This is a genomic window from Fibrobacter sp. UWCM (assembly GCF_900129735.1).
GTDB lineage: Bacteria > Fibrobacterota > Fibrobacteria > Fibrobacterales > Fibrobacteraceae > Fibrobacter.
The window spans coordinates 1-54,840 of record NZ_FQWR01000026.1; the positions used below are offsets into that span (position 1 = coordinate 1).

Below are 54,840 nucleotides of genomic sequence, written 5' to 3' on the forward strand. Positions count from 1 at the left end.
GTGACCCCGGGTGACACCGTCACGATCCACGTGAACCTCATCGCCCCGATCGCCATGGAAAAGCAGCTCCGCTTCGCTATCCGCGAAGGTGGCCGTACTGTTGGTGCTGGCTCCGTAACCGAAATCATCAAGTAAGGAAAAATCATGGCTGGTGAACGCATCCGTATTCGCTTGAAGAGCTTCGACCATCGTATGATCGACCGCTCTGCCCAAGACATCGTGAATACAGCTAAGCAAACGGGTGCCCGCATTGCGGGACCCATCCCCCTCCCGACGAAAGTCCAGAAGTATACGGTGCTCCGCTCTCCGCATATCAACAAGACTTCTCGTGAACAGTTTGAATCCCGTACGCACAAGCGTCTTATCGACATCCTCGATGCTACGTCGCAGACTGTTGATTCCCTCATGAAACTTGACTTGCCGGCTGGTGTCGAAGTCGAAATTAAGGTCTAATAACAATGAACGGTATTCTCGCAAAGAAGTTGGGAATGACCCAAGTGTTCACGGAACAGGGCGAATGCGTCCCTGTCACGGTTCTCGAAGCCGGTCCGTGCGTGGTCGTTTCCCACAAGACAGAAGAAAAGGATGGCTACAAGGCTGTCCAGATCGGCTTTGGTCTCAAGAAAGAACAGCGTGCCAACAAGGCTGAAATCGGCCACTTCAAGAAGGCTGACGTCGCTGTTCGTGAACACCTCGCCGAGTTTGACGTTGCTGATCTCGAATCCTGGCCGGTTGGCAAGGAATTCGGTGCAGCTGACTTTGCCGATGCGAAGATGGTGAACGTTTCCGGTATCTCCAAGGGTCACGGATTCTCTGGTACCATCAAGCGCCACGGCTTCCACAGCGGTCCCCGCTCTCACGGTACGCACAACATGCGCGAACCGGGCGGTACGTCTGCTCACTCCTACCCGGGCCGTGTTTTCCCGGGCAAGCGCATGGCAGGCCAGTACGGCAACAAGAAAGTGACCGTGAAGCACCTCCAGGTCGTCAAAGTTGATGGCGATCGCAACCTGATCTTCGTCCGCGGCGCAGTCCCCGGTGCAAAGAACAGCATCATCGTGGTGAGGAAAGACTAATGGCTAGTGCAAAGCTTTTCGCCGCAACAGGCGATTTCAAGAACGATATCGAACTCCCGAAGCTGTTTGATGAAGAAGTCAACAAGGTCTGCATGTACCTCCACATCAAGGCTATCCTGAACAACAACCGTCAGGGTACTGCCCAGGCTAAGAACAAGTCCTCCGTTAGCGGTGGCGGTCAGAAGCCGTGGAAGCAGAAGGGCACCGGCCGCGCTCGTTCCGGCCAGAACACCTCCGCTGTGTGGGTTCGTGGTGCTAAGGCCCATGGTCCGAAGTCCCATGACTACTTCGAGAAGGTGAACAAGAAGGTGAAGAAGATCGCCTTCCACTCCGCTCTCGCCTCCAAGGCCCAGGAAGGCAAGGTCGTCGTGTTCGAAGCCCTCAGCTTCGACGCCCCGAAGACCAAGGACCTCCTCGCCGTCCTCAAGAAGGCTAACCTCGAACAGCGCAACGCCCTGTTCATCGTGAGCGCGAAGGATGCGAACCTTTACCTCTCCTCCAACAACATTCCTTGGTGCCGTTGCGCCCGCGTCGAAGATGTCAATACTTACGACATCGTCCGCGCCAACAACGTCGTCATCTCCCAGGCTGCTCTCGCAGAACTTGAAGGAGGCCGCTAATGAAGGAAATTCGTGAAATCCTGCTTACCCCGCACGTGACCGAAGAAACCATGAAGAACATGGTGAATCCGCGTAACGACGTGCACAGGTACGTTTTCAAGGTTGCCATGAACGCTACCAAGACCGAAATCAAGGACGCTATCGAAAAGCGCTTTGAAGTGAAGGTCGACGCTGTGAACACCGCCATTACCCGCGGTAAGATCAAGCGCGTTCGCATGGTTCCTGGCAAGAAACCCAACTGGAAGAAGGCCTACATCACGTTGAAGGCCGGGCAAAAGATTGCCGAGTTCGAAGGAGTATAACTATGGGTCTGAAATCTTATAGACCGCTTACCCCGACGCTGCGCTACAAGCAGATTGGTGACCGCAAGGAAATTACGGCCGAAAAGCCGTACAAGCCGCTCACCGAAGGCATCAAGAGCAGCTCCGGTCGTAACAACGCTGGTGAAATCACTTCCCGCCGTCGCGGCGGTGGCCACAAGAAACTGTACCGTATCATCGATTTCAAGCGCCAGTTCGCGGGTATCCCCTGCACTGTCGAGACGATCGAGTACGATCCGAACCGTACGGCCCGTATCGCCCTGGTCAAGTACCAGAACGGCAAGCGCGCCTACATCGTCGCTCCGGCTAACGTGAAGGTCGGCGATGTGCTGAATTCCGGCGAAGGTGCCGAATTCCGCGTGGGTAACGCTCTCCCGATTCGCGACATTCCGCTGAACACCATGATCCACAACATTGAGCTGAAGCCCGGCAAGGGAGCCCAGCTGGTCCGCTCCGCCGGTGCCGCTGCCGAACTCGTCGCCAAGGACGGCAAGCTCTGCCAGGTCAGGATGCCGAGTGGCGAAGTCCGCTTCATCTCTGAAGATTGCCTCGCCGTTGTGGGCCAGGTTTCCAACATCGACCACATGAATGAATCCTCGGGCTCTGCCGGCCGCTCCCGCTGGCTTGGCAAGCGTCCCTCCGTCCGCGGTGTCGTTATGAACCCGGTCGACCACCCGCTCGGTGGTGGTGAAGGACGTACCTCTGGTGGTCGTCATCCGTGCTCTCCGTGGGGTAAGAACTCGAAGGGTGCAAAAACTCGTAACAACAAGCGTACCGATAAGTACATCGTGCGCCGTCGTCAGAAGAGGGCCTAATTCATGTCGAGATCCCTTAAGAAAGGTGCGTTCGTGGATTCCCACGTTCTCAACAAGGCCCAGGCTATGGCTGGCTCCGACAAGAAGCAGCCGATCAAGACCTGGTCCCGTCGTTCCACCATCGTTCCGGATATGGTCGGACTTACCTTCTCCGTGTACAACGGAAAGCAGTTCCTCCCGGTCTATGTTTCTGAAAACATGGTCGGCCATAAGCTCGGCGAATTCGCAATGACCCGCACGTTCCGCGGCCACCGCAAGACGGAAACCGCCGCTGGAGGTAAGAAATAATGCAAGCTGTTGCTAAAGTGAAAAACGTCCGTTACGGTGTGCGCAAGCTCCGCCGTGTCGTGGACCTGGTTCGTGGCAAGCGTGTTGACGAAGCATTCGCAATGCTTTCCATTCTCCACACCAAGACCAAGGGCGCCCCGCTCGTCGAGAACGCTCTCAAGTCTGCCGTCGCGAACTACAAGCAGAAGGCCGCCGGTGCGGTCGCTGCCGAAGAGCTCGTGATCAAGACCATCGCTGCCGATGGCGGTACGATCATGAAGCGTATCCACCCGCGTTCCCAGGGCCGTGCTTTCCGTATCGAAAAGCCGCTCTCTCACCTCACCGTCGTCGTCGCCGACAAGGAGAAATAACAATGGGTCACAAGAGTCATCCCAATGGTCTTCGTCTTGGCGTTATCCGCGGTTGGGAATCCAAGTGGTATGCCGAAGACAATTTCGCAGATCTTCTTTATGAAGACATCACCCTCCGTCGCTACTTGATGAAGCGCTTCGAACATGCCTCCCTCTCCAAGGTCGGCATCGAACGCACCGTCAAGAAGGTGAACGTGAACCTCTTTACCGCCCGCCCGGGTATCGTTATCGGTAAGAAGGGCGAAGAACTCGATCGCGTCAAGAGCGAACTCCAGTTCCTCACCGGTAAGGAAATCTTCATCAGCGTGCACGAGATCAAGCGCCCGGAAACGGATGCCAAGCTCGTCGCTGAAAACATCGCGCGTCAGCTCGAAAAGCGTATTTCCTTCCGCCGCGCCATGAAGCGCGCCATCCAGTCCGCTATGCGCCTGGGTGTCGAAGGTATCAAGGTGCAGTGCGGCGGCCGTCTCGGCGGTGCCGAAATTGCCCGCGTCGAGAAGTATGCCGAAGGCCGCGTGCCTCTGCACACTCTCCGTGCTGACATTGACTACGCGACTTCCATTGCTAAGACCGTCTATGGTGCCATCGGTATCAAGGTGTGGATCATGCACGGCGAAAAGATTGGCAAGGACGTCATGAACGACAACAAGAGAGAGAAGTAATATGCTGAGTCCTAAAAGAACATTACATCGTAAGCAGATGAAAGGCCGCATGAAGGGTGTCGCTTCCCGCGGCAATTCCATGGCCTTCGGCGAATTCGGCATTCAGGCTCTTGAAAAGTGCTGGCTGACGGCTCGCCAGATCGAAGCGGCTCGTATCGCTATGACCCGTAAGATCAAGCGTGGCGGTCGCGTGTGGATCCGCGTGTTCCCCGACAAGCCCATCACTCGTCACCCGGCCGAAGCCCGTATGGGTAAGGGTAAGGGCGGCGTCGAATTCTGGGTCGCCGTGATTCTTCCGGGTCGCATCATTTTCGAAATGGGCGGTGTTGAACGTGAACTCGCCATGGAAGCCCTCCATGTCGCTTCGCAGAAGCTCCCCCTCAAGTGCAAAATCATCGAAGAATCGGAGATCTAATGAAGGCACGTGACATTAAAAACGAACTGAGAGCTCTCGACGTGAAGCAGCTCAAGGAAAAGCTGGCTCAGTTGAATCTCGATTTGTTCAATTACCGCATGACTGCGAAGCTCGGTAATTTGGAAAAACCCTCTATGATTCAGGCTGCCCGCAGGGACATCGCCCGTATCAAGACCATCCTCAGCGAAAAGGCCAAGGCATAAGCCGGCAGGAGCAGGAAATGGATAGAAACCTTCGTAAAGTCAAGCAGGGAATTGTCAGTTCTGACAAGATGGACAAGACCATCACGGTTGTGGTTGAAAACCGCAAGCGTCATCCCATGTACAACAAGATCATGACCACCACCAAGAAGCTCAAGGCTCACGACGAAAATAACGAAGCGGGCGAGGGTGACCTGGTGGAAATCATGGAAACTCGTCCTCTTTCCGCAACCAAGCGCTGGCGTCTCGTCCGCGTGGTCGAAAAGAAGAAGTAAACTCCTGGAGTAAGGCGAATTATGATTCAAGAAGAAACCAGACTCGTCGTGGCTGACAACAGTGGAGCCAAGGAAGTCGCCTGCATCCGTGTTTTGGGTGGCACGAACCGTCGCTATGCTAGCATCGGTGATGTCATCAAGGTAGCCGTTAAGGACGCTATCCCCCAGAGCAAGGTGAAGAAGGGTTCCGTGGCCGACGCCGTTGTCGTGCGTACGCGCAAAGAAATCTCCCGTCCGGACGGAACGTTCATTCGTTTCTCGGACAACGCAGTTGTGCTCATCACCAAGGATGGCGAACCGCGTGGAACCCGTATTTTTGGACCGGTGGCTCGTGAGCTCCGCGAAAAGAATTACATGAAGATCATCTCCCTCGCACCTGAGGTTCTCTAATGGCAAACATCAAGAAGAATGATAACGTCAAGGTGATTTCCGGTGCCTTCAAGGGCAAGACCGGCACCGTGATTAGTGTCAAGGCCGGCAAGGTGACCGTCAAGGACGTGAACGTCTGCAAGCGTCACGAGAAGCCGAGCCAGACCAACCAAACTGGCGGCATCATCGAGAAGGAAATGCCCATCGACATTTCCAACGTGATGCTCCTCGAAGGCAACACGCCTGTCCGTACCCGCATCGTTCGCGAGAAGGGCAAGAAGGGCGTTCGTACCAGTGTCAAGACTGGAAAGGCTGTGTAAGGTAAAGAAATGAACCAGATGAAGCAATTTTATCTCGAAAAAGTCGTTCCGGCCTTGCAAGCAAAGTTTGCCTACAAGAACGTGATGGAAATTCCCCGTCTCCAGAAGATCGTGGTGAACATGGGCGTGGGCGCTGCCGCTCAGAATCGCAAGATTCTCGACGAAGCCGCTGAAACCCTCACGGCCATCACCGGTCAGAAGGCAGTCGTCACCACCGCGAAGAAGGCTATCGCCAACTTCCACCTCCGTGAAGGCATCGGCATCGGTGCCAAGGTCACTCTCCACGGCGACATGATGTGGGACTTCCTCTATCGTTTCATCAACATCAACCTCCCGCGTGTCCGTGACTTCCGTGGTCTTGCACGCCGTGGTTTTGATGGAATGGGTAACTTCACCCTCGGTATCAAGGAACAGACGATCTTCGTCGAAATCGATATCGATAAGATTTCTCGTACCTTCGGTATGGACATCTCCTTCGTGACTTCCGCCAAGACGGACGACGAAGGCCGCGCCCTGCTCGAAGAACTTGGACTCCCCTTCAGGAAGTAAGGTAATACCATGGCAAGCAGAAGAATGATTGAAAAATGCAAGCGTACCCCGAAGTATACCGTTCGTGGGTATAACCGTTGCAAGCGTTGCGGTAGGCCGCACGCCTTTATGCGCCGCTTTGGCCTTTGCCGTATTTGCTTCCGCGAAATGGCACTCGCCGGCGAAATCCCCGGTATCACAAAGTCGTCTTGGTAAGGAGAGTATAACTCATGGCAATGACAGATCCTATCGCCGATATGCTCACCCGCGTGCGCAATGCCTGCAAGGCAAAGCTCCCCGTGGTGGACATTCCTGCCAGCAACCTGAAGCGTGAAATTGCACGCGTTCTGCAGGAAAAAGGTTTCATTAAGAAGTTCGTCGTCGTCGATGACGGCAAGCAGGGTATCCTCAAGGTTCTGCTCCGCTACACGAACGGCGTTCCCGCAATCCAGGGCCTCCAGCGCGTCTCTACGCCGGGTCTTCGTCACTACGTTGACGTGGCCAAGCTCCCGCGCGTCCGTAACGGCCTCGGCTATGCGATTATCTCCACATCTAAAGGTGTGATGACTGACCACGAAGCCCGCGAACAGAAGGTGGGTGGCGAAGTTGTCGCAAAGGTCTGGTGAGGTAAAAGATGTCCCGTATCGGAAAAGCTATTATCAATATCCCGGCTGGCGTTAAAGTCGCCGTCAATGGTCAGAACATCAAGGTGGAAGGCCCCAAGGGCAAGCTGGAAACTACTGTTCATGAGCTGATTTCCATCAAGCTCGAAGGCAACCAGCTTTCTTTCTCCCGTCCGAACGATGAAAAGTTCTCCCGCGCTATGCACGGTACCACCCGCGCCCTCGTCGCCAACATGGTCGAAGGCGTTACCAAGGGTTTCGAGAAGACTCTCGAAATCGTCGGTGTGGGCTACCGCGTCGAACAGAAGGGCAAGGACCTGAACCTCGTTCTCGGTTTCTCCCACCCGGTCATTTTCAAGGCACCCGAAGGCGTCGAGCTCAAGGCTGTCGACCCGCTGAAGATTTCCATCTCCGGCATCGACAAGCAGAAGGTCGGCCAGGCTGCTGCAGAAATCCGCAAGTACAGGAAGCCTGAACCGTACAAGGGCAAGGGCATCAAGTACACCGGCGAAATCATCCGCCGTAAGCAAGGTAAGAAGACAGGTAAATAAGGGTAAACTATGACTGCAATTGCTAAGAAAAGAATCCAGTCCAGAATCGCACGCCATGCTCGTGTGCGCAAGACTGTTGTCGGAACTGCAGAATGCCCTCGTTTGGCTGTTCGCCGTTCCTTGTCCCACATGGTCGCCCAGATTATCGATGATGCGAACAACAAGTCTCTCGCTCAGGTCGCAACGACTGCCAAGGAATTCCAGGGCAAGTTCGCCGAAATGACGAAGACGGAACAGGCCAAGCAGCTTGGCCTCCAGATCGCTGAAATCGCGAAGTCCAAGGGCATTGAATCCGTGGTCTTTGACCGCGGCGGTTACATCTATCACGGTCGCGTTCAGGCTCTCGCTGAGGGAGCTCGTGAAGGCGGACTCAAATTCTAGTGAGGTACACTTTGGAACGCGAAGCTCAAGTTTCTGAATTTGAAGACAAGGTTGTACACATCAACCGTTGCGCAAAGACCGTCAAGGGCGGTCGCCGTATGTCCTTCTCCGCTCTCGTTGTCGTCGGCAACAAGAACGGCAAGGTCGGCGTGGGTCTCGGCAAGGCTAAGGAAGTTTCCGAAGCCATCCGCAAGGGTACCGAAGCCGCTCAGCGCAATATCGTCGAAGTCCAGCTCCTCGACGGCACCATCCCGCACGACATCGAAGTGAAGAGCGGTTCTACCCGCATCCTCCTCATGCCGGCTGCTCCGGGTACTGGCGTTATCGCCGGTGCTGCCGCCCGTGCTGTTCTCGAACTCGCCGGTGTGCGCAACATCCTCACCAAGATTCACGGTTCTTCCAACCCGAGCACTGTCGTCAGCGCTTGCCTGGAAGGCCTGATGTCCCAGAAGAACAAGCAGGACTGCGCCAAGCTGCGCGGTTTTGAAGCCTAAGGAGTAATACACCATGAAGAAAGTTCGTATTACTTTGATTAAGGGCACTGTTCGCCGCCTGCCGGTGCACCGTGCCAATGTGAAGGCCCTTGGCCTCCGCAAGATCGGACAGTCTGTTGAACACGTTTTGACCCCCAGCATCCAGGGCATGATCAATGCCGTGGCTGACATGGTGAAGGTCGAGGAGATCTAATAATGGAACTCAATACTCTCAATCCTGGCAAGGCTGCCAAGGGCAAGAGCCGCAAGCGCATCGGTCGCGGTCCGGGTTCCGGTTGGGGCACCACTGCTGGCCGTGGTCAGAAGGGTGCCGGTGCTCGTAAGAGCGCTCAGGCCGGTCGTGTCGCCTTCGAAGGCGGCCAGATGCCGATCCACCGTCGCATCCCGAAGCGTGGTTTCAAGCACGCCGGTGTTGAATTCCAGATCGTCAACCTGAAGAAGCTCGCTGGCGTTAGCGTCACGGACTTCGACGCTCAGGTGATGTTCGACCAGGGTTTCATCAAGGATATTGACAAACCGATCAAGGTCCTCGCTTTTGGAACCATCGACAAGGCAATCAACGTAAAGGTTAACGCTATCAGCGAAGCTGCAAAGTCTGCAATCGAAGCTGCCGGCGGCAAAGTCGAGATCGTCTAATGGAAGCTCTCAAGAAAGCCATAGATGCGTTCGTCAACGCGTTCAAGATAGCCGACCTGCGTAAGAAGATTCTCTTCACGCTCGCCGTGCTCATCATTTACCGCGTGGGCGCACACATCACAATCCCCGGAGTAAACGCTGCCGTGCTGGCAGAATACTTCAAGAACTCGAACAACCTGTTCGGCCTGTACGACTCCTTCACGGGCGGTGCGTTTGCGAAAGCGACCGTGTTCGCCCTGGGTATCATGCCCTACATTAGCGCGAGCATCATCATCCAGTTGATGGGCTCCGTTATCCCGGGCATCCAGATGCTCCAGAAGGAAGGTCAGGAAGGCCGCGCCAAGTTGAACCAGTACACCCGCTACTTTACGGTGGCTCTCGCCGCCTTGCAGGGCTGGGGCATTTCTGTGTGGCTTTCCTCCCTCAAGGTGTCCGTTTCCGGTGTCCAGGTTTCTGCCCTCGCAGACGACTTCGCCACCGGTGCCGGTAACATCGGTTTCCGCTTACTTGCTACCCTGACCTTCACCGCAGGAACCATCTTCGTGATGTACCTGGGCGAACAGATTACTTCGCACGGTGTGGGCAACGGTATTTCTCTTATCATCTTCGCCGGTATCGTCGGGGGCCTTCCGCGGGCCTTCCTCGCCCAATGGGAAATGTTCAAGGAAGATATCCAGCCGCTCGCTAGCGAAATCATCATTCTCGCTATCGTGGTCGTGATTATCGGATTTATCGTTTTCGTAGAGCAGGCGAACCGTCGCATTCCACTCCAAAGTCCTCGCAGGACTGTCGGCAACAAGGTCATGGGTGGCCAGTCCAGCTATTTGCCCTTCAAGGTGAATACCGCTGGCGTGATCCCCGTGATTTTCGCAAGCTGCATCATGTTCATTCCGGCCATGATCGCTTCCTGGTTCCCGAACGTCTCTGCGATGCAGTCGTTCGCCATCGCGTTCGTCCCGGGTCACCTGTCCTACAGCGTGATCGACGCGCTCCTTATCATATTCTTCACCTTCTTCTACACGGCAATCCAGTACAACCCTAACGACATTGCCGAAAACCTGAAGAAGTCTGGGGGATTCATTCCGGGAGTTCGTCCGGGCAAGCAGACGGCCGAATATATTGACCACGTTTTAACCCGAATTTCTCTTCCCGGGTCGCTTTACCTCGCTTTTATTAGCGTTGCGCCCTGGTATCTGAAAGACGCCTTCGATATGAGTTTCTATATTGGGGGCACCTCGGTACTTATCGTGGTCGGTGTGGCGCTGGATACGCTTCGTCAACTCGAAGCCCAGTTGCATACCAAGAATTATGAAGGTTTCTTGAAGCATGGCCGCATTCGCGGCAGGATGGCATCTTAGTGGCTAAAGAAGAAGGCATTCAAGTAGAAGGCGTTGTGTTGGAAGCCCTCCCCAACGCATTCTTCCGTGTCCAACTCGGAAATGGTCACGAGATCCTCGCACATGTTTCAGGAAAGATGCGTCGGCATTTCATCCGAATTTTGCCGGACGATAAAGTGTTGGTAGAAATTTCTCCCTACGACCTCAATCGTGGAAGAATCACTTACCGTTACAAGTAATAGGTATTTTCAAAGAAGGTCAAACCTATGAAAATCAAAGCCTCCATCAAACCCAGATGTGAAAACTGCAAGATCATCCGTCGCAAGGGTGTATTGCGCATCATCTGTTCGAAGAACCCCCGTCACAAGCAGAAGCAGGGATAAGGAGATCGTATGGCACGTATAGCTGGTGTCGATTTGCCGAAAAACAAGACCGTCGAGTACGGCCTCACGGCAATCTATGGTGTCGGTCTGTTCACCGCAAACAAGGTCTGTGCTCAGCTGGGCATCGACAAGAACAAGAAGTGCGATGACCTCACCGAAGAAGAACAAGGTAAGATTCGTCATCTTCTCGAAGACGAATACTCCGTGGAAGGTCAGCTCCGCGCGGAAGTTACCCTGAACATCAAGCGTCTCTTGGATATCGGTTGCTACCGTGGTATCCGCCACCGCAAGGGCCTGCCGGTCCGCGGTCAGCGTTCCCGTACCAACGCCCGTACCCGCAAGGGCCCCAAGAAGACTGTGGCTAACAAGAAGAAGTAAGGAGATTCGTCGTGGCTGAAGAAGAAATCAAGGAAACCGCTGCCGCTGCTGAAGCTCCGGCCGCAGCCGCTACTGAAGAAGTTAAGGTCAAGAAGGGCAAGAAGCGTATTGACATCCAGGGCATCGCCTGCGTCAACGCCACCTTCAACAACACAATCGTCTCTATCACCGACGCTCGTGGCAACGTCGTCGCTTGGGGTTCCCCCGGTAACTCCGGCTTCAAGGGCTCCCGCAAGAGCACTCCGTTTGCCGCCCAGCTCGCTGCCGAAACTGCCGCCCACAAGGCTTTCGACCTCGGCATGCGCAAGGTGGATGTCCGCGTGAAGGGTGCCGGTGGTGGCCGTGAGTCCGCCGTCCGCGCTCTCAAGAATGCGGGCCTCGAAGTTCTCTCCATTCGAGACGTGACGGGTATTCCGCACAACGGTTGCCGTCCTAAAAAGAAGAGAAGGGTCTAATCCAAAGAGGTATCGCCTATGATGTGGAAATCACTTCAGATGCCGCGTAGCTTCCAGAAGGTGGAATCTAGCGAAGACGGTCGCAAGGCCAAGTTTGTTGTCGAGGCTCTCGAAAGGGGCTGGGGCATCACGCTCGGTAACGCTCTCCGCCGTGTGCTTCTTTCCTCCCTGCAGGGTGCGGCAATCGTCTCCGTGAAAATCGAAGGCGTTGAAAAGGAAATGTCTACGATTCCGGGTGTCAAGGAAGATGTCACGGATATCATCCTGAACTTGAAGAGCATCCGCGTGAAGCTCCTTTCCGACCATGACGAAACACTGCACCTGGATATGTCCGGTGACGGCGAAGTCACGGCCAAGGACTTCATGGACAATCCGAACGTGGTCATCCTGACCCCGGATGTCCATATCGCGACATTGAACGGGAACGCTTCGCTCTCCATGGATGTGAAGATCTCCTGTGGCCGCGGTTTTGTCCGTGCCGACGAATTGAAGGACAAGGACGCTCCGATCGGCGTTATCGCCACGGACGCTAACTTCAACCCGGTGCAGCAGGTCGCGATGCACATCAGCGATACCCGCGTTGGACAGCGTACCGATTTCAACCGCCTGGAACTCGAAATCACGACTGACGGCTCCATTGATCCCGAAGACGCCCTCGCATACGCTGCGAAGCTCCTCGTCGATCACCTGGAAATCTTCATCAACTTCGAAGGCGACCTCGAGAGCCCCGAAGAAATCGAGATGGACGAAGAACGCCAGCGTATTGCGACGCTCCTGCGCACCCGCGTGGAAGAACTCGAACTCTCCGTTCGTTCCAGCAACTGCCTGCGTATGGCCAACATCCATACCGTCGGCGAACTTGTGCGCAACAAGGAAAACGATATGCTCAAATACAAGAACTTCGGAAGGAAGTCCTTGGTGGAACTTAACGAGGTATTGACCTCCATGGGCCTTTCTTTTGGCATGGACGTCGATGACTACTTGAAGGATTAACAATGAGACACGGTGTAAAGAACAAGAAACTGGGCGTGAACGCCCAACACAAGCGTGCCATCCTCCGCGCCCTTGCTACCTCCATTATCGGTAAGGGTATGGAAGCCGAACAGTCTGCCCGCTACGTGCGCACTACGCTCCACAAGGCAAAGATTGTCCGCTCCAACGTGGACCGCATGATTACCTACGCGAAGAAGGGCGACCTTTCTGCCCGTCGCGAAGCTGCCCGCTTCATCACGAGCCCGAAGGTGCTGCAGGACCTGTTTGCTACCATCGGCCCGCGCTACGCGACCCGCAACGGTGGCTACACTCGCATCATCAAGCTCGGCCCGAACCGCGCTGGTGACGCTGCCGAAATGGCCCTCATCGGCCTCGTCGAAGACGAGATCGTCGTGAAGGAAAAGAAGGCTGCTGAACCCGCCAAGTCCGATGCCGTGAGCATGGTCGAAGGCGAAGGCAAGGCTTCCAACTAAGGCACAGCGCTTTTGCGAAAAAGGTCCGGCGTAAAAGCCGGACCTTTTTCGTATAGAAAAATGACACGGGAATGACTCTGTAGGCACGCTTTTTTTGTATTTTTGTAGAACGTCTATTTTATTGCTGGTTAATGAATTATGTCTAGGTTCGCGACATTTATCCTGTTCCTGTCTGCTTTTTGCGCCCTCTCGTTTTCGGCGACGCTCCCGAGCGGTGTTACCGGCGTGACCCAGCAGGGAATCCAGCCCAGGAGCAGCGTGACGCTTGCTCCCGCGTATTCGGAAGTCACCGTCGATTCCACGTACAAGCTGGGGCCGGGCGACTTTCTCGATATCGGGCTCGAGAACAACTACCTGACGGTGCAGATTTACCCGGACGGCTATGTCGCAATCGAGGAATGCGGTTCCGTGAAGGTGGCGGGCAAGACCCTCGCCGAGGCCCGCGAACTTATCCTCGACCTTGCATCGAAGCGCTACAAGCGCGAGTACTGCTACGTGCAGCTTTCGGCCCTCAAGCGGTTCCGCGCGAGCATCATGGGCGCGGTGGTGCACGTGGGCCAGCACCCGGTGGACCCGCAGACGCGCCTCAGCTACTTTATCCGGCAGGCGGGCGGTCCGCTCCCGACCGCGAACCTGGAAGACATTACCCTTATTAGGAACGACGATACGCTGCATATCGACTTCAACGCGATATCGACTAAGGGCGATTTCGCGAGTGACCCGATTATAGAGCAGGGTGACCGGATATTCGTGCCCTACCAGGTGATGGGCGAGAACGTCGCGCTCCTGTTCCCGGGATACCGCACGAGCGTGCCCTACAAGGAAGGGCGCACCATCCAGGAATACTTCGAGCTTTCGGGCGCCGGCCGCCTCCACAACTACGGCTACAAGGCCGTGTGCGTGCGCGAACCGGGTAGCGACCCGCGCTGGATTCCCATAACCGAGATGAGCAAGACCACGGTGCAGGCCAACACGGAACTCGAGTTTACCGTGAAGGAGATGCTCGTTTACGTGGGCGGCGCCGTTGCCCGCATTGGGCAGGTGGAATACAACCCGAGCTGGCACGCCATCGACTACATCGCCGCGGCGGGCCTCAACACGATTTCGGGTACGTGGAGCCAGGTGAAGGTGTGGCGCGGCAACAAGCCCGACCCGCTGAAGCTGAGCGTTACCGAGGACCCGATTCTCCCCGGCGACTACATCGAGATTCCCAAGAGCCGCTACGAGGCGTTCAAGGACTTTACGCTGTTCCTCGCCTCGCTCCTCACGGTCGTGTCATCGGCCTTCATCATCTACGCCAGTTACAACAAACAGTAGCGCACTATGAAACAAGAGAGTTCAGGATTTATCGAAGTCTGCCTCAGGCTCATCAACAGCAACCTGCGGCACTTTTGGCTGTGCGCCTCTATCGTGATTATACCTACGCTCGCGGTGTTCGCCCTCGTGATGTGGGTAATCGAGCCCACGTACCGTTCCAAGGCGATTGTCACTCCCCCCTCGGCATCGAAGACGAGCCTCCAGGGTCTGGGCAGCCTTCTGGGCGGGGCTTCGGGCGGCCTCAGTTCGCTTCTCGGTTTTTCGTTCAGCGATAACGACGCGAACGCCGTGTGGACTATCCTCAACTCGTGGGAACTCCACAACATGGTCATCGACAAGTTCAACCTTGCCGAGCACTACGAGTTCGACGGCAACTTCCATGCCGACCTGCTGAAGGAGTTCCGCAAGAACTTCAGCCTCGACTGCAACAAGGAAAGCATGTTCGAGGTCGCCATCGAGGACAAGGACTACAAGCTTGCCGCCGCCATGGTGCAGTTCATGCTCGACAAGGCGGATTCCGCGTTCAACGCGTTCAAGACGGCGCAGGCGAAGCAGTCGAGGGAATACATGCAGTCGCGCCTGGATTCGTGCGAGCATGCGCTCGACTCGCTGTTGCAGGGCTTTACCAAGTTCCAGGTGGAACACGACTTCTACGACCCGGAAATCCAGCTGGAATCGACCATCAAGTATTTGGGTGAACTGCAGAGCAGGCGCGAGGAACTCTCGATTGAACTTGCGTTCGAGAAGGCGGACCGCGGCGAAGGCAGCAAGCGCTACGACGAACTTTCCAAGCGCTACAAGAGCGTGAACTCCGCGTTGAACGGCGCCCTCAACGGCAAGCAGAAGAACGTGGGCGTGGTGTCGCTCAAGAAGTCTCCCGAACTGACGGCCGAGTACATGCAGTGGAAGGCGCAGATAAAGATTCAGGAAGCGCTCTACAAGATTCTGCGCCAGCAGAGCGAGGAACTCCGCATGGAGGAATCCAAGATGCTCACTAACCTGCACGTGCTGGAAGCTCCCTGGGAAAACGACAAGAAGGTCGCCCCCCTGCGCGGTGTGACCCTCATCTTTACCGTGTTCGTCACGTTCCTCATCGCGACGATTGTTGCGAACACGCTCGACTACCTCAAGGAAGAGGAGGCGCGCGGTTCATCGGTCGCCGAGCAGTGGAAGGCGTTCAAGGGGTTCTTCAGAAAACAGAAGGCATAGCCTATGTTTCACTGGATGGCTGTTTATCCGGTAACGTGCGCGCTCCTTCTGGTAGTGCTCTTTTGCCTGTTGCAGTCGTGGCTCCTGAAGAAGGACTTCTTTAGTCCGGTGACGGTTTATTGTTTTTCGCAGTGCATAACGCTTGCGATTGCCTACCTGCAGATAGATGCGTTCATGTCGGATTTCAAGCCGCTCACCTGGATGGTGTGGATACTCGGGCTTGTCGCCTTCTGTTCGGGCTGCTATGTCGCGAAGCTTTCGGCGAAGGCGCGCTCTCTCCCGGTGCGCGTCGTGGAGGCGACTCCCCCGCAGGGCTACAACTGGCGGCTCCACCTGGTAATTTCGTTTTTCCTGTTTGCTTTGTTCCTTGTGGGCGTGGTAAAGATTATCGCGGTCGCGGGGAACCTCATCATATTCACCGAGAATCCGGGCCGCTGGATGAGCAAGGACGTGAGCTACGGGTACTTTCCGCTGCTGTTCAGTAGCGGGCCCCTGTGCGTGCTCATGTTCGGGGTTGCCGCGTTCAAGAAATTCAACGGTGTGGTTTGGGTGAGGCGCGTCTCGTTCGTGATGGTGTTCGTGGTGATTGTCGTGAACCTGCTTGCCTACCCGAACCGCACGGCGCTCTTTTTCAACCTGGGATTCTTGATGATACTCATCAACTATCTCTACAAGCGCATATCGCCGCTCATTATCCTTATCGCGATGGCGGTTGCCATCCTGAGCTTTGTCGCCATCAGTAACCTGCGTAACCAGTACGGCACCAAGGGGGTCGAGGACAAGGCGCTCGAGGTGCTGGTGGTGCTCCCGTACAAGTACGTGGCCAACAACTACTGGAACATGGACTACGCGATAAACCCGCCCAACGACGACGAGTACCACCCGCATACCTACGGGCTCGATTTTTTGAGCGGGTTCCTCGAGTTTTTCCGCATCCCGGGGAGTTTCAGGAATTCGTTCGGCTGGGACGACGCGTTCAACGAGAGCATCCAGAAGGAGTACGGGTTCAACACCGTGAACTACCTGTGGGATGTCTACAAGGATTTCCACCTGCTGGGAGTGCTGTTCTTCCCGTTCCTGTGCGGCATAGGCCTTACGGTTCTGCACCTGAAGCTGTGCAGGCCGTTTACGCCGAGGCAGGTGATGTTCCACGTGTTCTTTATCTACTTCGTGGGCTGGTGGTTCTTTACCTCGGGCTACAAGCAGAGCATCTACTGCATGTGGGGTGTGGCGATATACCTAGTGACCACGATATGCTCTAGGCCCGCGGAACTTTCGCAGGAAGGCGTCGAGCCTGCGGGCCAGTCGCCTGCAGGACTTGCAGACGCGACTTTCAAAAACGGGGATGCGCGGGAATGTGCCCCGGAGTGCCTACCAGCGGATGCGCCGCTTGAGGGTGAAGTAGAATGCGAGCGCGACGGTAAGGAAGACGTCGCCCGCTAGGGTGAGCGCGGGGATGCATTCGGGCGCGAACATGCCCGACCCGTAGTAGCACACGCCGATATTGAAAATGCCTCCGAGGGCTATGAGCGTGCAGTAGAGCGCCATGCGGCGTTCCTTGAGCAGGGTGGATATCATGTTCATGCGGATGGCCTGCAGTATGAGCGAGCAGGTGAGTATGCGGAGGCAAAGCGAACTCGTGTATAGCACGTCGCTTGTCCAGGGCGCTGCAAAGAAGATTATCTTGAGCGTCCATTCGGGGAACACCGAGAACGGCGTGCTTACCGCGGCTATAAAGAGGGTGAATATCCCGATGTCGCGCAGGTGGAGCGTGCGGCTGTCGGTCTGGTGGAGCGATATGAGGCTCGACGATATGAAGTGCACCATGAGCCCCGATGCCAGTATTATTAGTTTATGTGCAAAGTTGTACGAGCCGAGGAATTCGGGAGTGGCGGCATGCGATGCGGTGTATAGCCCCACCGGCAGGTAGGCGAAGCTTGCGATGCTCGCGATGGCGTAGGGGACCGCGGATTTGAACATGAGGGCGAAGAACCTGCGCGCGTGCCTGCCGATAGAAAGGACCGCCGGGGTGAACGCCTGCCGCACGCCGAACCCGAACGCGGGCAGTGCCGCGAGCACCATCGAAAGCGCGATGGGCGCGATGGAATCGAAGCGGAGCACGCAGAGTGCGATGCCCATGATGGCGGTGTACGATACGGTGTGGAGTATTTTCGAGATGAGCAGTTTTTTCCAGAAGTTCCCGCAGATGAAGTACCAGTCGAAGAACGCGTGCTGGAACAGTAGCCCGAAGGCGAGAATGAGTTCGCCCCAGAAGGCGGGGTGGTCGTGGCGGGCGACAATCGCGAAGATGACCATCGCGCTGGCGGCGATAGCCGTGGTGAGGAGCCTCAGCTGCAGCACGTTCCTGAACAGCCTGCCCTCGGTGGCCCTTTTCCCGAAATAGGCGAGAATGAGCGTGGCCATGCCGAAATCGGCGAGCGCGCAGAATATGGTGTAATCGCTTTGTAAGATTCCGAAATATCCGAAGTTGACAATTCCGAGGTTATTTGCGATAATATTCTGTACAAGGACGGAAACGCCTTGTATGAGTATGTTCACCAAGGAAATGAAAACGCCGATCTTTATGTTCTTGAATACTTGCAACGAGGGATAAAATAGATGTTTTGCTCGCAAATGTTTTGGACTTTTTCTAATTTTGGGTGCGGAAACGCGAAAGTGGCGGAATTGGCAGACGCGCCAGACTTAGGATCTGGTACTTCGGTGTGAGGGTTCGACTCCCTCCTTTCGCAGAGAATTTCAAATTAAACCGCATATCGGAGTCCATAATGTCCGTTGAAATCAAAGAAACAAGCGCAACCGTGCGCACCCTCGAAGTCGCAATCCCGCAGGCGGATCTCGATGCCCCCTTCGAAAAGAAGCTTTCCCAGTACAAGAAGCAGGTGGCCCTGAAGGGTTTCCGCCAGGGCATGGTCCCGAAGGCGATGATCCTGAAGCAGTTCGGTGACGCCATCCGTCACGAGGCCGTGAACGAGACCGTCGACAAGGTTGTGGGCGAGGCGCTCAAGAACGCGAACATTATCCCGGTCGGCCAGCTCAAGGTCACCAAGTTCGAAGACAACAAGGAAGCCGGCGTCGCACTGACCCTCGAAGTCGAAATTGACCCCGAAATCGACATCAAGGGCTACGACAACACGGGCATTACCGTTCCCGATACCGCCGTGCACGAAGAGGAAGTCCAGGAAGAATTTGACCGCCTGGTGAAGATGTGGAGCAAGGACGAGCACGTCGACCGCGCCGCGGGCAAGGGCGATGTCGTCGTGGGCAACTACATCGAGGTCGTTATCGACGGCGAAAAGCAGGAACTCCCCGAAAACAAGGAATTCCGCAGCCTGCTCGGCGAATCCGCCTCTCCGGGATTCGACGAGGGCCTCATGGGCGTCAAGGCGGGCGACAAGAAGGAAATCAACTTCAAGTACCCCGATGACCACAAGGACGAACGCTACCGCGGCAAGACCGCCCAGTTCAACGTGGAAATCACCGACGTGCGCGAAATCGTGCCGCCGACCTTCGACGAGGAATTCTGCAAGCAGGTGGGCGTCAAGGACATCGACGAACTGAAGGCCAACCTCGCCGAGAGCCTCGCCAACCAGAAGCAGGATGCCGCCAAGACGAAGGCCGTGAACGAGGCTATCGACAAGCTTATCGAGCAGAACCCGTTCGAGGTGCCGAACGCCCGCGTGCTCGACCTCATCAGGTGGTCGCTCAACCGCAACGTGCAGGACGAGAAGGACGCCGTTGAGCCGACCGAAGAACAGGTGAAGACGCTTTCTCCCGAGGCTATCCGCGAAATCAAGAAGCACCGCATTCTCGACTTCGTCGCCACGAAGGAAAAGCTCAAGGCGAGCCAGGCCAAGGTGGACGAACGCCTCCAGCAGATGGCGAATGCCTACCATATCGGCTTCGAAGATTTGAAGAACCATTTCCGCCAGAGCGGCAGAATCAACCAGCTGCGTGACGAACTCCGTGTCCAGATGGCTGCGGACTTCATCGTGGGCATCCGCCCCGCCGCCGAAGAAACCAAGTAAAAGAGGTTAGTTAATGATCATTCCTACCGTCATTGAGACCACCGGGCGTGGTGAACGCGCCTACGACATCTACTCCCGCCTCCTCAAGGAGCGCATCATCTTCTTGGGTACGCCCATCAACGATGAAGTGGCGAACAACGTCATGGCGCAGCTGATTTTCCTTGAGTACGAGAACCCGGAGAAGGATATCACGCTGTATATCAACAGCCCGGGTGGTTACGTGTCGGCAGGACTTGCCATTTACGATACCATGCAGCATGTTCGCCCGAATATCGCGACCATCTGCATCGGAAGCTGTGCCTCGATGGCCGCCGTGCTCCTTGCCGCGGGTACCAAGGGCAAGCGCTATGCGCTCCCGCATTCCCGCATCATGCTGCACCAGCCGTCGGGCGCCGCTACCGGCCAATCTACCGATATCCAGATTACCGCGAAGGAAATCGTCCGCACCAAGGATACCCTCACCGAGATCGTGGCGAAGCATACGGGCAAGTCTATCGACGAAGTCCGCGCGAAGACCGACCGCGACTTTTACATGGGGCCCGAGGAAGCGAAGTCCTTCGGCGTTATCGACGAAATTTTTATTCCGCGTAAAGAGGGAGTGTAGCGCTCATGTACCGTAGCGGGAAAAACCATCCGACCGTGACATGCAGTTTCTGCGGCAAGCCCGCGGAACGTGTCGAGAAGATGATTACTGGCGCAGGTGTCCAGATTTGTAGTGACTGCGTGGCGATGTGCCACCGCATTATCGAAGAGGACAAGTCCCGCTCGATGCAGGAGAGGGCCAAGGCGGATGCTGCCGTGCAGAAGCCGCTCCCGCTCCCGACCGAAATCAAGGCGCACCTGGACGAGTTTGTGATTGGCCAGGACCAGGCGAAGATTGCGCTCTCCGTTGCCGTCTACAACCACTACAAGCGCTTGCGTTACAAGCAGGCCCACCCGAACGGCGATACCGTGGAGGTGGAAAAGTCCAACCTGCTTCTGGTGGGCCCCACCGGTAGCGGAAAGACGCTCCTCGCGCAGACCATGGCGCGCTTTCTGGACGTGCCCTTTACCATTGCCGACGCCACGGTGCTTACCGAGGCGGGCTACGTGGGCGAGGACGTGGACAGCATCATCGTGCGCCTGTTGCAGGCTGCCGACTACGATGTGGCCCGCGCCGAGCGTGGCATCATCTTTATCGACGAAATCGACAAGATTGCGCGCAAGACCGCGAACCCTTCCATCACGCGTGACGTGAGTGGCGAAGGCGTGCAGCAGGGCCTCCTGAAGCTCCTGGAAGGTACCGTTGCCGCAGTGCCGCCGAAGGGTGGCCGCAAACACCCCGAACAGCCGCTGGTGCAGGTGAATACCAAGAACATCCTGTTCATTTGCGGTGGCGCCTTCGAGACGCTCGACAAGATTATCGCCCAGCGCGTGAACAAGGGCGGCATGGGTTTCGGCGCCGACATCCGCAGCGAGAAGGACAACACGCTGAGCGAGCTGTTCCAGCAGCTGGAACCCGACGACCTTATCCGTTTCGGGCTCATTCCCGAAATCGTGGGCCGCTTGCCGATTGCGGTCGCGCTCGAGGAACTCGACGAGTCTGCATTGCTCAACATCTTGACGCAGCCGAAAAACGCGCTCGTGAAGCAGTTCAAGAGCCTGTTCGAGATGGACGGTATCGAACTCTCGTTTACCGACGACGCCCTCAAGGAAATCGTGCACGAGACGATGAGCCGCAAGACCGGTGCCCGCGGGCTCCGCTCCGTCATGGAACGCACCCTGCAGAAGGCGATGTTCTTGATGCCCGGTTCCGACGTGAAGAAGCTCGTGGTGACCGCCGATACGGTGAAGAAGGGACTTGCCGTCGCTTCCGAGGAAGCTTCTCCCGAGGACAATTCCGTGGAGTTCGGCGGGGTTGCCGACCTTTCGGAATCCGAGTTCGTGAAGGATTCCCCGCGCCGTGGCCGCAAGAAGGCTTCGTAGGCCTTGCTGAAAAAATGTTCTAGCGGTTGCCGCGGGAATTGCGGCAGCCGCCTTTTGTTTCTTTAAGATACTATCTTTGCAGTGTATGAACTTTGATTTTTCGAAAACGTATCCGCTGCTCCCGCTCAGGGATGCCGTGGTGTTCCCGCACACGACCCGCCGCATTCTGGTGGGCCGCGACATGTCTTTACGCGCGCTTGAATTTGCCGAAAGCCACAATAATGAAATAGTCCTCGTTGCACAGAAGGACGTGACCGTTGAAGAAATCCAGAACCCGATGCTCGACCTGTATTCGGTGGGCGTGATTGCGCATGTGAGTAACGTGATGCCGTTCCCGAACGGCTGCGTGAAGGTGGTGCTCGAGGGCGAGGAGGTTGTGGACCTGCGCTCCATCATGATGAACGACGGTTTTTTGAACGTGACGGTTTCCCCGCGTAAGATGCGCATCGGTGCCAAGGACAAGACCTCCCTTTTTGACGAGGTGCTCACGCGCTTCCGCGACTACGCGACAAAGAGGAACATCGCCGAGGGCATGGTCGATGCGTTCTTCGGCATGGAAAACCAGCTGGACGCCTATTACGGTATGATTCCGTTCTTGCAGGTGTCGCTTGCCGAGAAGCAGAGCTTTCTGGAGATAGCGACGCTCGACGAGATGTCGGCGAAGCTGCTTGCGCTGATGGACGTTTCCGAGGACAACGAGAACGTGCTCGTGCGCGTGCAGCAGAGCGTGCGCCAGAAGATGGCGCAACAGCAGAAGGAATGGTTTATCTCCGAACAGATCCGCCAGCTGCAGGACGAGCTGGACGGTGATGGCGAAGGGGCCTCGGAACCCGAACAGCTCTTGAAGAAAATCAGGGCGAAGAACTTTACCCCGGCAATCGTGGAAAAGCTCGAGGACGAGATTAGCCGCATGAAGCTCATGCAGCCGACCTCGCCGGAATATGCGGTGAGCCGCAACTACCTCGACTGGTTTTTGAACCTGCCCTACGGCGTGTACACCGACACCGTCCTCAACATGAAGAAGGTGAAGAGCGAGCTCGACTCCAAGCACTTCGGGCTCGACAAGGTGAAGGAACGCATCATGGAATACGTCGCGGTGCTGAAACTCACCGGGACCGAACGCCGTTCCCCGATTTTGTGCCTTGTGGGGCCTCCCGGCGTGGGCAAGACGACCCTCGTGGAATCGATTGCGAACGCGATGCAGCGTAACTTTGTGCGTATTACGCTCGGTGGCGTGCGCGACGAGGCTGAAATACGCGGGCATCGCCGTACCTACATCGGAGCGATGCCGGGCCGCTTTATCCATGCGCTGCGCCGTGCCAAGTGCATGAACCCGATTATTCTGCTCGACGAAATCGACAAGATGGCGAGCGACTTCCGTGGCGACCCCGCGAGCGCGATGCTCGAGGTGCTTGACCCGGAACAGAACCATGACTTTACCGATCACTTCATGGAGGTGGGCCTCGACCTGAGCCGTGTGCTGTTTATCGCGACGGCGAACAGCGAGAGCGAAATCCCCGAGGCGCTGCGCGACAGGCTCGAGATTGTGCGCCTGCCCGGCTACTACCCGCACGAGAAACTGCAGATTGCGAGCAAGTACCTGGTGCCGCGCATTTGCGAACGCACCGGCGTAAAACTCGGCGAGCAGGTTTCGTTTGACGATGCGATTATCAACCAGGTGATGCGCGGCTGGACCCGCGAGGCGGGCGTGCGCGAACTGGAACGCACCCTCGAGAGTGCGGTGCGCCACCGTGCAAAAGAAATCGTGATGGGCAAGAAGATTAAGCCCGCCGTTACCGAGAAGCAGTTGCAGGAATACCTCGGCGCCCCGAGATTCCTCGACAGCCAGCTGCCCGAACCGGGCCGCCCCGGCGTGGTTACAGGCCTTGCCTGGACGAGCGTGGGCGGCGAGATTCTCCCCATCGAATGCATGCTCCTGAGCGGCAAGGGCCAGATTATAATGACCGGAAAGCTCGGCGACGTGATGAAGGAATCCGCCCAGATTGCGGTGAGCCTGGTGCGCGAACGCCTGCACTGTTTTGGCATCGACCCCGCGATTGTCAAGAAGACGGACATCCACATCCACGTGCCCGAAGGCGCCGTGCCGAAGGATGGCCCCTCTGCGGGTATCGCCCTCACGCTTTGCCTGCTTTCTGCGTTTACCAGGATTCCTGTGCCGCCTGACGTCGCGTTTACCGGCGAGGTGAGCCTCACGGGCGCATGCCTTGCGATTGGCGGGCTCAACGAGAAGGCGCTTGCCGCGCTCCAGGCCGGCGTGAAGACGCTCCGCCTGCCTGCGCAGAACAAGAAGGACGTGGACGAACTTCCGGCACCCGCGAAGAAGGGCCTCAAGATCTACACGCACAAGCACATTGACGAAATCGTGAAGATTCTGTTCGTGCAGAAGAAGGCGAAGAAGTAGGTAGCCTGAGTGTCACCCTGGAGCGCGAAGCGCGATAGGTACATTTATTGTCCCCGGTGCGTTCCGGGGATTTTTTGTATTTTGATAGCCGATGGATAAGAATAAACGATTGTATGATTTAGATAAAGGGAAAGTCACTGTCTGCATGATTGTGGATATGGTTATTTTCCTTGTGCCTGTAATCATCTTTGCCGTGGTATGGGGTATTCTTGAAGCGCAATACTTGGCTATAGAAGATAAAAGTTCAGTCGATCTCGGTCCGCATTTTTTTGCGGCGGGAGTCTTGTTCCTTTTTGTACCGATATCCTTGGGCGCACCGTTGACGCTGCTATATAGAAAACTTTGGAAGCAACCGATTAGTTTCAGAAAGTTGTTTATGATTGTATTGGTTCCTTTCTTGCCGGGATTTATTCTCTTTTTGGTGTTGTTGGTATTTTTGCCGGTTTTTGGACTTTTTCCATTTTCGGTTTTCTTTGCATTTTTCTTGATTTCTTTATTAGCAATATTGCGGTCCGAGAAAGAGAAGTTCCTGGAATAGAAATGCTTTTCTTGTCAGATGATGGCCCGTTTCGTTTTATATATTTGAGCGTTGGAAAATTAGAGGCGTAAAATGGAATTCACTCTCGAAGAAATGCGTGAACACCTTGCTACTCTCGAGGCAAGGATTGCGGAAGCCTGCAAGATTGCGGGCCGTAGCCGCGAATCGGTAAAACTCGTTTGGGTGAGCAAGTTCCACCCGGCAGAAGCCGTGGAAAATGCAATCAGCCTGGGTGCGACCGACTTTGGCGAGAACCGCGTGCAAGAAGCCGAACTCAAGTTCTCTGCGCCGCGCATGGCGAAGGACGGGAGCCGCGTGCGTTGCCACGTGATTGGCCCCGTGCAGAGCAACAAGCTCAAGAAGGCGGCGATTGTGGCCGACTGCATCCATTCCATCGCGAGCATCGAGGCGGTGGAAAAACTGGAACGCGTCTGCGCGGCACTCCCCGGAGAGAACGGCGGAAGCGGCGAGCAGGGCAAGATTCTCGATATCCTTTTCCAGGTGAATGCTGGCGAAGAAGAAACGAAGAGCGGGCTCGACGTGCACGAGGCCGAAGCATTCCTGAACGACCTTGCCGCAAAGGCGGGCGCCGCTTCCGACGGCAAGAGCGAAAACTTCCCGCATTTGCGTTTCCGCGGGCTCATGACCATCGGCAAGAACACGGGTGTCGCCGAGGATTCCCGCGAGTGCTTCGCGTTCCTCCGCGGATTGCGCGACAAGTTCTTGGCACGTGGTGGCGTGTTCGCGAACTTCGACCAGCTTTCGATGGGCATGACTGGCGACCTGGAAGTCGCGATTGAAGAAGGCTCCACGATGATTCGCGTGGGCACGGCCCTCTTCGGCGAACGCGACTACAGCAAACCGGTGTAGCGTTTTTCCCCGCAGAAACTTCTCATGAATTCCGCGCTCCTTGCCGCCATATTCATTGCAATATTCCTGCTGCTCGTATTGACGCGGCGGAAGGGCGGGCATCGCGGGGATTCACGGCAAGGTCGGCCCGGCCGGCGCGCTTCCGGCAAGTCGCCCGCAGGTAACGGATTCGACGGCGCGGGCTACTGGAATGCGCGCGACGTGCAGTTCCGGCAGGAGGACCGCCCTCCGGTCGATGCGCGCAAGGCCCGTGGGCTCGAGGCCGCCCTGGCCGATGACGTTCACGGAAAGTTCGGCGAGGCGGCCACGTCGGCGCTCGTAGCGCGGGCGGCTTCCGGTGACAGGCGAAAGCATTTCATATTGCAGAACGTTTTTATCCCGACGCATTCGGGTTATACCGAAATCGATACGGTGCTGTTGCACGTTACGGGCATCTATGTTTTTGAAACGAAGAACATCTCCGGCGAAATCGAGGGCGACCTCGATGTGGAACGCTGGAACCAGGAATTGGGCCCGCGGGTGCATCACACGCTGTATAACCCCATCCGGCAGAACACGGGCCACATGGGGGCGCTTCTCCGGCAGTTGAAAGTTCGTCTCGAGAGCGCGAGCATATATTCCTTCGTGGTGTTCAGCGACAGGTGTACGCTCAGGAACGTGCCTGCCAGTGGCAAGTTTGGCAACAACGGGAATGGTTGGCGGGTGCTTCACCTGTGCGAACTGCGCGAATCGCTCGAGCATGCATTCAGTTCGCGCCCGCAGGTGTATGATTCCCGCACGCTGGAATCGTGGTGGCAGGCGCTGCAGCCCTGCGTGAACGTTCCCGAAAGCGTCCGGCAGAATCACGTGAAGTCTGTTCAAAAATTGCACACAACATAACGCACACATTTTGTCCCCTCGAAAAACTTTTTTATACTCGCGCATTCAACTCCCACAATAAACATCTTATCCCCACAATAAACATTTTATCCCCGCGCATCACTTCCCCGCAAACGCATCTCGCACCCGTAATCATCATACATTTTTCTTACAAAATAAAGCATTCCACCTAAAGTAAGAAAAAAATATGTTAACTTGTTGTAATTATATACAACAGAATAGTCAAAATCCTGTGACAGGAATCAAATTATTTTCTAAATTCGCTGCCGGGTTAAGACGAGAACAAAGAACTTTTAAATCCTATAAGGAGAAAATGATGAAAAAGCTAATCGCCCTCTGCTCTTTTGTGTTCCTGCTGTGCTCCTGCGCCGGCGTGAATGTCAAGCAGCCCGATATCGGAAACGTCAAGAAGGTTGCCATCCTGAGCGTCACCGGTAGCGAGGAATACGAAGATATCGAAGTCGTCAAGGGCAAGAAGGAAACTCTCCTCTCTGTCGTGGGCAACATCATCAAGGACAACGTCGAGATGATTAACGAGCCGCAGGTGAATATCGCGACTCACGGTGCGAACGCGCTGTTCCAGGTGCTCAACGGCATTGATGGCTGGAGCGTCATCCCGTTCGAAGAAGTGAACAACAACGAAGAAGTGAAGGCCTTCTTCGAGAACAAGGATACCTGGGAAAAGGTCGAGGGCTTTGCCGAGAAGGTCGCTCCCCGCGACGGCAAGCGCCGCGTGCCTGCAAGGGGCATGTACGAACTCTCCTTTGACAAGGTTGACCCCGAAGGCAATACCTGGGTGAACGGCGAACGCATCGAAGCCCCGGTACACCGCGCACTCGGAAAGATGTGCCAGTCTCTCGGTGTCGATGCCATCGTCGTTGCCGAATACTACTTCTACTACGAAACCGGCATGATGACCAAGATTACGAGGAACGTGACCCCGATCGTGCTCGTGAATGTCGCCATGATCGACAAGAACGGCGAAAAGGTGCTCTTCACCGACCGTGGCTGGAAGCAGGTCGAGGGTAGCGAATCCGCAAAGGTCAACGGCGACTACGTGAACCTTCGCGAGGACAAGTCCGTGAAGGCCTACAACCTCGCCATCGACCAGATTATGGAAGAATTCCGCAAGGAAGCCGTGAAGAAACTCGGCAAGTAACCTAGAAGAATTGTATTACTCCCTGGAAACGAGAGGCTGCGCTTTAACGGGCGCAGCCTTTTCCACATCCTGTAAAAATAGCCCGTTTTCCCGATAAGCGGCATTATTCGCTGATTGGCGATGCTCAATTTGCTCCCCAAAAACATATATTTTTCGGGACAAGCGCAATGTGAGTTTATTATGAAATCGTTTTTTGTGAAACTGCCTATATTTGTCCTTTTTGCTTGTGTGCTGAACTTTACCGGCTGTGCCGTTACCTCTTCGGGTAACATGGTGGGCGAGGCGGCCTCGCTCCGGTATTCCACGGCAGAAAAGACATTCCGCTTTATGGAGGTGGGCACGACCTTCGCAGGTACGGACCACACTATAGAAGCTCCGCATGGCGACATGCACGTGCATGGTTTTACGGAGAACTTTAAGGCGAGCCTTGCCTCGATGGACTATTCCGTGCTGGGCCAGAAGGGCGGCCTTTTCCTCTCGCTCCCGGTTTCTATCCCGATGGATGTCGGCATCCGACCTGTTTTTGTGCAGTGGCTGGGCCCGCTCTACCTGGGTGCGGGCGCGTCGTTTGTCGGGGGTTTCTACCCCAACCGCCAGGATAGCGATTTGGAACCCGAGCCGGACAATTCCCTCGGCCGTTTTGATTTTTTCATCCTGTACAACTTTGGCGGCGGTGTCATGTTCGATCTCGGGGAAAGTATTACCCTTGGCGCCTACATGAACTACGAGAGGATGGCCATGAATGATGGCGGCTCTTCGGAAGACGACCTTATATTTGTTGATATCCTCTCTTTCAATGAAGAGAACATGCCCGCGTATGCCATTCGCAAGAACGTGACGACGCTTGGCGTAAACATCTTTGTAAAGCTGAAGAGCCCCGTCGGCTTCTATGCCGAATACACGCCCGAGGATTTTCTGGGCAATGGCGGCTGGCAGAAGTACCGCTTCGGCGTAATCGCGCTGTACTAAGCACTTGCCATCATTCAGTCTATCATTCGCTAAATACACCAGGCCATATACGACGGGACCTTCATTACCCCGTCATCAACCGCAAATTGTTTCGGATGGATTATAATGGACTCGCCTATGCGTTTCTTGAATTTATCCTTGAACTTGCCGAGTGATGTTGTCGTATAATTTTTCGAAGACTTCACCTCTACCGGGAACACCTTGAAATTGACCTTGCTTTCATTAGAAATCAAGAAGTCAATCTCCATGGAATTGCGATGCTTTGCGGCATCGTATTCCGTATAGAAGAACAGTTTCCGCCCTTTGGCCCGAATCATCTGCGCAATCATGTTTTCATGCAGCATTCCCTCGTTCAGCGAGATTTTGCCGTCCATGATGGCCTTATATAACTGGTTCGACGCAATCTCGTTTTCGCTAAAAGCAAGGCTCACTAAAAGGCCCGTATCGCACAGATAGCACTTGACCAACGAATCGTTCTTGTTCAAAGCGAAGCCGACATTGGGATCATCGCATTTATAACAAAGGTTACAAATCATTGAGTCGTCAAGCCAAAAGAGCGGCTCGTCATATTTGGAGAATGTCGCCGCATTAGACTTGTCAATCTCGGTAAGGACAATTTTTTTCTCGTGGGTTGAAAGGTAACCCGGAATGTTTTCAAAAATTGCGGAGACCTTGGAATTGTAACGCTTAGATGCCTTCCTGATATCGTCGCGATAGAGGTCCAGAATTTTCCGTTTTTCCTTGTCGCTCTTCGAAAAGTCCCGATTGTTCTCTACATACGCAACAATGCTTTGTGGCATGCCGCCCACCAGCATATACTCCCTGAAAAGGCGCGTCGCACGCTTATGAAAATGATCTTCTAAAGGTTTCTTTTCGGCAAAGCACTTGCCAATATACTCAAGCAAGACATCTTCGCCCAAGGCCCTGGCGAACTCCTCGAAATCGCAAGGGAACATTTTAAGTTTTTCTTCTTCGGAGGGGATTGTTATGTCATCGACATTTTCCTTTATAGAAATCAGTGACCCCGTCTCGATGAAATCGTAGCGGCCATCCGCCACAAGGTACTTTATCGATTCCCGCGCCTTCGGGAATTTCTGGATTTCGTCAAAGATGATCAGCGACTCTCTCTTGAACAGCGGCTTATTGTATTCCAGAGACAGGACCTGGAAGAAAATGTCCAGGTTGTTCAGGTTCGTCTCGAAATTATCGCGAACCTTTTTGGAGGCCTTGTTGAAATCAACAAGAATATACGACTTGTATTCACGTTCACCGAACCGCTCGGCCACGGTGGATTTGCCAATTCGACGAGCCCCTTCTATCAGCAGGGCGCTCTTCCCGTTGGATTCTTTTTTCCATTTCACAAGACGGTTGTAGGCTTTTCTCTGAATTTCCACAGGTTTCTCCGTTTCAATAGTGCGCAAAGTAAAATATATACTATTTACCAATAGTGCGCAAGGTGATTTTTATAAGAAACGCCAATAGTGCGCATAATTTCAACATTTTTGGGGCTCTGCCAGGCTGTTCTTTGATAGGGGCGCCCTGCCCCTTTCCCGTATTCAAAGCGTATCCAAATTTTTGAGATTTGCGAAAAATTGTGAAAAATTCAACAATTTTGAATAAAAACGGAACTTTTGTATTAAAAAATGTTGACAAAACGGAGCTTGGAACCTAGATTCATAGGTATATGGCCCCATTGCTGCAGTATCAAGACTATAGGTGTGCTACCTGCAAAACTTCTATGACTGGAAAAAGCGGACGTCCGTTTTCTCCTGGCGCGACTTTTCAAGGATGGCGGGGTTTACCTCGCCCGTGTTCTTGAAGCAGGTTTGTGAGGGCAAGGCGAACCTCGGGAAAAAGGCGACCGTCAAGGTGGCGGACGCGTTCGGGTTTGTCGGTATTGAGCGCGACTACTTTTTCAACATGGTCCAGTACGCCCAGGCCAAGACCGACGAGAAGCGGCGCTACGCCTTTGCCGAGATGGAGAGCATCGCGAGCGCGAACAGGTTGGTGCATGTCGGCACCGATGCCTACAAGTACTATGATTCCTGGGTGCACCCGGTGGTGCGTGAACTCGCGCCGGCCATGCCGGGGGCCATGCCGAAGGAAATCGCGCAGAAGTGCCTCCACGAGGTCTCGGCGAAGGAGGTGAAGGATTCCATCGATTTCCAGGTGGAGGCGGGGCTCCTCAAGAAGACGGGTCCGGGGGCATACGAGCAGACGGACAAGTTGCTGGCCGGCGATACGCAGTTGATGGCGCTGGCGGTCCGCTCCATGAATAGGCAGATGGCGCAGTTTGCCGCCGAAACCCTTGACAGCGTCCCGGCAGACGAGCGCTTTGTCTCGGGCATTACCATGGGCGTTTCGGACGATGCCTTCGGCAAGATTGTCGAGGTGCTGCGCAAGTGCCGCGAACAGGTGCAGAGCATAATCTTTAACGACGACAAGGTGGAGCGTGTATTGCGGCTCAACCTGCAACTTTTCCCTTTAACACATAAGATTGTAGGAGGCGAAGATGAAAAATCGCACATATAATAACATATTAGCCCTCCTGGTAAATTGTTTTTTCTTTTTGGCCTTTATTGGTTGTTCAGAATCCTCTACTGCAGGAGGAACTGTCGATGATAATTCGATTGCGGAGGTTTCTGCTGATGAAAAGGCTATTTTGGAACATCAAGTTGATTCAATGAAGGTATTTGCTGAAGCGGGTTTCGCGGATATAGATAGCTCAAGAATTGATTCAACCGTTTATTGGTTTGAAATTGGTTTTAAGGGAAAAAAGGATGATTATTTTGTTTACGAAGAAGATAATCTATTTTCTTATTGCTATGTCGGTGTTTACCAGTTAGATTTCGGTGTACGAACTATAGAATATATTCCGATTGGGGATAACTATACACGAACTTTTTTTCTGACCGCAGATGAACAAGGAATTGTTTATCATGAAAAATTGGACAATGATTATAATGATGACATTGCCCGCTGTGAGAAGGACTTGTCTGATTTTGAGCAAAACTGTGAAAATGGGGGTGGGTCTTTATATTCTCATAAAGCGGATTGTGCGGAAAATAGTTTGCATTTGACGTGCTCTACATCAAAAGGGCATCTTTTGACGAATGCTGAAACATTACTGAATAATTATGCCGAAAATATGAAAAACTGGTGCTTGGAGAATCGGTAAAATGAAAAGATTGATGCTAGGAATAAGTCTCGTTTCTTTGGCAGTGTGTGCGGGCGAAGAAAAAGTCTCGTATTTGCCACCTTATGAACCCCATAGTTTTGTTTCGCCAAAAGTTCAGGAATTTTTGGAATCTTCAAGAAATTTAGATTGGAGTGAGGATTCGGTGTCGGCACACTACGATGCCTTGGGCAGAAGAGTTAAGTCGAATCGTATTGCAAACGCACAATCACTAGTCCTTCGCCAAGCGAGAATGTATGTTCAGGTTTCTTCTTTAAATATCCCCGAAAAAGATGAACGCACTATATCCGCGGAATATCGATATGAAAATGGTGTACGTCATTATTGGCTGAATGGAGTGCCTATTTCTGAAACGAATTATTTTGATAGCATACAGACGAATCAACCATTCTATATTCCGAGTTATACGGCAGTGCTGACTGCTGAAGAAATTTATTCGTTGCTGGATGGTTCGGAACCGGTTCACATTAGCGAAGTTATGGAAGCAGAGGATGCTGCTGTTTATACGAGAATTTTAGATACGACACGCGTGTCTACATGGGCGCATACAAATGGATACAATGGTAGCGGAATAGGGGTTTATATCGCTGAAAATGGTTGCCCCAAAACATCTGTAATAAACACATCTAATTTTGTGCAGACTAGCACATGTGCTAGTGGAGTCACGAAACATGCAACGTCTATGGTACGTATTTTTCAGACGACGGCACCCAATGCGGTTTTGTACCAGTATGCACAAGGAGAGTCGCCGAATGTTGCTTCTTATCCACAGATAGAAGTAGGGTTTCATTCCTATTTTATAGGCGAGGACTCTGCATACAAAACAAATGATCGCAATTTAGATAATTTCATTTATGTAAATGATATTACGTCTTTTGTTGCTGCTGGGAACCAAACGTCTCCTACAGGATCTTTTTATGTGACAACTCCGGGAAAGGCACTAAATGCCATTACGGTTGGGGGCGTTTACCCTTTTACAAATAATTATGAAACATTTTCGCGCTGGAAAAATTCTCAAATAAATAACCATAAACCAGAAATTGCAACATACGATTACTTCTCTTTCCCGAATGACGCCAATTTTGTTGATGATAATGGCGAAACATATAATGGAACAGTGCAAGGGACGAGCGCTGCTACAGCTTTCTCGGCGGGGGTTATGGCAGATGTTTTTCACCAGCATCCTTTTTTCAAGCATCATCCAGAGATGGCAAAAGCGTTGATGATTACGGGGAGTACAAAAATGATTGGGAATGCGACCTCTCATGATTTGGACAATTCAAGTATCGCTGCACATGGGATTCCATTGTATGAGGATCTTGGCTGGAATACTCGCTCTAGATATTGGCGTGGTGTTAATTCTTGTTGCTTTACGGGCGATTCCATAGTATTCACGGAGTCGAGCATTATAAAAGCCAAGAGGTACCGAATTGCCATCTCTTGGCTTATGCCTGGTGGATATATTTATATGAATAAGACGATTCCTCAAGATATCGATTTATTTGTAGTACAGGATGGTGTGACTCTTGCATATTCAAATAGTGCTAAAAACCCGTTCGAAGTTGTTGATTTCTATGCGAATTCCAATAGTGACTTGAAAATTAGGATAAAGCGTTATGCAAATTCTGGTACAGGGAATGTAGTCTTGGGTTATAATATGTGGTATGAATAAGTAATTGGTTAAAAAACAGATCAGTAAGAGAGGATTTATGTCGGTAAAGATATTTATAAGTTATACACATAGCGATGGCACAACTGTAAAAAATGTTGTTGATACATTTGCTCCTATGGAAAGAATCAAAAGAGGTTGATATAGAGCTATAGGGTTTGCCGTATTCAAAGCGTATTCAAATTTTTGAAATTTAAAATTTTGCGAAAAAATATCGGCGAAAAATAAATAAATCGATATTTTTGTATCAAAAATATTGACTGGGCGGCAATTCGTGTATAGATTTAAGACTATAACAAAGGAGCCGTAATGCCCTATCCCGTACCTAACTATTGGATTGTTTCCGGAACGCTCAACAAAAACGGCATCCCATTTTACGAGGGTAAGGTGTATGCCGATAACCTGAAGAATGGCGTTTTTCGAACGGTTGCGGAAACGGGTATTTCTTCCGATGGCTCCTTCACGCTTGGCTTTTCGAGTTCGCAGTTTCAAGATCAGGCGTCGGATATGAATGGTTATCGTTTGACTATTTGTGCTGGTTCTATGCTTGTTCAAGAATTGTCTTCTGATGTTAAGCTCAAGTGCTTACGTTATTTTATAAACCAGATTCAGTCGGATGAGTCCCATATCGGTGCCAATGCGATAGCGTACCTCGCAACTAATGAAAACATTGATGAATTTGAGTGGTGATGATAATATGTAAAAAAGGGAAGCGGGCAAGCCGAATACAAGGAATCTTTAATTGAAAAACCGATTATTAGTAAAAAGTGGGATTAGAGTTTTGTTGAATATACGAGACGAACTTTTGCCTAAAATAAATTTAGCGAAGTTGGTTATTACCCCGAGCGATTAGAACATAATTTATGTGATAAAATTGAGCGTGACTTTGCCTCTATGCATAAGAAAATTATTTCGTCTCGCTACAAAATGATTCTTGATGTAAAATAATTATCAACGATTGTGTTTTCTTTACTTTGTTCTATTTTTTGATATATATTACATAATGCTTTTTATAAGGTGAAAAAAAAATATGACATTTCCAGTTCCCTACACTTGGACAATTTCTGGTAGGATAACCTACCTTGACGGAACACTCTTCACCACAGGAATCATAAAAGCATTTCATGTTTGTAATGGGACGTGGTATTATCTGGGCGAATCCGGAGTTAATGGGGATGGAACTTACCAAATAACTTATTCCAGCGCCAGTTTCCAGAATGGGGATTCTTCCATAGAACATCCAGACGTCAAGATACAGGTGTTTGACTATCAAGGAAATGTTGTTTGGGAGTCAAGGAATACAATGGCATTTGAGAGCCAGCAGACATTTTCTATTATAATTGACGAAGAACAACAAGATGACCCGCCGCAAGAAGTATGGATTGTTAGGGGAACGGTTGCATACGATAGCGGGCTTCCCCTGGTGAATGGTGCGGTCAAGGCGTATGACTACAATGATGGGATTAATTACTATTTGAATAGTGCAATCCTTAGGTCTGACGGCTCCTTTGAATTATCTTACACAAAAGCGTCTTTCCAAAGGGATGACTTGAATCGGGAAACGCCCAACTTGGTACTTTATGTATATGACTTGAAAGGAAAGTTGTTACAGAGTTTTAGTTTGGACAACCCGTCAGCAACGGAAGAAAATGTTTCCATCATAATTCCCCTTGCAATTCCCGAGACAGATGACAATTATGTAGTTTATGGACGTGTTGTAAATAATTCTGGTCGGCCTTTGAAGGATGTTTATGTACAGGCGTTCTGTTTGGATTTTGCTCGTAACGCATTCCAATACCACCGACTGAATTCCGAATTTGCGATAACAGACGATAATGGCAACTACGAGATAGTTTACTCTCCGTTAAGCCTGCCTCGCCGTATAGAAGAACCAAGTCCAGATAATCCGAAAGACCAAGTTTGCCTTTTTGCAAAATTCTTTTTAAATCCTGACGGAAACTTGGAACTTCCTGAAATCTGGTCATCGAAATGGAATTGTTCAAACCTTGTCCTGGGCGCATCTCGTCGACAGGAAATAAACTTTACGATTGATTCCGTGTCGATTTCAAGATTCTCTAAATTCGCCGAACTTGAAAATGCCTTGAGCGTATATCTTTCTGCAGTAATGAATGAATTTATCCGTGATGGAGAAGACAACCAGGTTAGTCAAAAAGAAGATAAAATACACCTATTTGTCGATTATTCATTTAGAAATGTATTGCCTGGTTTTAGGGAAAGCGTAAATCAGGAGGATGTTGTTGCTTATTTTAGAGCTTACGAAATCGTCTATCGAGCCGAGAAACTTCTTTCGGATTCATTTGATTCGGAGGATTTACTTTTATACGCATCAGGCTGCTTTGCATTGTGCCAAAAAGGATATGACAATATTCCCAAACTTCAAGCTGCGAATCGTCAAGATGTACAGAACCATCTATTGGAAGCGGTTGCTCTGTCTTTAGTTTCCTCTGAAACGGATATTCCTAAATTTGTCGAATTTTGGGAACGCTTGCAGGGCGTGTCAACGGCTTCTGAAAGGGAAAGTGCCGATTTGAACGCTCGGGACCTTTTGAATTTGTGGGAAAAATCAGAAATCCAACCCGGCGCTGAAACGGATACGGACAGCAAAGTAGATATCCTGCTAAAGCAGTTCTATGATTCGGAAGCGGATATTGACTCTTTTTTAGAAGATGTAAAAAATCCTGATTTGAATGTATCGTTGACTACTGATGAATATTCGCGATTGAAACTTGTTTTTGACCTGAAAAAATTCTTTGAAAATTTTTCAGATGGAATTCGTGAAGCATACAAAACGATTGTTCGTGTTGCAAAGCAACTATCTGGAAGCAATGTCCCAGATGAAGAATCTACAGAGCCTTCATTGAAGATCCTGTTGTGTCTTACTGAGGAACAGTGGGAAGGTTTAGTTGAAGACATTTCATCAAGTTATAAAGAGAGAAGCGACGAAAAGAAACTTGCGTTGCCTGTGTCGTTTTCGGGGACGACAGCAGAAGAACAAAAGTCCTTGTATAAAATAAAATTGCAAAAACTGATAATCTCGTGGTTTCCGCAGGACGCTCTTCTTTTGAGATTATCTCGAATTGAGAGGCCTGAAGATTCTGATTTACTTGATACGTTTGATTATATCGGATGGAAAGCAATTGGACAAATATTGCTGCTCGATGAAAGTTGGAAGTTCTTTTCGTTCGATAAAGACGTCTTAGATGATTTCGTTGAATCGCATTCAATAAATATTGAAGAGTCTCTAGAAAACTATAGAGATAATTTAAGCGAGGAAGAACAGACCGAATTTACGTTAACTGGAGCAATATTAAAAGATTATATTAAAACATTGCAAAGGCTGTATCGACTGACGACAGACTACGATTCCATTGTCTATTTACTGAATCAGGGAATCAAATCCGCATATCAAATTGCTCAGACTTCGGAAGATGAGTTTGTTGCGGCTCACCATGCAGGACTTGATACGATGAAAAATGCCAAGCAGATATACTGTTTGGCCGCGCAGTACACGTCCGAAGTGTCCCTGCAGATGGCGAAATATTACGGTTCCCTTACGGAACAAGGCGAAACGGTTCCATCAGTTTCTAGGGGGATGTCTAAAACAAGATCTGGTAGTTCAGATCGAAATGGGCAAGGGAATGTCGCCCCGAGTAGGATTGAACAGCCGGTAATTGCAAACTGGAAAAACCTGTTCGGCGCATTGAACAGAAATGCCGCTTTGAAGGGGCAATCAGTCCTGAGCCCTTCAGCCTATCTTATGGATTTGCTGGATTTTTTGAAGGGAGAAGGGTACAGAATATTAAAAACTCGACGCCCAGATATATGGAATCTTCTGTTGAGTAAGGAAAATGCAGAAACTGCTTTGCCAACGATTGATATTGTAGTGGAATTACTTGAATGTCTAGCAGCACCTAAATCGTTAGGCGAACTGGATTATAATACCGACCATAGAAGCGAAGCCGAGCTGCGTGCCGAACCTGCATTTGCAGGAAATTTGGATAGTGCTTATGCAAAACTTGTGGATTCCGTTTATCCCATGGATTTGCCTAGGAATTTTCATGCAGAAAAAATGACGGCCTTATTAAAAAATGTTTCTCTTTCCGTAAGTGACTTGATTCTAGCACAGAAGAACCCAGACGATGAATATCATTATACGACTTTGAGACTGTCTCCTTCACTAATAGATGCTTTGCGCTTGCCTGAATATGACGATGCAACTGGTGGTGAAATCTCATTACGGCCTGTTTATGAATTATGGGGCTTGAATTATGATGAAAATACGGTCCTTTGCCCAGACAAGGCGACTGTAGTAACGGGATTATGGAGCGATGTTCTTTCCAACGCCTCTGTTTTCCTGTACAGATGTGGTCTATCCATGACAGACCTTCAGGAGATATTGCTTTATCCAACATTTGAAAAAGAAGGCGTCAGAATTACGGCTACAACGAATGCATACCAGTTGGGCGATATAAGCGCTTTCTGCATAGAAAATATATCTGAATCGTTTGCTCGTAAGGTTTCTCGTTTTGTTCGTCTGAAACGCTTGCTTGGATGGAATAACGAAGATGTTTTGCTTGTTTTTAATTTGGATTTGAAAGATATTGACCGTGTCGCGCACTTGAAGACTCTTACTTCGGCATCTGTTAGCGAAATATTAGCTTGGGTATGTGATAAAGACGAGTTGTTCTCTTGTGCTTATCCAGATGTTTTTATCGAAGACGAAATAGAGAATGAAGAAAACCAAAGCGAAGGAACTGAAAATGAAGAAAATGTTAAGTGCAGGCTTCTTGAAAAGGCTTCTGTTTCTCTTGGCGTAAGTCAAGCTGATTTGTTGTATGCTTTGGAATTGGATAATGAATCATTCTCCAACAATTTTAGAAAAAATCTTAAAATGTTGTATCGAATATCCACGTTTGCTAAACGACTTGGAGTTTCTGTACAAAAATTTGAATTGCTGAGTTTCTTGCTAGGAAATCCATCGGCTAGAGAATGGAACCTGGAAAACCGTATAGAGTGTTTCCTGAAAATTAAGGATATCTTGAATTCTCCTTTGGATGTTGATAGCCTTATTTATTTGGCCTTGCCTATTTCTCCTGCAATAAAAAATAAAGCAAAACAGTTTGTCCATGCCCTGAAAGGTTCTCTGTTGGAAATTTGCGATACGGTCTGGGCTGAGAAGCAGGAAGAAATTGAACGTGAGTTTCCTGAAATAAGAGCGTCTGTCGAATCAAGGAATGCTTTTTATGAATGGGTTAAGCAAAATGTTTCTGATTTTGCTGATTCGTGGAATGGCATTCCTGTTGCTGATGTGATAACTAGACTATGCGGAAAGGAAATTGCTGAAAGTGACAACCTGAATGTTGCTGTTGTACATGGTAACTTGGAAGAATTGAAGGCTTGGCTACGCAATGCTTTTGGCGATAATTATGAAGATGAAATTTCAAATTTGTTTGCTGATGAAAGCATGGATGGAGACAAATGGGCGAAAAATATTGTCGGTATTTTAGCCTGTGCCAATGCGGCCAAGAATGAAATTCTTGAAAGACTAACTCTTGAGTTTGGAGTTAATCGCAGTATTTGCGAAACGCTTTTGTATGACAATCTTTATAGCGTTGAACAATCCGCCTCAAATAAGGCTTTTGTTGATTGGCTGGGTGTTTTAAAATCTGATGATAATTTTGAGGTTGGAATTAAGGCTTATGCTTTGTTGTCTAAAACGGCTTTGATTTACAGCTATACAAAAATGATTGATTATGGCAACATTGGGCTAGAAAATCTATATCAATCATTTCCTTTAAATTCTCTTGGAATTGATGGTGATGATTGGGATTGGAAAAAATATCCTGCAGATGGGAGCTTGTTTGCAGGAACGGCTCCGATATCATCTTCTTTTGCAAAGTTGATCTGCTGCTTTGAAGTTTCTAGATGTTTTGGTTCTTCATGGATTTATGACAGATTGTCTCCTGACTTCCTTGTAGAAAAATGGAATTTGAACGAAAGACAATTGCGTGAAATTGCGGGCCTAGAAACCGCTGATGTTTACGCCCCACAAAATTGGGTTCTAGAACCAGAAGAATGGAGACTGATTTGCAATTATTGGAAAGTCTATAAGAAAGCTCCTATTGACATGGACACTCTGCAAATCTTGATTGCCGATGACTTGGTTGGGGAAAATGAAATTGCAGATTATCGCGAAGCTGTTGAAAAATTAAACGAGTCGATAAAGAGCAGGCGAACATCAGGTGATTGGCTGGCGTTTATTACTCCGGTAAACGATGTCTTGCGAAAATCAAGAAGAGATGCTCTTGTAAGTTATATTTGCTTCATTTCGCAGGATAACGAATGTAAGTCTCAACGATTCTTCGATGCCAATGATATTTATTCCTACTACTTAATTGATGTTGAAATGGAACCCGACATGAGTGTTTCAAGGATAAGACAAGCCTTGAACTCCATTCAACAGTTCGTCAGTAGGGTGGAACTTGGTCTTGAAGGTTCCTTCGTCCTGAGCGAAGAACAACGTAAAAATTGGGAATGGATGCGCAATTATCGCGTGTGGGAAGCGAACCGTAAGGTGTTCCTGTATGCGGAAAACTGGATAGAGACTGATTTAAGAGATGACAAGAGCCCGTTCTTCAAAGAACTTGAAGATGAAATCCGTCAAGTCGGAAATGAGCCCGAAGCAATGCACACCGCATTGGAAAATTATCTTGAGAAAATGTACGAGATATCGGGCATAGAAATTCTTGGTGCTACTAAGGAAAACGGCGGTGGTGATGGAATACTTTATACATTACATATTGTTGGCAGAACAAGGGGTGAACCGCATCATTTCTTCATCCGGAAATATAAGGCCAAGGCGCTTTATTCTGGAGAATGGGAACCGTGGGAATCCTTGGATCTGGAGATTGACGCTGAAGTAGTTATTCCGGTTTTGATGAATCAACGGCTTTACCTTACATGGCCAACGTTCGTTATCAGTAAAAAAGAAGATGGAGCTGAATCGAGCGGATCAATGGATATATCGAATCAAGTTGAAATTCGCTTGAATTGGTCTTACTATGACGGTCATAAATGGAGTGCTGTTAAAACAACAAAGAATGCGGTTTTTGACAAGTATGGACGGGAGCGTGAAATCTTTCTAGAAGATGGCGAGAAGATTGACTATCGTTATCATTTTCAGGTGGATTCCGGTTCGTCGGAGTATATTCAGGTCAATATCTTCCGCTCCTACTATAAAGATGTGTCGGAAGTTCAGACGAGTTCAGCCAATTTTGGTGATCAGATAACCACGGAAAAAAGGAAAGTGAAGGTTCTTCGAGACAAGAACCAACAGTTTATTCAAGAAACTGGCTCTATCCAGGTATGGGTAGATGGTCGTGATGTTGCGTATCTTGCTCCCGCTGTGACTCCTCGAAACGTCAACGAATTTCCTCCGGGTAAATGCTATCTAGAAAGAAATTGCTGGGTAGAAAGGGATAAACATGTCTGTGGGTATGATGGACTCTCGTTCTCAGTGGGTAACCAGATTCTGGAAAATACACCTGGCTTTTTCCGCGTCTTACCGGTCAACTTTGCATTCTATTCAGGTGAAGATTTACCCTTCTTTTATATGGATGGTCAGCATTCCTTCTTGGTGCATAAAATTTCTGACGAGGGCTCGACAAAGTATCAGTTCGAACTGATTTCCCATCCATTAGTTGCTGAATTCTACAAGCGCTATCGGGATGGAGGTGATGAGTCGCTTTTCAACAGAGAAACGCAGGCGTTACCTGTTTCGGATAGTTATTACTATTCCTATTCATACTACAACTATTATTTTAGTGTTTATTTAGGCTATTATATAGCGGGAGACTGGGAAGCCTGGGACTTGGGACAATCTCTGTTCTCGCTCAACTATAAACCTTCGGCGAAAATGATTGCTCGCCCATATCCGGTTCCGATGATCGATTTCTCCTTTGGGACCTCTAACGCCATTTATAACTGGGAACTCTTTTTCCATGTTCCCATGTTGCTTGCCGAGAAGATGTTCCAGGAACAGAACTACGAAGAAGCGCTGAAGTGGTACAGGATGGTTTTCGACCCCAGACTGGATTTGAATGATTACGAAATCACGAAACGCTGGTCGAGAAGTTTGCCTAAAGGAGCGAGATTCTGGAGATTCCTGCCGTTTTTTGCCAACAGGAATGCAGATGACTCTATTTTAGAGACTATCAGCAAGCCAACGGAATATGATTTATTGCCAAATGTAATTTCGCTTCAAAGCCTTGTAGATAAATGGAAACGGGATCCGTTCAACCCTCATTTGATAGCCCGTTATCGCATGGCGGCTTATCAAAAATATGTCGTCATGAAGTATTTGGACAACTTGATTGCCTGGGCAGACGAGTTGTTTACCCAGGATACGATGGAAAGTATAAATGAGGCCATTCAGTTATATGTTTTGGCGGCGGAAGTTCTTGGCCCTCGAAATATAGAAGCCTCAGATTATCTCGTTGTCAAGGAAATGAATGTGAATGACTTCCTTCTAGAAAAGGAGGGGGCCATTGCCAATGTCTATGTTGAAATTGAGGATTCTCTTGTCACGACTAGGAGCGAGGAACGTAAGACCCCGCAAGGCAAGCCGAACGACAAGAACAAAACTTTGACGAATATATTCTCATCTGTATTCTACTTTAGCGTTCCGAGAAACGACAAACTTCTTGGCTATTGGGATACTGTTGCGGATAGACTCTATAAAATACGTAATAGCTTGAATATCGAAGGAGTAAAAAGAACTCTTGCTCTTTACGAACCACCGATTGATCCCGCCTTGTTGGTAAAAGCGCGGGCTGCGGGAGTATCCATTGCGGATGCATTGTCCGAAAGCTCTGCGCCACTTCCTTTGTACCGATTCCAGGTGATGATCCAAAAGGCGCTTGATGTAACGCATGAATTGCAATCCCTTTCGAGTGCGTTTATGTCGGCATTGGAGAAAAAAGATTCTGAAGCTCTTTCTCTAATGCGGACCCGCCACGAACAGGAAATTCTTACCTTGTCTAGAGAGCTTAAGGATTTCCAGGTGAAAGATCTTGAAACCCAGTTAGAATCGTTAAAAAAGAATAAAGAAGTTGTCGAAATTAGAAAAAAATTTTATGCAAATATAGAAGAAATCTCTGATAGAGAAAGTGAAGCCTTAGCCTTGCAAAGGGAGGCTTCGGAAAAAGAATCAAATGCTCGTAGTATGATTGATTCGGCTGCATTTAAGTCGAAAATTCCGGACCTAAATGTGGGCGGCCTTGGAAATGTGGGGGGCGGACCGGAAATTTCATCAAACATCACTGGTGGCTCGAAACTTGCGGCTGAATTAAGCCATAAAGCATCATCCGTTCAAATTGATGCTGGCATTACTCGAAACCAGGCAAACCAGATTCAGACACTGGCAGGGTATGAACGTCGCTTTGCCGAATGGAGACTTCAAGCGGATCTTGCGAATTCAGAGATTGACAGTATTGAAAAGCAAATTGTTTCCATGGAAATTAGGATACAGATGGCCGAAAAGGAAGTGACGAATCTGGAACGGCAGATTGAACAAATGGACGAAGTCTATGAGTTCATGACGGACCGATTCACTAACCAGGAACTGTATTCGTGGATGGTGACGCAATTGGGGCAACTTCATGCGTCCTTCTTCAAATTGGCTGTCAAACTTGCCAAACGTGCCGAAATGTGTTATCGGTTTGAATTGGGCTTGACTGATTTCGATGCAAGTTTTATCAAGAATGATTACTGGGATGGACTCCGAAAGGGACTTCTCGCCGGGGATCATCTGCTCTACGATTTGAGAGCGATGGAATCTGCATATCACGAAAAGAACAAGCGTGAACTGGAAATCAACCGTGCTGTGCCGCTTTCTCTTATTGATGCGGAAGCCTTGCTTAAACTTCAAACGGATGGTGAATGCGTTTTCAATATGCCAGAAGTTCTTTTCGATCTGGACTTCCCAGGACAGACATATCGCCGTATTCGTGGTGTCCGTTTGGAAATACACTGTAATGCCTCTTCGGGGCAGGGTGTCAACGCCAAGTTGAGCTTGCTGAGCAATAGAATCCGTAAGAAACCCTTGGCAGACAGTTATGACCAAATTGGAGATTACCTGGATAGCCGTATAGGAATCACGACGATTGCGTCTAGTCAGGCAGAAGCTTATGCAGGTGTGTTCAATTTTGATTTCCGTGATGAACGCTATCTCCCATTTGAAGGTGCTGGCGTTGATTCGACATGGAGATTGGAATTGCCTTCAGATTTCAGACAGTTTGACTACGAATCTATTTCTGACGTCATCTTGCATGTAAGCTATACGGCAAGAAATGGTTCTCCTATTACAAAAAATGCAAAAAATGCCATTGCTGAAGATTGGAACGTTAAAACAACTCTGATCAATCTCAGTGCGATTGATTCTGGGGCATTGAACCGATTGCGCAACGGGGAAGAAATTTCGATAAGTTTCAAAAAGGAACATTTCCCCGCTATCGCAAGAGCTGAAGGCGTTCTTAAGGGATTGTCGGCATATTGTCGGTTCAAGAATGGCGTGAAAGAAGCTTTGATGATAAATATTCTATCGAGTAGTGTTGATGAAACTAGGGATTATTTTGAATTTGGGGCAGAACAATCAAGTTCATCAACCTTATGGGAAGAAAAGGAAGTCAATATTAACGAAGGATATTCCATTACAATCAAAGTTGCCGATGGTTCTATACCCGCAAACATTGAAGACTTGATATTTGTACATAAATATGCGCTTGTCAATAGCATCAACGAGGAGGCTTGATAATGGGAAAGAAAATTCTTTTTTGGCCGGATGTTTATAAAGAACAAGGGCATTGGCTTCCGACTTTTGTTTGGGCCAGGGAACTCCTTAACAGGGGAAATCAAGTCGCCTATATGGGAATACTGGATTGCCGCGCCCTAGTGAAGTCATTTGATGAAAATGTGCAATACCATGAAATTTTCAGAGAGTTATACCCTTTGGGATATACTGACGAAAGTCAAACAACACCCCAGGGACGCTGGAAGCCCGAACATGTATTACGAATAGCAAACGGTGACCTTGACTTTATTTTTAATGGAAACGATAGGCCCGATGTCCTTGTGTCCGGTTATTTTACATCTCTGGAAAGCTTGCTTATTCATCGCAAATATGGAGTGAAGGTCATCATATCCACGACATATCTGAGACATCCTGAAAATGATCCAGCCATGCGAGCAATTCAAAACTTGATGGCTTTCATTGACTCAATGAAAAAAGGAATTTTTGCATTCGTGTGGAATAATTTCTCGGATTATGCAGAACAAAGGAAAGAAACTGTATATGATGAATTTGTCAAGCCGCTGACAACATTCCATGAACTGATTCCATGTCCCAAGGAATTCGACTATCAACATTATGTTCACGGTCCATTGGTCCACTATGTAGAACCGTGCATTACCCCTCTTTTAGATGACGTAACAAACGACAATAATCTTGTTGCGAATAGCCAAACAGATGATGTAGAAGCATATTGGAACGATTTTTTAAATCAGCATAACAATATTATCTTTGCAACTGCTGGATCACAAATACTTGATTATGGTGAAAAACCGAAACATATGTTTGAAGAACTTGTCAGGATGATGGATGCCCCTCAAATGCAAGGGTGTCATCTGCTTCTTTCTGTCGGAGAAAAACTGCTGCGGACAACAGAATGGAAACTTCCTGACAATGTGACCGTAGCCGGTTGGGTTCCTCAGCGTTTGATTTTGTCATCTCCGAAAATATATTGCGCATTTATACATGGCGGTTTGGCAACAATCAAAGAATGTATTTATAAAGGGGTTGACTTCGTCATAGCTCCTATGGGAAAAGACCAGTTGGACAACGCACTCCGTTTAAGGGAAAACGGGATCGACAATATGTTGGATGTTGAAACCAGTTTCACAGATTGCTATCTATACGCCATTAACAAGGTGAAAACTGATTTTCGCATAAGGAAAAACCTAGCAAGATTGAAAAAGGTCTTTGAAGCTTCTGAAGAAAAGCTCGAAGGTGTAGGGATAATTGAAGGTGTTGCGAATTCTACGATTCTGTAAGGCATAGAAATAAGGAAATGTCGGAACAGCAGAAAGGCAGCGAGTCGAAGGATAGTCAGGACAAGTCGTGGTTCCTGAGCGGTCCCGTGCTGAGCACGGGCCGTGGTGGCGGTGCGTTGCGCGGGACGAAGGGCGAGTTCAACTGCGACGCCCATACCGGTAGCGCTAAGCTTTCCATACCGCTGCCGTTCACTCCCGACAGGGAAGGGATTGTTCCGCCTGTGTCGCTGTCCTACGATTCCGGGAATGGAAACGGGGCGTTCGGCCTTGGCTGGAATCTGGGCTGCCCGCGTATAGAGCGTTCCACTTCGCGCAGGCTCCCGCTGTACATGGATTCCGAAGACTCGGACGTGTTTACGCTCTCCGGTGCCGACCTGGTCTGCATCGCCGAGGAAAAACGCGCAACGACAACGGTACGCCATTACCGCTTGCAGTCCGAGTCGCAGTTCTCCCGCATCGAATTCAGGAAGGAATCAAGCGGTGAAACGAGCTTCTGCGTGTTCGAATCTGACGGGAGCCGGTCCACATATGGCGACTCTGCGGAATCGCGCATCGAAGACCCGCAATATCCCGGGCATGTGTTTGCCTACCTAATCAGTCGCAGCGAGGATGCGCTCGGCAATGTCGTGCGCTACCGCTACTGCGGGGACGGTGCGAACCGCCATCTGCTACAGGTGCTCTACGGAAACAAGGTCCCGGGTACGACTTCCCCGTCGCCCGACGATTTCCATCTCGGTCTCGTGTTTGCTTATGCGGAACGTAACGATGTCTATATCAACCGCAAGCCCGGTTTCGACGTGCGCTGCTCGCTCCGGTGCGAGTCCGTGACGCTGTACCACGGCTTCGGTTCCGCTTCGCTCTTTTCCGACGGGAACAGGGTCAGGTCGCTTTCATTCGAGTACGTTGCCGGATGCGGCGGAGTCTCGCTTCTGGAGAAGGTCGTCGAGAGCGGGCACCATGTACTGGCCGACGGGACTGTGGAATCCGAGAGTCTTCCGCCGATGACGTTCAGCTATTTCCCGTTCGCGCTCGGCAAGGAATGGCGCGAGTTCGACCGTAGCTCGGTTGGAGACATTCCCGGCGGTTTCACGTCCGCCGAATGGGTTGACCTCTACGGCGAGGGCATCGCCGGCCTGCTCATGGACTGCGGCGGCAAATGGTACTTTAAGCACAATCTGGGGAACGGAAGACTTTCCGCGGCCTCGGAAGTGGGCGACAGGCCCGTTCCTGGTACACCTTCCGGCCTTACCGATGTCGAGGGTAACGGGGTTCTTGCGCTTGTCGAGAATAGTGGCGCGAACGCCGGCGCGTCCTTCCTCGACGAATCCGGAAAGTTCGGGCCGCGCAAGAAGTTCGGGAGTGTTCCGTGGATTGACTGGGAAAAATCCAACATAAAGTTCATGGATTTGGACGGTGACGGGCGTAGCGAAGTCGTCGTTGCCGAGGACGGCAGGATACGCGTGTATCTCTCCGGTGGCGTGAAGGGTTACGGGAATGCCATCTACAGGTACTTTACCGAGCCGGGCGAAAAGCCTGTGCTTGTCTCGAAGTCTCCCGACGAGGCGGTGTTCGCCGCCGACATGACGGGCGACGGACTCGCCGACCTCGTGCGTGTCCGGTTCTCGCAGGTATGCTACTGGCCGAACTACGGCCACGGACGCTTTGGTTCGGCAATTTATATGGACAACGCGCCTGTTTTGGGCGGCTTCAAGGATTTCAATCCCGCGAACCTGATCGTCGCGGACATTGACGGTTCGGGGACTACGGACCTGCTCTACCGTGAGGGCGACCATCTCCATATCTACCGCAACTGTCTGGGGAAATCGTTCGAGTTCGTCGATACGATTTCGCTTCCTGGCAAGGGCGGGACGGTGAAATCTGCGGACGTTCTTGGAAAAGGGCTTTCTACCATCGTGTTCGGCTCCCCGTTGTTCGCCGATTCGTCCGCATCGCCGCGCTACCTGCCGCTGCAGGGCGGGCGTACCAACGTCATGTCGGGCTACACGAACGGGACGGGTGCACAGGTCGATATTGAATACACGCCAAGCACTGCCTACTATCTTGAGGACAAACTGTCCGGGAACCCGTGGACTACGAAGTTGCCGTACGTGGTCCAGTGCGTCTCCAAGGTCGTGTCGAGGGACCTCGTCACGGGCTGGGACCGCACCGAAACCTACGCCTACCGCGACGGCTATCACGACCCGGATTTCCGCGAGTTCAGGGGCTTCGGTTCCGTGGTGCTGCGCGAGCACGAGTGCGGCATCGACCCGGAAACCGACCAGGACATACGCGAGACAAGGACGGATTTTTATTTAGGCAGATCGTCGGAAAGGCCCACGCTGGATTGCGCCCGGGCGATGACGACCCGCCAGTGGCAGGAAGGCTGCCGCTCGTTCCAGGGGATGCCGAAAAGCCGCAAAGTTCTTTCCGTCAACAGGGACGGGACGGAAATCAAGGAATTTTCCACGACTTCGTGGACTTACCGGGCGAAATTTATTATGGAGGCCCGCCTTCCGGGCGACAGGTTCCGCAACGGTTCCTGCTGGCTGTGCATCCAGGAGTCGGAGACGACCTCGTTCCGGGAATCTGCCGACGACACGCCGCGTACGAACGCCTCGTTTACGCTGGCTACGGATGCGTACGGGAGGCCGCTCCTCTCGGCCTCGGTCTGGTACGGTCGCGGAGGCTCGAAGCCGGACGACGTGCCCGATGTCGTGTGGAACGAACAGAAGAAGAACCATGTGACTTTCACCGAGACTCGCTATACACAGGATTGCGGGCACACTTCGGGCAAGTTCCGTATGGGCCTACAGGCAAGTTCCGCGTCCTACGAGAAGACAGGCCATGCCGCGTTCGACCTGGAAAGTGCGCAATCCCTGAACGCGCTGTTCGCGGATGTGACCAGGCCGCGCAGGGTTCTGACCCGCGAGGAAGCCGTCTTCTACGACGACGCCCTTTCTGCACCCCGTACCGACGGCACGTGCGGCCTTGCTGGGCTCGTTTACGAGCGCTACGGGCTCGCCTTCGAGTCGCAGGCCCTGTCCACGATCTACGGGAACTCCGTGACCCCCGCCGACATGACGGCGGCGGGGTATGTCCTCCGCGATGGCGACTGGTACCGCAAATCGGGCAGGAACGTCTATGCGCAGAATGCCGCGTCGAACTTCTATCGGCCCTGCGGGATCGAGGACGCTTTCGGGAACTGCACTTCCGTCGCCTACGACGCGCATTCATGGCTCGTGGAGTCCGTCACGGACGCCGTGGGGAACACCGTCTCCGCCGACAACGACTACCATTACATGTCTCCTCGGATGGTCACGGACGCGAACGGTAACAGGACCGCGGTGGACTGGACGCCCCTCGGTCTCGTCTCGAAGGTTGCCCTGATGGGCAAGGAGGGGCTTTCGGAAGGCGACACGCTCGACAGCCCCACCGAGGAGTTTATCTATGACTTCGGCGGCTTCGAAAATTCGGGTACGCCTGTCCACGTGCGCACCCGCCGCCGCGAGGTGCACGGCTCGTCCACGTGCAGGTGGCTGGAGTCCGTCGAGTATTCGGACGGTGCGGGCCGCGTCGTGCTCGCCAAGGCCGTCGCGGAACCCGGCAAGTACAAAACGCTTGAAAATGGCTCAGTCGTCGAGAAGGACAGCGGGACGGATGTCCGCTGGGTCGGTTCCGGCCGCACCATCTACAACAACGCGGGCAATCCCGTCAAGCAGTACGAGCCGTATTTCAGCGGGACTGACGATTATGAGAGCGAGCCTGCCATCGTCGAGACCGGGGTTACGCCCGTGCTGCACTACGACGCGCTCGACAGGCTCGTGCGCACGGACTTTCCGGACGGGACGTTCAGCAGGGCGGAATTCGCCACGTGGGAACAGAGGAACTTCGACCAGGACGATACCGTGCTGGAAAGCGGCTGGTACGCGGACAGGAACTCGCCGGACCCGGCGGGGAACGAGCCTGCAAATCCTGAAAAGAGGGCCGCATGGCTCTCCGCAAAGCATGCAGACACTCCTTCCGTGGAGTATCTGGACGCGCAGGGCCGCCCGTTCTACGGCATCGCGGACAACGGGATGCTGGGCAGGTACGCCACGCTCACGGTGTTCGACGTCCTGGGCAATCCCCTTTCCGTGACGGACGCCCGCGGCAACGTGGTGATGGCCTACGCCTACAACTCCCTCTCCGTGGCCTGCAAGACGGATAGCATGGACGCCGGCGAACGGAAGACGTTGCTTGCTGTCGATGGCCAGCCCGCACTGGGCTTTGACAGCCGCGGGCACAGGCTGCGCAGCGTTTATGACGCATTGCGCCGCCCCGTGGAACAGTGGCTGGGCGAGAACGGCGGCGCGGAAAGGCTCGTCGACAGGACCGTTTACGGCGAAAATTCGCCGACTCCCGAAGCCGATAACCTGCGCGGCATGCCGTGGAAGTCCTACGACCAGGGCGGGCTTGTGGAAAACGCCGCCTACGACTTCAAGGGCAACCTCCTGCAAGGATCGCGGCAATTTGCCAGCGCGTATAACCAGACCATAGACTGGAACGTCGCCGACCCGGACTCGCTGCTGGAGGCGGAGACGTTCACGACGGTCACGGCCTACGACGCGCTGAACCGCGCTATAAGCATAAAGACCCCGCACAACGAGGATATCCCCGCGAGCGAGATACTGCCGGGCTACAACGAGGCCTCGCTGCTTGAGAAGGTCGACGTGAAGCTGCGCGGAGCCACTACCGCCACGAACTTTGTCCAGAACATCGACTACGACGCGAAGGGGCAGCGCGAGCGGATACAATACGGCAACGGCTCCACGACGGGCTACACCTACGACGAGAAGACGTTCCGCCTGAAGCGCCTCTTGACCACGCGCAACAACGGCGCCGACATTTTACAGGACCTGAACTATACATATGACGCCGCCGGCAACGTCGCGCAGATCGACGACGACGCGCAGCAGACGATATTCTTCAACGGAAGCGTCGTCAGCCCGAGCCAGAAATTTGAATACGACGCCCTCTACAGGTTAATCAAGGCGACTGGAAGAGAGCACGTTTCCGTGAACGCCGACAGCGAGCCCGAGGCCGAGGGCTACAACGCCGCCCAGATAAGCCCGCAGGACGGCACCGCCATGCGGAACTACGCCCGCGAATGGCGATACGACAGCGTCGGAAACATCCTGTCCATAATCCACCAGGCAAACGGCAACGCGTGGACCCGCACGAACTCCTACGCCGCGGACAGCAACCGCCTGATTGGTACTACAGTCGGGAGCTCCTCCGCGAGCTTCTCCTACAACGCCCACGGCTCCATGACGAGCATGCCGCACCTCTCCGCGATGGACTGGGACTTTGCCGAAAAGTTGTGCCACATCACGCGCGGCACGACTGAGGCCTACTACAACTACGACGGCAACGGGATAAGGACTCGTAAGGTTGTTCGAAAAAATGGGGTGACAGAAACCCGCCTTTACCTCGGCGGGTTCGAGATCTGGCGCAAGACCGTAAACGGTGCCCTAGATACGGAACGCGAGACATTGCATGTGATGGATGACCAAAGGCGTATAGCCTTTGTCGAAACCTTGACCGTGGAAAACGGGAACCGTGTCGCGGCTCCCGCACCCGTGCAACGCTACCAGCTCGACAACCATCTTGGCTCCGCGTCTCTCGAACTCAACGCATCCGCGAACATCATCAGTTACGAGGAATACTACCCCTACGGCGATACAAGCTACCGCGCCGGCCGCAACGCAAGCGAAGTCAGCCAGAAACGCTACCGCTACACCGGCAAGGAGAAGGACGAGGAGAGCGGCCTTTACTACCACGGGGCCCGCTATTACGCCTGCTGGCTGGGACGCTGGACCGCCGCCGACCCCATCGGCATCGGCGACGGGTTGAACGTGTACATGTACGTGCACGGGAATCCCGTGAAGTTGCAAGATCCGAGCGGGACGCAGGGGGAATATGAAATTGATGCTTACCCGACTGAGCAAACAATAAATTTATCCAATGTTGATATAAAAGCAACGAAAAAATATGATGAAGATGAAGCTAATGAAGTTCTAAAAGATGAGATAAATGCGTATGTGGAACAAATGGGGCCTATTCGCAAATCAATATATATGTTCGTTGATTGGGCGTCTAATGGTTTAGTTGACATCAACTCGTTTGACAAAAGATTTGATGATATATATGAAATGATTGATAACGGCACTTTTGAAAAAGAGATATATAAAAATGTGAATAAACCAGGTTTAGGTTCTACTACAAATCCTACTTCTTTTAAAGATTTAATTGGTTCGGATCTTTATTATTTTGCACGAGCGAGAGATTATCAGAGAAGAAACGATAAAAATGATATTCCTGACTATTACAATAAATATGGTGCTAAGAACATGTTTAGGTTTAAATATATAACTAGGAATATTTTTTCAATGTTTTCGGATGAATTTGCCCAAAATTGGCTTGACAAAACACTTGAAAATTTACAAATTAAAATGGAAGATATTGTTTTAGAAGATTCCATTGGCGAAAAATCATCTTCAAATCTTTATAAAAAAGCGTTTAGAAGTCATGTTCCCTCATACATTGATGCTGGATTCTGTGATTTAAATTTCGCTGAATGGGTGGTTATTGGACTAACTCCAGATTTTAATCATATTATTGAGGGGGATGAACAGATTAAAGGTGTTTTGGAAGAATGCGGCCTTGTTAAACCTTTTACTAACTTCATTACAAGGCCTTTGTCTAGGGGAATACGAGAAATCAATTCGATGTATACTAATTATTTGCAGCAATCCATTTTGCAACAATTAAGATAATATGTGTGAATTTTTTTAATTTATCACTTTGCTAAAATGACTAGATTGACTGAAATTAGACTTACAAAATTTGGTAAAATTATATTTGCCGTCGGTTGCCTAATCCCTATTGGAATAGCGATTCTTATTTCGTTGTTTTTTTTAGGGGGAATGAAGGTTAGGGAAATAGATGGAAAATGGATTAATGAAGGTGTTTCGGATGTATTTAAAAAAAAATCATTTTCATATGATAAAGTGCTTGTGTTTGCTAATGAGTTGACGGTAAGGGATCATGAAAAACAATTTTCCATTATGGGTTCTTTGGGAAAACAACAGCTTGTAAGTTTGAATACAAACGATGGTGGTAAAAACTGGATATTAACAGGCGCTGACACAGCAATATATTTTAATGAAAATGTAGATGAATGGAAATATTTTGGTGACGCCGTATTTGGAGGAACGATTGGAAATATATATGTGAGAAAACAAGATTCTCTTTTAAACGAAAGAACAATTATATTAGAGGGTTTAAAAAGTCCTAGCTCAAATTTATCCAACTTGTGTAAAAGATGGGGGCAAATATATGCTCAGAATAACAACGATTGGGTTGTTTGTGGATACGATAATACATCATCCTCGATTCATGAAGTTCGTATTTTACAAAGATTAGAAGGTGTATTTAAACTCCATACATCATTTCCAAATAAGTGGCATTTTTTTCGTTTAGAATACATGAATCCGTCTGATTTCTATGTTAATGGAAATCTAATGATTGGAATTTTTGGATTCCATATAGGAACTGGAACTTTGCTTCACTATTTATACTATAGCGTTGATGGTGGGAAATCGTGGGAAAATGAAAAAATACCAGCTTTTTCACACGAACGCTTATTGGTGACTAAAGATTCAATTGTTGTTCTTGGAATAACGGAAATACACGATGAAAAAAGGGCGAATGTCACCATTCTCTCAATGCCGATACCGAAAGAATAATCCTATATTGATTCTATGCTCTGCGTTTCTTTACAGGGAAAAAACTCTAAATTTCAGGAGGAACCTTCTGATTTAGAAATGCAGTTGCTTGAGCTGGGCTTTCTTTGCGAGAACGTCGCCGACCCGGACGCCCTGCTGGAACCGGAGACGTTCACGACAGTTACCGCCTACGACGCGCTGAACCGAGCGACGAGCATCAGGACCCCGCACAACGCGGACATCCCCGCGAGCGAGATCCTGCCCGCATACAACGAGGCTTCGCTGCTGGAATCGGTAAATGTCAAACTGCGCGGGGCCGCGACAGCCACGAACTTTGTCAGCGACATCGACTACGACGCGAGGGGACGGCGCGAGCGGATACAATACGGCAACGGCTCCACGACCGGCTACACCTACGACGGGAAGACGTTCCGGCTGGTGCGCCTCCTAACCACGCGAAACAACGGCGCGGACATACTCCAGGACCTCAACTACACTTACGACGCCGTGGGCAATGTCACACAGATTGATGACAATGCGCAGCAGACGATATTCTTCAACGGAAGCGTCGTCAGCCCGAGCCAGAAGTTTGAATACGATGCTTTGTACAGGCTGGTAAAGGCTACCGGCCGCGAGCACGTCTCCGTGAACGCGGACAGCGAACCGGAGGCCGAAGGCTACAACGCCGCACAGATAAGCCCGCAGGATGGCACCGCCATGCGGAACTACGCCCGCGAATGGGAATACGACAGCGTCGGGAACATCCTGTCGATGATTCATAAGTTTAATGGGTCGCAATGGACTAGGAGAAACGCCTACGCCACGGACAGCAACCGCCTGACCGGCACTACAGTCGGGCAGACTACGGCGAACTTCACCTACAACTCCCATGGCAGCATGGCCTCCATGCCGCACCTCTCCGCGATGGACTGGGACTTCGCCGAAAAACTGCGCCACATCACGCGTGGCACGACTGAGGCCTACTACAACTACGACGGCAACGGGATAAGGACTCGCAAGGTTGTCGTGAAAAATGGCGTGACGGAGACCCGCCTGTACCTCGGTGGCTTCGAGATCTGGCGCAAGTCCGTAAACGGAATGCTTGAGGCCGAGCGCGAGACCCTGCACGTCATGGACGACCGGAAGCGCATTGCAATAGTCGAAACCTTGACCGTAGAAAATGCCGTTGCGGTCGCGGCCCCCGTGCCGGTGCAACGCTACCAGCTCGACAACCACCTCGGCTCCGTATCGCTGGAGCTGGACGGGTCGGCGAACGTCATCAGCTACGAGGAATACTACCCCTACGGCGACACCAGCTACCGCGCCGGCCGCAACGCAAGCGAAGTCAGCCAGAAACGCTACCGATATACAGGAAAAGAAAAGGACGAGGAATCCTCGCTGTACTACTGCGAGCAGCGCTACTATGCAGCACACGTCTCGAGGTGGGTCTCCACGGACCCCACATGGCTTGAAGACGGCATCAACCTCTACGCCTACGTGAACGGCAACCCCGTAAGCGGCGTGGACCCGAGCGGGACGCAGACGGAAAACAATGAAGCGACTGTAAGTGATGAGTATAATGATGATAAAGCAAAAGAAAAATTAATAAGCGAAATAAGGACACATGTGCTGCCCGAATTGGGTGATGAGGGGCGAAAAAAGGTAGAGTTGGACCATGCAGGAGTTTAATAAGAGGGTAGCATAAGCTACTATATTCATTGCGCAACCCCAAAAAGGTAAAACAATGGCAAAAGTCAACTACAA

At 51.3% G+C, this 54,840-nt stretch carries 51 protein-coding genes, 1 tRNA gene and 1 pseudogene; 51 read left to right on the forward strand and 2 right to left on the reverse strand.

Annotation, left to right across the window (positions count from 1 at the left end; genetic code table 11):
* The 32 genes and pseudogenes from tuf to BUB22_RS13890 form a co-directional block, all read left to right on the forward strand.
* A pseudogene (tuf, locus tag BUB22_RS13735) lies at positions 1 to 135 on the forward strand (elongation factor Tu); the annotation flags it as partial.
* 9 nt (positions 136 to 144) lie between these two features.
* A complete protein-coding gene (gene rpsJ / locus BUB22_RS13740) occupies positions 145 to 453 on the forward strand; it encodes a 30S ribosomal protein S10 (protein WP_072807538.1) in 309 nt (102 codons plus the stop codon).
* Positions 454 to 458: 5 nt separating this feature from the next.
* Positions 459 to 1,076 (forward strand): 50S ribosomal protein L3, encoded by a 618-nt coding sequence (gene rplC / locus BUB22_RS13745; protein WP_072807539.1) that lies wholly within the window; start codon positions 459 to 461, stop codon positions 1,074 to 1,076.
* Positions 1,076 to 1,696 carry a 50S ribosomal protein L4 gene (gene rplD / locus BUB22_RS13750; RefSeq protein ID WP_072807540.1) on the forward strand — a complete coding sequence of 207 codons (621 nt, stop codon included), beginning with the start codon at positions 1,076 to 1,078 and terminating at the stop codon, positions 1,694 to 1,696. The genes rplC and rplD overlap by 1 nt, the downstream gene beginning before the upstream one ends.
* Positions 1,696 to 1,998: a 50S ribosomal protein L23 gene (gene rplW, locus BUB22_RS13755; protein ID WP_072807541.1), complete on the forward strand. Its 303-nt coding sequence runs from the start codon at positions 1,696 to 1,698 to the stop codon at positions 1,996 to 1,998. The genes rplD and rplW overlap by 1 nt, the downstream gene beginning before the upstream one ends.
* A gap of 2 nt (positions 1,999 to 2,000) precedes the next feature.
* Positions 2,001 to 2,831 (forward strand): 50S ribosomal protein L2, encoded by an 831-nt coding sequence (gene rplB, locus BUB22_RS13760; RefSeq protein ID WP_072807542.1) that lies wholly within the window; start codon positions 2,001 to 2,003, stop codon positions 2,829 to 2,831.
* Between the two features lie 3 nt (positions 2,832 to 2,834).
* Positions 2,835 to 3,119 carry a 30S ribosomal protein S19 gene (rpsS, locus tag BUB22_RS13765; RefSeq protein WP_072807543.1) on the forward strand — a complete coding sequence of 95 codons (285 nt, stop codon included), beginning with the start codon at positions 2,835 to 2,837 and terminating at the stop codon, positions 3,117 to 3,119.
* Positions 3,119 to 3,469 (forward strand): 50S ribosomal protein L22, encoded by a 351-nt coding sequence (rplV, locus tag BUB22_RS13770; RefSeq protein ID WP_072807544.1) that lies wholly within the window; start codon positions 3,119 to 3,121, stop codon positions 3,467 to 3,469. The genes rpsS and rplV overlap by 1 nt, the downstream gene beginning before the upstream one ends.
* A 2-nt stretch (positions 3,470 to 3,471) precedes the next feature.
* Positions 3,472 to 4,131: a 30S ribosomal protein S3 gene (gene rpsC, locus BUB22_RS13775; RefSeq protein WP_072807545.1), complete on the forward strand. Its 660-nt coding sequence runs from the start codon at positions 3,472 to 3,474 to the stop codon at positions 4,129 to 4,131.
* 1 nt (position 4,132) lies between these two features.
* On the forward strand, positions 4,133 to 4,546 hold the full coding sequence (gene rplP, locus BUB22_RS13780; protein WP_072807546.1) for a 50S ribosomal protein L16: 414 nt from the start codon (positions 4,133 to 4,135) through the stop codon (positions 4,544 to 4,546).
* A complete protein-coding gene (rpmC, locus tag BUB22_RS13785; protein ID WP_072807547.1) occupies positions 4,546 to 4,749 on the forward strand; it encodes a 50S ribosomal protein L29 in 204 nt (67 codons plus the stop codon). The genes rplP and rpmC overlap by 1 nt, the downstream gene beginning before the upstream one ends.
* 17 nt (positions 4,750 to 4,766) lie before the next feature.
* Positions 4,767 to 5,021, forward strand: a complete 255-nt coding sequence (rpsQ, locus tag BUB22_RS13790) for a 30S ribosomal protein S17 (protein WP_072807548.1) — start codon at positions 4,767 to 4,769, stop codon at positions 5,019 to 5,021.
* 21 nt (positions 5,022 to 5,042) lie between these two features.
* The gene (rplN, locus tag BUB22_RS13795; RefSeq protein WP_072807549.1) at positions 5,043 to 5,411 is read left to right on the forward strand and encodes a 50S ribosomal protein L14; all 369 of its coding nucleotides are present in this window, start codon (positions 5,043 to 5,045) and stop codon (positions 5,409 to 5,411) included.
* A complete protein-coding gene (gene rplX, locus BUB22_RS13800) occupies positions 5,411 to 5,710 on the forward strand; it encodes a 50S ribosomal protein L24 (protein WP_072807550.1) in 300 nt (99 codons plus the stop codon). Before rplN ends, rplX begins: the two co-directional genes overlap by 1 nt.
* Positions 5,711 to 5,719: 9 nt before the next feature.
* Entirely contained in the window at positions 5,720 to 6,259 is a 540-nt protein-coding gene (gene rplE / locus BUB22_RS13805) for a 50S ribosomal protein L5 (protein ID WP_072807551.1), read from the forward strand.
* A 9-nt stretch (positions 6,260 to 6,268) separates the two neighbouring features.
* Entirely contained in the window at positions 6,269 to 6,454 is a 186-nt protein-coding gene (locus BUB22_RS13810) for a type Z 30S ribosomal protein S14 (protein WP_014546106.1), read from the forward strand.
* Between the two features lie 14 nt (positions 6,455 to 6,468).
* Complete coding sequence (rpsH, locus tag BUB22_RS13815) at positions 6,469 to 6,864, forward strand: 30S ribosomal protein S8 (RefSeq protein ID WP_072807552.1); 396 nt, start codon at positions 6,469 to 6,471, stop codon at positions 6,862 to 6,864.
* Positions 6,865 to 6,872: 8 nt separating this feature from the next.
* Positions 6,873 to 7,412: a 50S ribosomal protein L6 gene (rplF, locus tag BUB22_RS13820; protein WP_072807553.1), complete on the forward strand. Its 540-nt coding sequence runs from the start codon at positions 6,873 to 6,875 to the stop codon at positions 7,410 to 7,412.
* Positions 7,413 to 7,421: 9 nt separating this feature from the next.
* Entirely contained in the window at positions 7,422 to 7,793 is a 372-nt protein-coding gene (rplR, locus tag BUB22_RS13825) for a 50S ribosomal protein L18 (protein ID WP_072807554.1), read from the forward strand.
* A gap of 11 nt (positions 7,794 to 7,804) precedes the next feature.
* Positions 7,805 to 8,287, forward strand: coding sequence for a 30S ribosomal protein S5 (rpsE, locus tag BUB22_RS13830; RefSeq protein WP_072807555.1), 483 nt, complete (start codon positions 7,805 to 7,807; stop codon positions 8,285 to 8,287).
* A 13-nt stretch (positions 8,288 to 8,300) separates the two neighbouring features.
* Positions 8,301 to 8,480 carry a 50S ribosomal protein L30 gene (rpmD, locus tag BUB22_RS13835; protein ID WP_072807556.1) on the forward strand — a complete coding sequence of 60 codons (180 nt, stop codon included), beginning with the start codon at positions 8,301 to 8,303 and terminating at the stop codon, positions 8,478 to 8,480.
* 2 nt (positions 8,481 to 8,482) lie between these two features.
* Complete coding sequence (rplO, locus tag BUB22_RS13840) at positions 8,483 to 8,923, forward strand: 50S ribosomal protein L15 (protein ID WP_072807557.1); 441 nt, start codon at positions 8,483 to 8,485, stop codon at positions 8,921 to 8,923.
* On the forward strand, positions 8,923 to 10,281 hold the full coding sequence (secY, locus tag BUB22_RS13845) for a preprotein translocase subunit SecY (RefSeq protein WP_072807558.1): 1,359 nt from the start codon (positions 8,923 to 8,925) through the stop codon (positions 10,279 to 10,281). Before rplO ends, secY begins: the two co-directional genes overlap by 1 nt.
* Positions 10,281 to 10,499 (forward strand): translation initiation factor IF-1, encoded by a 219-nt coding sequence (infA, locus tag BUB22_RS13850; RefSeq protein WP_014546098.1) that lies wholly within the window; start codon positions 10,281 to 10,283, stop codon positions 10,497 to 10,499. Before secY ends, infA begins: the two co-directional genes overlap by 1 nt.
* A 27-nt stretch (positions 10,500 to 10,526) precedes the next feature.
* Positions 10,527 to 10,643, forward strand: coding sequence for a 50S ribosomal protein L36 (gene rpmJ, locus BUB22_RS13855; RefSeq protein ID WP_014546097.1), 117 nt, complete (start codon positions 10,527 to 10,529; stop codon positions 10,641 to 10,643).
* Between the two features lie 9 nt (positions 10,644 to 10,652).
* On the forward strand, positions 10,653 to 11,021 hold the full coding sequence (gene rpsM / locus BUB22_RS13860; protein WP_072807559.1) for a 30S ribosomal protein S13: 369 nt from the start codon (positions 10,653 to 10,655) through the stop codon (positions 11,019 to 11,021).
* 26 nt (positions 11,022 to 11,047) lie between these two features.
* Positions 11,048 to 11,476, forward strand: coding sequence for a 30S ribosomal protein S11 (gene rpsK, locus BUB22_RS13865; RefSeq protein ID WP_173304119.1), 429 nt, complete (start codon positions 11,048 to 11,050; stop codon positions 11,474 to 11,476).
* 18 nt (positions 11,477 to 11,494) lie between these two features.
* Positions 11,495 to 12,469, forward strand: coding sequence for a DNA-directed RNA polymerase subunit alpha (locus tag BUB22_RS13870; RefSeq protein WP_072807561.1), 975 nt, complete (start codon positions 11,495 to 11,497; stop codon positions 12,467 to 12,469).
* 2 nt (positions 12,470 to 12,471) lie between these two features.
* Positions 12,472 to 12,942, forward strand: a complete 471-nt coding sequence (gene rplQ / locus BUB22_RS13875; protein WP_072807562.1) for a 50S ribosomal protein L17 — start codon at positions 12,472 to 12,474, stop codon at positions 12,940 to 12,942.
* A 138-nt stretch (positions 12,943 to 13,080) separates the two neighbouring features.
* Positions 13,081 to 14,259: a polysaccharide biosynthesis/export family protein gene (locus BUB22_RS13880; RefSeq protein WP_072807563.1), complete on the forward strand. Its 1,179-nt coding sequence runs from the start codon at positions 13,081 to 13,083 to the stop codon at positions 14,257 to 14,259.
* Positions 14,260 to 14,265: 6 nt separating this feature from the next.
* Positions 14,266 to 15,468: a GumC domain-containing protein gene (locus BUB22_RS13885; RefSeq protein ID WP_072807564.1), complete on the forward strand. Its 1,203-nt coding sequence runs from the start codon at positions 14,266 to 14,268 to the stop codon at positions 15,466 to 15,468.
* Between the two features lie 3 nt (positions 15,469 to 15,471).
* Positions 15,472 to 16,911, forward strand: coding sequence for an O-antigen polymerase (locus tag BUB22_RS13890; RefSeq protein WP_083535554.1), 1,440 nt, complete (start codon positions 15,472 to 15,474; stop codon positions 16,909 to 16,911).
* Here BUB22_RS13890 and BUB22_RS13895 read toward each other — a convergent pair.
* On the reverse strand, positions 16,840 to 18,027 hold the full coding sequence (locus tag BUB22_RS13895; RefSeq protein WP_175547303.1) for an oligosaccharide flippase family protein: 1,188 nt from the start codon (positions 18,025 to 18,027) through the stop codon (positions 16,840 to 16,842). The two genes, BUB22_RS13890 and BUB22_RS13895, sit on opposite strands and share 72 nt — an antisense overlap.
* Positions 18,028 to 18,138: 111 nt before the next feature.
* Here BUB22_RS13895 and BUB22_RS13900 point away from each other — a divergent pair.
* The 10 genes from BUB22_RS13900 (at position 18,139) to BUB22_RS13945 (ending at position 28,316) form a co-directional block, all read left to right on the forward strand.
* Positions 18,139 to 18,218: transfer RNA gene (locus BUB22_RS13900), tRNA-Leu, on the forward strand.
* 36 nt (positions 18,219 to 18,254) lie between these two features.
* Entirely contained in the window at positions 18,255 to 19,514 is a 1,260-nt protein-coding gene (gene tig / locus BUB22_RS13905; RefSeq protein WP_073116032.1) for a trigger factor, read from the forward strand.
* Between the two features lie 13 nt (positions 19,515 to 19,527).
* Entirely contained in the window at positions 19,528 to 20,118 is a 591-nt protein-coding gene (locus tag BUB22_RS13910) for an ATP-dependent Clp protease proteolytic subunit (protein ID WP_072807568.1), read from the forward strand.
* Between the two features lie 5 nt (positions 20,119 to 20,123).
* On the forward strand, positions 20,124 to 21,479 hold the full coding sequence (gene clpX / locus BUB22_RS13915; RefSeq protein WP_083535556.1) for an ATP-dependent Clp protease ATP-binding subunit ClpX: 1,356 nt from the start codon (positions 20,124 to 20,126) through the stop codon (positions 21,477 to 21,479).
* Positions 21,480 to 21,564: 85 nt separating this feature from the next.
* Entirely contained in the window at positions 21,565 to 23,901 is a 2,337-nt protein-coding gene (gene lon / locus BUB22_RS13920) for an endopeptidase La (RefSeq protein ID WP_073116034.1), read from the forward strand.
* A 91-nt stretch (positions 23,902 to 23,992) separates the two neighbouring features.
* On the forward strand, positions 23,993 to 24,439 hold the full coding sequence (locus tag BUB22_RS13925) for a hypothetical protein (RefSeq protein WP_139259016.1): 447 nt from the start codon (positions 23,993 to 23,995) through the stop codon (positions 24,437 to 24,439).
* A 72-nt stretch (positions 24,440 to 24,511) separates the two neighbouring features.
* Positions 24,512 to 25,309, forward strand: coding sequence for a YggS family pyridoxal phosphate-dependent enzyme (locus tag BUB22_RS13930; RefSeq protein ID WP_073116038.1), 798 nt, complete (start codon positions 24,512 to 24,514; stop codon positions 25,307 to 25,309).
* A gap of 24 nt (positions 25,310 to 25,333) precedes the next feature.
* On the forward strand, positions 25,334 to 26,188 hold the full coding sequence (locus BUB22_RS13935) for a nuclease-related domain-containing protein (RefSeq protein WP_073116040.1): 855 nt from the start codon (positions 25,334 to 25,336) through the stop codon (positions 26,186 to 26,188).
* Between the two features lie 316 nt (positions 26,189 to 26,504).
* Entirely contained in the window at positions 26,505 to 27,347 is an 843-nt protein-coding gene (locus BUB22_RS13940) for a hypothetical protein (protein ID WP_139259017.1), read from the forward strand.
* 228 nt (positions 27,348 to 27,575) lie between these two features.
* The gene (locus tag BUB22_RS13945; RefSeq protein ID WP_175547304.1) at positions 27,576 to 28,316 is read left to right on the forward strand and encodes a hypothetical protein; all 741 of its coding nucleotides are present in this window, start codon (positions 27,576 to 27,578) and stop codon (positions 28,314 to 28,316) included.
* A 29-nt stretch (positions 28,317 to 28,345) separates the two neighbouring features.
* Here BUB22_RS13945 and BUB22_RS13950 read toward each other — a convergent pair whose 3' ends face one another.
* The gene (locus tag BUB22_RS13950) at positions 28,346 to 29,710 is read right to left on the reverse strand and encodes an ATP-binding protein (RefSeq protein WP_073116062.1); all 1,365 of its coding nucleotides are present in this window, start codon (positions 29,708 to 29,710) and stop codon (positions 28,346 to 28,348) included.
* A 322-nt stretch (positions 29,711 to 30,032) separates the two neighbouring features.
* On the opposite strand from BUB22_RS13950, the gene BUB22_RS13955 reads away from it, so the two are divergent.
* From BUB22_RS13955 to BUB22_RS13995, 9 genes are all read left to right on the forward strand, one after another.
* Positions 30,033 to 30,848 carry a TIGR02147 family protein gene (locus BUB22_RS13955; RefSeq protein ID WP_083535557.1) on the forward strand — a complete coding sequence of 272 codons (816 nt, stop codon included), beginning with the start codon at positions 30,033 to 30,035 and terminating at the stop codon, positions 30,846 to 30,848.
* Positions 30,829 to 31,494 (forward strand): hypothetical protein, encoded by a 666-nt coding sequence (locus tag BUB22_RS13960; RefSeq protein ID WP_073116046.1) that lies wholly within the window; start codon positions 30,829 to 30,831, stop codon positions 31,492 to 31,494. Before BUB22_RS13955 ends, BUB22_RS13960 begins: the two co-directional genes overlap by 20 nt.
* A 1-nt stretch (position 31,495) precedes the next feature.
* Positions 31,496 to 33,184 carry a S8 family serine peptidase gene (locus BUB22_RS13965; protein WP_073116048.1) on the forward strand — a complete coding sequence of 563 codons (1,689 nt, stop codon included), beginning with the start codon at positions 31,496 to 31,498 and terminating at the stop codon, positions 33,182 to 33,184.
* A 306-nt stretch (positions 33,185 to 33,490) separates the two neighbouring features.
* Positions 33,491 to 33,871 (forward strand): hypothetical protein, encoded by a 381-nt coding sequence (locus BUB22_RS13970; protein ID WP_073116050.1) that lies wholly within the window; start codon positions 33,491 to 33,493, stop codon positions 33,869 to 33,871.
* A gap of 340 nt (positions 33,872 to 34,211) precedes the next feature.
* Positions 34,212 to 44,012, forward strand: a complete 9,801-nt coding sequence (locus tag BUB22_RS13975) for a Tc toxin subunit A-related protein (protein ID WP_073116052.1) — start codon at positions 34,212 to 34,214, stop codon at positions 44,010 to 44,012.
* 2 nt (positions 44,013 to 44,014) lie between these two features.
* Positions 44,015 to 45,310: a glycosyltransferase family protein gene (locus tag BUB22_RS13980; RefSeq protein ID WP_073116054.1), complete on the forward strand. Its 1,296-nt coding sequence runs from the start codon at positions 44,015 to 44,017 to the stop codon at positions 45,308 to 45,310.
* A gap of 17 nt (positions 45,311 to 45,327) precedes the next feature.
* The gene (locus tag BUB22_RS13985) at positions 45,328 to 52,125 is read left to right on the forward strand and encodes a SpvB/TcaC N-terminal domain-containing protein (RefSeq protein ID WP_073116056.1); all 6,798 of its coding nucleotides are present in this window, start codon (positions 45,328 to 45,330) and stop codon (positions 52,123 to 52,125) included.
* A 36-nt stretch (positions 52,126 to 52,161) separates the two neighbouring features.
* Positions 52,162 to 53,097, forward strand: coding sequence for an enterotoxin domain protein (locus BUB22_RS13990; RefSeq protein ID WP_073116058.1), 936 nt, complete (start codon positions 52,162 to 52,164; stop codon positions 53,095 to 53,097).
* A gap of 78 nt (positions 53,098 to 53,175) precedes the next feature.
* Positions 53,176 to 54,765 (forward strand): RHS repeat domain-containing protein, encoded by a 1,590-nt coding sequence (locus BUB22_RS13995; RefSeq protein WP_073116060.1) that lies wholly within the window; start codon positions 53,176 to 53,178, stop codon positions 54,763 to 54,765.
* Positions 54,766 to 54,840 lie beyond the last annotated feature (75 nt).

Bases quoted from the DNA above. Each gene is read 5' to 3' on its own strand.
- rplP (WP_072807546.1), top strand. From the start codon at position 4,133: ATGCTGAGTCCTAAAAGAACATTACATCGTAAGCAGATGAAAGGCCGC.
- lon (WP_073116034.1), top strand. From the start codon at position 21,565: ATGAACTTTGATTTTTCGAAAACGTATCCGCTGCTCCCGCTCAGGGAT.
- rplD (WP_072807540.1), top strand. From the start codon at position 1,076: ATGGCTAGTGCAAAGCTTTTCGCCGCAACAGGCGATTTCAAGAACGAT.
- BUB22_RS13880 (WP_072807563.1), top strand. From the start codon at position 13,081: ATGTCTAGGTTCGCGACATTTATCCTGTTCCTGTCTGCTTTTTGCGCC.
- rpsM (WP_072807559.1), top strand. From the start codon at position 10,653: ATGGCACGTATAGCTGGTGTCGATTTGCCGAAAAACAAGACCGTCGAG.
- BUB22_RS13960 (WP_073116046.1), top strand. From the start codon at position 30,829: ATGAAAAATCGCACATATAATAACATATTAGCCCTCCTGGTAAATTGT.
- rplB (WP_072807542.1), top strand. From the start codon at position 2,001: ATGGGTCTGAAATCTTATAGACCGCTTACCCCGACGCTGCGCTACAAG.
- rplR (WP_072807554.1), top strand. From the start codon at position 7,422: ATGACTGCAATTGCTAAGAAAAGAATCCAGTCCAGAATCGCACGCCAT.
- rplQ (WP_072807562.1), top strand. From the start codon at position 12,472: ATGAGACACGGTGTAAAGAACAAGAAACTGGGCGTGAACGCCCAACAC.
- BUB22_RS13970 (WP_073116050.1), top strand. From the start codon at position 33,491: ATGCCCTATCCCGTACCTAACTATTGGATTGTTTCCGGAACGCTCAAC.
- rpmD (WP_072807556.1), top strand. From the start codon at position 8,301: ATGAAGAAAGTTCGTATTACTTTGATTAAGGGCACTGTTCGCCGCCTG.
- BUB22_RS13935 (WP_073116040.1), top strand. From the start codon at position 25,334: ATGAATTCCGCGCTCCTTGCCGCCATATTCATTGCAATATTCCTGCTG.
- BUB22_RS13925 (WP_139259016.1), top strand. From the start codon at position 23,993: ATGGATAAGAATAAACGATTGTATGATTTAGATAAAGGGAAAGTCACT.
- rpsQ (WP_072807548.1), top strand. From the start codon at position 4,767: ATGGATAGAAACCTTCGTAAAGTCAAGCAGGGAATTGTCAGTTCTGAC.
- rplF (WP_072807553.1), top strand. From the start codon at position 6,873: ATGTCCCGTATCGGAAAAGCTATTATCAATATCCCGGCTGGCGTTAAA.
- rplO (WP_072807557.1), top strand. From the start codon at position 8,483: ATGGAACTCAATACTCTCAATCCTGGCAAGGCTGCCAAGGGCAAGAGC.
- BUB22_RS13910 (WP_072807568.1), top strand. From the start codon at position 19,528: ATGATCATTCCTACCGTCATTGAGACCACCGGGCGTGGTGAACGCGCC.
- BUB22_RS13885 (WP_072807564.1), top strand. From the start codon at position 14,266: ATGAAACAAGAGAGTTCAGGATTTATCGAAGTCTGCCTCAGGCTCATC.
- rplV (WP_072807544.1), top strand. From the start codon at position 3,119: ATGCAAGCTGTTGCTAAAGTGAAAAACGTCCGTTACGGTGTGCGCAAG.
- rplX (WP_072807550.1), top strand. From the start codon at position 5,411: ATGGCAAACATCAAGAAGAATGATAACGTCAAGGTGATTTCCGGTGCC.
- rpmJ (WP_014546097.1), top strand. From the start codon at position 10,527: ATGAAAATCAAAGCCTCCATCAAACCCAGATGTGAAAACTGCAAGATC.
- BUB22_RS13990 (WP_073116058.1), top strand. From the start codon at position 52,162: ATGACTAGATTGACTGAAATTAGACTTACAAAATTTGGTAAAATTATA.
- rpsJ (WP_072807538.1), top strand. From the start codon at position 145: ATGGCTGGTGAACGCATCCGTATTCGCTTGAAGAGCTTCGACCATCGT.
- BUB22_RS13980 (WP_073116054.1), top strand. From the start codon at position 44,015: ATGGGAAAGAAAATTCTTTTTTGGCCGGATGTTTATAAAGAACAAGGG.
- rpmC (WP_072807547.1), top strand. From the start codon at position 4,546: ATGAAGGCACGTGACATTAAAAACGAACTGAGAGCTCTCGACGTGAAG.
- tig (WP_073116032.1), top strand. From the start codon at position 18,255: ATGTCCGTTGAAATCAAAGAAACAAGCGCAACCGTGCGCACCCTCGAA.
- clpX (WP_083535556.1), top strand. From the start codon at position 20,124: ATGTACCGTAGCGGGAAAAACCATCCGACCGTGACATGCAGTTTCTGC.
- BUB22_RS13975 (WP_073116052.1), top strand. From the start codon at position 34,212: ATGACATTTCCAGTTCCCTACACTTGGACAATTTCTGGTAGGATAACC.
- BUB22_RS13965 (WP_073116048.1), top strand. From the start codon at position 31,496: ATGAAAAGATTGATGCTAGGAATAAGTCTCGTTTCTTTGGCAGTGTGT.
- secY (WP_072807558.1), top strand. From the start codon at position 8,923: ATGGAAGCTCTCAAGAAAGCCATAGATGCGTTCGTCAACGCGTTCAAG.
- rplC (WP_072807539.1), top strand. From the start codon at position 459: ATGAACGGTATTCTCGCAAAGAAGTTGGGAATGACCCAAGTGTTCACG.
- BUB22_RS13930 (WP_073116038.1), top strand. From the start codon at position 24,512: ATGGAATTCACTCTCGAAGAAATGCGTGAACACCTTGCTACTCTCGAG.
- rplN (WP_072807549.1), top strand. From the start codon at position 5,043: ATGATTCAAGAAGAAACCAGACTCGTCGTGGCTGACAACAGTGGAGCC.
- rpsH (WP_072807552.1), top strand. From the start codon at position 6,469: ATGGCAATGACAGATCCTATCGCCGATATGCTCACCCGCGTGCGCAAT.
- rpsS (WP_072807543.1), top strand. From the start codon at position 2,835: ATGTCGAGATCCCTTAAGAAAGGTGCGTTCGTGGATTCCCACGTTCTC.
- BUB22_RS13985 (WP_073116056.1), top strand. From the start codon at position 45,328: ATGTCGGAACAGCAGAAAGGCAGCGAGTCGAAGGATAGTCAGGACAAG.
- rplE (WP_072807551.1), top strand. From the start codon at position 5,720: ATGAACCAGATGAAGCAATTTTATCTCGAAAAAGTCGTTCCGGCCTTG.
- rpsC (WP_072807545.1), top strand. From the start codon at position 3,472: ATGGGTCACAAGAGTCATCCCAATGGTCTTCGTCTTGGCGTTATCCGC.
- BUB22_RS13810 (WP_014546106.1), top strand. From the start codon at position 6,269: ATGGCAAGCAGAAGAATGATTGAAAAATGCAAGCGTACCCCGAAGTAT.
- BUB22_RS13870 (WP_072807561.1), top strand. From the start codon at position 11,495: ATGATGTGGAAATCACTTCAGATGCCGCGTAGCTTCCAGAAGGTGGAA.
- BUB22_RS13995 (WP_073116060.1), top strand. From the start codon at position 53,176: ATGCAGTTGCTTGAGCTGGGCTTTCTTTGCGAGAACGTCGCCGACCCG.
- BUB22_RS13890 (WP_083535554.1), top strand. From the start codon at position 15,472: ATGTTTCACTGGATGGCTGTTTATCCGGTAACGTGCGCGCTCCTTCTG.
- rplW (WP_072807541.1), top strand. From the start codon at position 1,696: ATGAAGGAAATTCGTGAAATCCTGCTTACCCCGCACGTGACCGAAGAA.
- BUB22_RS13940 (WP_139259017.1), top strand. From the start codon at position 26,505: ATGAAAAAGCTAATCGCCCTCTGCTCTTTTGTGTTCCTGCTGTGCTCC.